The following is a 57671-nucleotide window of genomic DNA, read 5'->3' as shown; positions in this document are numbered from 1 at the left end:
GCTCGTCGCCGCCACCTGGTACCTGGCGATCACCAGCGTGCTCATGGTCGGCCAGTACTTCCTCGAACGGCACTACTCGAAGGGCCTGAGCCGTCAGCTCACCGCCCGCCAGCTGCAGGCCCTCGCCGACGCGCAGGGCAAACCCCTTCCGCCGGGGCGCGGCGGCGGCGACGCACCCGGAGGTGAAGCGCAGTGACGCCCATGGTCCAGGCCGATCGGGTCTGCAAGAACTACGGTGCGGTGCACGTGCTCAAGGGCATTTCCCTCAAGGTCGATCGAGGGCAGGTGGCGTGCCTGATCGGTCCGTCCGGTTCCGGCAAATCCACGTTTCTGCGTTGCATCAACCACCTCGAACGGGTCGACGCCGGGCGGCTGTACGTCGACGGCGGCCTCGTCGGCTACTCCGAGCGGGGCGGCAAACTGCACGAGCTGCATCCGCGGGAGGCCGCGAAGCAGCGCCGCGACATCGGGATGGTGTTCCAGCACTTCAACCTGTTCCCGCATCGCACCGTGCTCGCCAACGTCGTCGAGGCACCCGTCCTCGTGAAGAAGACAGGCCGCACCGAAGCGACCGAACGGGCCCGCGAACTGCTGGACCGGGTGGGTCTGGCCGACAAGGCCGATGCCTACCCGGCGCAGTTGTCCGGCGGCCAGCAGCAGCGGGTGGCGATCGCGCGGGCGCTGGCGATGGAGCCGAAGCTGATGCTGTTCGACGAACCGACCTCGGCGCTGGACCCCGAACTGGTCGGGGAGGTGCTCTCGGTGATGAAGGACCTCGCCGCCGGCGGCATGACCATGATCGTGGTCACCCACGAGATGGGGTTCGCGCGGGAGGTCGCCGACCAGCTCGTGTTCATGGACGGTGGTGTCGTCGTCGAATCCGGTGCCCCCCGCGAGCTGCTGAGCAACCCGCAGCACGAACGCACGCAGGCGTTCCTGTCCAAGCTGTTGTGAGGGTGTCTCCGGCGGGCTTCCGGGACCGCCCGGAGAACGCACGCCCGATCACCCGAACGTCGCCTTGATGTCGGTCTTGAGGATCTTGCCGACCTTCGACCGGGGCAGATCCGGCCACACCTCGATCTGCTTGGGGGCCTTCACAGATCCGATGCGCGCCTTGACGAACGCGGTGAGGTCACCGGGGTCGATGCTGCGGCCGGGCTGGGGCTGGACGACCGCGACGACCCGTTCGCCCCACTTGTCGTCGGGCAGGCCGATCACCGCGCAGTCCTGGACCGCGTCGTGCGCGAGGATCGCCTGCTCGACCTCGGTGGAATACACGTTGAACCCACCGGTGATGATCATGTCCTTCGCACGGTCGACGACGAACAGCAGCCCCGCGTCGTCGAGGTAGCCGATGTCTCCGGTGTGGTGCCACCCGAACCGTTTCGCTTCCTCGGTGGCGCCGGGATTCCTGTAGTACCCGGACATCACCAGCGACGAGCGGACGACGATCTCGCCGCGTTCCCCGGCCGGCAGCAGCGTTCCGCGCTCGTCCATGATCGCGACGGTCACGAGAGGGGACGGTCGCCCGGCGGACGCGAGAACCTCGGTGGCGATCGACCCGTCGGTCCGGCGATGCTCGTCCGGCGGCAGGACCGAAATCATCATCGGCGCCTCGGTCTGGCCGAACAACTGTGCCATCGGCCCGATCCGGTCCAGGGCCTCGGCGAGCCGGGTCGGGCTCATCGGGGCGGCCCCGTACCAGAAGCACATCAGGCTCGACAGATCCGTCCGATCCAGGTCGGGGTGCGCGAGGACCATGTAGATCAGCGTCGGCGGCAGAAACGTGTGGGTGACCCGGTGCTCGGGCACCGACCGCAGGAACTGCCCGACGTCGGGGCTGCGCATGATGACGATCTCGCCGCCACACGCGAGTACCGGGAAGCACAGCACGCCCGCGGCGTGGGTGAGCGGCGCGAGCGCGAGGTACACCGGCCGGTCGCCGCGGGCCGGAAACGGGTAGCTCATCAGGGTGAGCGCCGTCATCGTCTCGAGGTTGGTGCCGGTCAGTTGTACACCCTTGGGGCGTCCCGTCGTGCCGCCGGTGCCGACGATCATCGCGAGATCGTCCGGGGCCGCGGCATCCGGGACGGCCCCCGTGAGCGCCTCGGCGTGGAACGACTCCCAGCCGAGCGCGTCGGGTCCGGGGTCGCCGTCGAGCTGCACCCACGTGTGGATCGCCGGCAGATCCGGGCGGATCCGCTCGACGAGGTCGCGATACGACGACGCGTACAGCAGCACCTCGCAGTCGAACCGGTCGAGGATCTCCCGGTTCTCGGCGGCTTCGTTGCGCGGGTTGATCGGGCACCACACCGCACCGGCCCGGCTGATACCGAAGACGCACGCGAACGCGAGCGGATCGTTGCCGGACAGGACGGCCACCTTGCTCCCCGAACGTACCCCGCGCGTCACGAGCGCGCGCGCCACGTCGTTCGCGAGGGTCCGAACCGTCGCGTACGTCCACGTGTCGCCGTCCGTCGTGAAGCACGGCCGGTCCGGTCCGAGGGAAGCGCCCTTGTCGAGGTAGTCGACGATACGCATAGTCAATCCTGCACCGTGAGAACAGGTTTCGCGACCAATCCGAAACTGCGCAGAACCCCGAGCAACTCGTGGTGACCGAACGCCTGACAGCCGCTGGCGAAGCCGAACCGCTTCGGCGGCTGCTGGAGCAGCCAATGAGCCGCGAACGCCTGCAGCAGACCCGTCTGTTTGTAGTTGCTGTTGCCGTGGATCACGCAGTGCGCGCGGCTCAGCGGGCCCGACGCGTGCACCGAGTCGAGAGATTTGTTGACCCGGGGATTCTCGCGCGGCGGCATCACATTCATGACCTGCCGTGCCGTCTCGGTCAGGGCGGCGTCCCGGTCCTCCGGTGACATGTCCTTCGTCGCCTCCAGCGCCCCGGCGACGATCTGCGGAACCCCGTGCATGAGTGCGGCATTGAAGACCCCGCCCTGTGCCTTGACGTTCGCGACGCGCGGGTCGCGGCGGAACCACACCGGGTGCGACGTCCCGCCCCACGGCAGCGACTGCGCGAGTTCGTGCTGACCGGGTACCACGAGCGGGACCAGACCCTGCGCCGGATCGAACGGGACGTACTCGTTCTGCTCGAGGAAGTGCGCCGCGGAGGTCGCGGCGTTGACCAGGATCGTGCGGGTCGACGCGATGGTCGGGCTACCGCCCCAGAACACGGCGATGTCGAGGGTGTCGAGCCCCGGTGTCTCCAGGCACAACTGGGCCGCGATCTCTCCCGTCGTGTACATCTGTGCGATGCCGGGGGAGAGGAGCAGCCCGGCGGCGGCGAATTTCGCGCCGTACTGCTCGTCGCACGTGATGAGCCAGTCCTGCTCGCCGGTGGTGTCGGTGTAGTGGGCGCCCGCCGCCAGGCACGCCTGCACGACCTCGGGACCGAGATCGGAGAACGGCCCTACGGTGTTGAGCACCACGTCGGCACCCTCGAACAGCGCGGTCAACGCTTCGACCGTGTGCTCGACCTGCACCACCTCGAAATCGGCGGTCTCGATGCCCGGGACGTGCGTCCGCATCGACTCGTCGACCTTGGCCTTGTCGCGACCGGCCGCGACGAACGGGATGCGGAACTGGCGCAGGTACTCACAGACGAGGCGGCCGGTGTATCCGGACGCGCCGTAGACGACGACGCGGCGCGCGGTGGACGTGCTCGGAGTGGGTGTGCTCATGTGCGTGTTCCTCACATTCCCATGCCGCCGTCGACCGGCAGGCCGACACCGTTGACGAATCGTGCCGCGTCCGAGGCGAGGAAGACGACGGCATCTGCGATGTCCTCGACGGTGCCCAGACGGCCGGACGGGGTCAGGTCCACGACCGCGCCGACCGCTTCCTCGGCCGAGCCGTACAGACCGAGTGCGGCCATGTCGTTCGCGAGGCCCGCACCCATCGCGGTCGGGACGAGGCCGGGATAGATGCAGTTGACGCGGACGCCGTAGCCGAGCTTTCCGCTCTCCATCGCGGCGACGCGGGTCAGCCGGTCGACCGCGGACTTCGTGGCGGAGTAGACGGCGATGCCCGGGAACGCGATGGTCGCGGCGACCGACGCGACGTTGACGATGCAACCGCCGTCGCCCGCGGCGCCGCCCGCCCGCATCGCGCGCAGTCCGTGCTTGAGACCGAGCGTCGTGCCGAGGATGTTGACATCGAGCATGCGGCGGATGTCGTCGCGTTCGACGTCGGTGACGAGACCGGTGATCTCGATGCCCGCGTTGTTCACCAGGAGATCGAACCCTCCCGCGATGTCCACGGTTTCGGTGATCGCTCGCTCCCAGTCGCTCTCCACGGTCACGTCGAGACGGGTGAATCCGTGCTTCTGTCCGCCGTCGGTGGGCAGGGTGCCGGCGACGTCCGCGGCGCTGTCCTGGATATCGGCGACGACGACACTCGCTCCGGCGGCGGCGAGCGCCCGGGCCATTCCTTCGCCGAGGCCCTGAGCCCCGCCGGTGACCAGGGCGTGGCGCCCGGTCAGGTCGAACACGGTCATGAAATCTCCTGTGTGTCTGCGGGTCTGAGGTCCGCTGTCCTCGACGGACGGGGCGGGGCGGAGGGGGCCGGTGTGGACCCGGCCCGCTGCGCATCGGCAGCCGGAGAAGTGGTGTAGGTCACAGCGTCCTCGAATGCTTGACGACTGTCAAGAGGTACCCGGACAAGTGGCACGAAGTTTCCGGACAGCTGTCAAACATGCTGCCCGTCAACTACACTGGCGGACGATGAACCCCCTGGCGGCGCCCGCCGACCGCGCCATGCGCAGCCGGCAGGACAAGTACGAGGAACGCCGGGTGCAGCTGGCGGAATCGGCCCTGGCGACACTCGGCGAACTCGGCTACGCGCGCACCTCCCTGCGCGAGATCGCCCAGAACTCGCCGTTCTCACACGGGGTTGTGCACTACTATTTCAAGGACAAGACCGACCTCATCCTGCACTGCGTCCGCTACTACAAGACGCGCTGCATGACCCGCTACGACGGGGTCGTCGACGCGGCGACCACCGCCGACGAACTCCGCCGCGGCTTCGCGGACAAGCTCGTGGAAACCCTGCGGGCCGAGGCGCCGATGCACCGGCTCTGGTACGACCTGCGAAATCAATCGATGTTCGACCCGGCGCTGCGTGCGGACGTCGCGGCGATCGACGGCGGACTGTGCGACATGATCGACCGCGTCCTGACCCGCTTCGCCGAATTATCCGGTGCGGCATTGCGATACGACCGGAAAACCACATACGCGATGCTCGACGGCGTCTTCTTCTCCGCCCTGCTCGAGCACGTCGTCGAATCCGACGCGCTCGCCGCAGTGCCGGGCGATGCCGACGTATCCGAGACGGCGGCATCGGAGCGGCTGCGGGACACGGCATTCGGGCTCTTGCCCGACCTCGTCGTGGTCTGATCGGCCGGTGATCGCGGACCGGCTCGAGTGCGCAGTTGTCGTCGATTTCCGGCTCGATTCGCGACAACTTGTGCGCACTCGAATCATCGGGTCATCGAGCGGCGTCTGCGCCGCTCACGCCGGCTTGCGGCTGCAGAAGATCGCGGTGCCCGGGAAGATCTCACCGCGCAGCGGACTCCACTGACCCCACTCGCGGTCGAGATGCTCGGGCCACTCCGGCTCGACGATGTCGTACACCTCGAAACCGGCCGCCACGAGCTCGCGGAGCCGGTCGCCGACGGTGCGATGATGCTCGACGTACGTCGGGACCCCGTCGTCGTCTACCTCCACGTACGGGGTGCGGTCGAAATACGGGAACATCGCCACCAGACCGCGCTCACCCGGATCGTCGGGGAAGATCCACCGCATCGGGTGATTCACCGCGAAGACCCACCGCCCGCCCGGCCGCAACACCCGCGCGACCTCGCGCATCACCTGCGCCGAATCCGCCACGAACGGCACCGCGCCGAACGCCGAACACACCACGTCGAAACTGCCGTCCTGGAATGGCAGATCCTCGGCGCCGGCTTGCACGAGTGGCACCCGCGGCCCACCGCGTTCCATCGCCGTCACGCCCCGCGCGAGCATCCCGATCGAGATGTCCAGACCGACCGCGCGGGCGCCCTGCCCGGCGAGCCACCGCGCACACGGCGCCGAACCGCACCCGATCTCGAGCACGCGCCTACCGTCGACGTCCCCGAGCAGGCGCACATCGCCCTCGTGCAACCCCTCCGGGCACCACACGAACTCGCCGTCGGCGGAGTCCACGCCCAGGAACTCGCCGTGCGTGCGGTGATAGTCCTCGGCGTCGGCATCCCACCACGCGCGGCTCGCGCGCTCGCTCTCCCGCGAACCCAGCCGCGCTCGGCCCGCCTTCGACGTGCCGAGCAGGGCGTTCGCGGTGGCATGACGGTCGTCGGACGGGGAAACGGCGTCGGGCATGAATACAGCGTAAGGGGCCGCGGACAGTGCCCCGGAGGCGACTTCCGCCGGTCGCCGAGATCCGCGCCGGACGCGCCTGTGAGCGTGTCGGCGTTGACTTCGGGACGTGACGGGACGCACACTTTCGTCTCGATCCGGGCATGCGATCCCGGGCAGGGGGGATTCGATCGTGGTTTGGGGAACTGCTGTCCGCCGCCGCCGAACGGTGGCGTCTCACCGGCGCGCGGCGATCGTGTGCGCGGCACTGGCGCTGGTGCTTCCGGCCGGAATCGCGGCCGCCGGTCCACCGGCACCGGACACGTCCGGGGTCGTGCAGGAGGCCGATGTCATGGGTGCGGCCGCGGCCGCACCCGCCGACTGCGGTCCGGGCTCACGGCCGGAGACGGGGATGCAGGGCGACGTGCCCGCCGCCGACCGCGACAACGGACGCAGCACCGAGGGCTACGACTGCAACATCACCCGGATCGGCGGATTCGCCGGTGCAGGGGCCGGCATCGTGTCCGCGAGCTACGACCACTGTGCATACATGGGCAGCCTGTTCCCGACCAGCCTCGTCGGTCCGTCCACGGGAGTGCAGGTCGTCGACGTGTCCGACCCGGCGAACCCCGTATCGACCACGACGCTGACCGAACCGGCCATGGTCGCCGGGACCTGGGAGAGCCTCAAGGTGCATCCCGGCCGGAAACTGCTGGTGGGTACCGGAGTTCCGCTGAACTTCGGTGGTGGTCTGCTGTCGGTGTACGACATCTCCGATTGCGCGCACCCGCGCCTGCTCAATCCGGGACCGGGCACCGACCTGCGGATGCCGCTGCCGATCACCGCGCACGAAGGAGGATTCTCGCCGGACGGGCGCACCTACTGGTCGTCCGGAACGGAGGGAGTGCTCAGCGCCGTGGACCTGGCCGACCCGGCGAACCCGCGGGTGATCTGGCAGGGCTGGATCGGGTTGTCCGGACACGGCATCGGCGTCCGGCCCGACGGGAACCGGCTGTACCTGTCGAACAACTTCGGTGGCCTCACCGTCCTCGACACCAGTGCGGTCCAGCGTCGCGACCCCGCCCCGCAGGTGCCGCAACTGGCCAAGATGTCGTGGACGGACGGCTGGGCCACCCAGCACAGCATCCCCGTCACCTACGACGGTCACCCCTACCTGTTCACCGTCGACGAGGGCGGTTCGGGCGGAGTCAAGCTCATCGACGTCGCCGACGACGCGAACCCGGCGATCGTGAACTCGATCAAACTCGAGATCAACCTGCCGCAGAACATCGACAGCCAGGTCGCATCCGGGATGGGTGGCTCGGCGTTCGCCTACGAATCGCACTACTGCGCCGCGGACCGGCCGGCGGATCCCACCGCGCTGGCCTGTGGCTGGACGTCCTCGGGCATCCGGGTGTTCGACGTCAGCGACCCCTTCGACGTGCGAGAGGTCGGGTACTTCAACCCGCCCGCGATGACCGACCGCAATCTCGAACGCCCGAACTCGTCGCACGCGTGGGCGTCCCTGCTGGGCGTACCGGCGCTCAGCGCACCCGCGGTGCTGCAGGCCGCGATCGGCGGGCAGTTCGACCCGGCCCAGGCACAGTCGCCCCGCAGCGGCATGGTCGTCGGCGGCGACCTGTCCAGCGACTGGTGCTTCTCGCCGCCGGAGTGGCGGGGCAACGATCTGTGGGTCAGCTGCTCGGACAACGGGTTCATGACGTTGCGTCTGAGCGACGACGTGTACACCCCGCCCGCGGACCAGCAGTCGACGATCGGCTCGTGAACCCGGGCACCGCGATGCGCGGACTCTCGGCGGCCTCGGTCGTGGTGTTCCTGCTGGTGGTGGGGGCGGCGCTGAGGCCACTCGTGATCCCCGAGTCGCCCGAGCCGGCGGCTCCGGTACTCGGCGCCGTCGAGATCGGTTTCGTCCAGGACATGGCTGCGCATCATCAGCAGGCCCTGCAGATGACCGCGCGGCTGTCCCCGGACGTCGATCCCGCCGTCGTGTCGCTGGCACACACGATCGATGTGACGCAGCGTTACGAACTCGGCATGATGCTCGGCTGGCTGGCACTCGCGCAGGCTCCGCCGACCAATCCGCATCCGATGCAGTGGCACAGCGGTGGGCACGCACACGGGACGACTGGGCCGGAGGGGGCGCCGATGCCGGGAATGGCGACGCTCGACGAACTCGACGAGCTGTCCGCGGCCCGCGGCCGGGACGCCGAGGTGCGGTTCCTGCAGTTGATGCAGCGGCACCACGCAGGAGCCGTCGCCATGGCGCGCGCCGCCGCCGAGCAGCTCACCGGTGGCACGGTCGCGCAGTTCGCGCGCGGGACGATGCAGGAACAGAGCCGGGAGGCGGGTCTGATGACCCTGATGCTCGAGCAGCGGGCGGCCGCTCCGCTGGGCTGACGGGCGCTCGAACCGCCCCCGGGTCCGCTGCGGTCGCTCGCGCGGAGGTGGCCTGGTTTGCCGGGGTAGCGCCCGGGCGCGTAGCCTTGACCACGCGAGTGTCCGCTGTTCGATCTTCGCGGGTCGATCGGCAGGTGCGCGCGGCGGAATCTGCGTGTCGTTCACATCGGTGTGCGATCCGTCTGTCCGACCGAACTTTAACCAACCGACTATCAACCCGTCCGGAGCAACTCAACACATGGCCTCCACCACCGTCACCTCGCCGCAGGTAGCCGTCAACGACATCGGCTCTGCCGAGGATTTCCTCGCCGCCATCGACGCCACGATCAAGTACTTCAACGATGGCGACATCGTCGAAGGCACCATCGTCAAGGTCGATCGCGACGAGGTGCTGCTCGACATCGGCTACAAGACCGAAGGCGTCATCCCGTCCCGCGAGCTCTCCATCAAGCACGATGTCGACCCCAACGAGGTCGTTTCGGTGGGCGATGAGGTCGAGGCCCTGGTCCTCACGAAGGAGGACAAGGAAGGCCGCCTGATCCTGTCCAAGAAGCGTGCGCAGTACGAGCGCGCCTGGGGCACGATCGAGGAGCTCAAGGAGAAGGACGAGGCCGTCAAGGGCACCGTCATCGAGGTCGTCAAGGGCGGCCTGATCCTCGACATCGGCCTGCGCGGCTTCCTGCCCGCATCGCTCGTCGAGATGCGTCGCGTCCGCGACCTCCAGCCGTACGTCGGCAAGGAGATCGAGGCCAAGATCATCGAGCTCGACAAGAACCGCAACAACGTGGTCCTGTCGCGCCGCGCATGGCTCGAGCAGACCCAGTCCGAGGTCCGCAGCGAGTTCCTGCACCAGCTCCAGAAGGGGCAGGTCCGCAAGGGCTTCGTCTCCTCCATCGTCAACTTCGGCGCGTTCGTCGATCTCGGTGGTGTCGACGGCCTGGTGCACGTCTCCGAGCTGTCCTGGAAGCACATCGATCACCCGTCCGAGGTCGTCGAGGTCGGCAACGAGGTCACCGTCGAGGTTCTCGACGTCGATCTGGACCGCGAGCGCGTGTCCCTGTCGCTCAAGGCCACCCAGGAAGACCCGTGGCGTCAGTTCGCCCGCACCCACGCGATCGGCCAGATCGTGCCGGGCAAGGTCACCAAGCTGGTTCCGTTCGGCGCGTTCGTCCGCGTCGAGGAGGGCATCGAGGGCCTGGTTCACATCTCCGAGCTGGCCGAGCGCCACGTGGAGGTCCCGGACCAGGTCGTGTCCGTCGGCGACGACGCGATGGTCAAGGTCATCGACATCGACCTGGAGCGTCGCCGGATCTCGCTGTCGCTGAAGCAGGCCAACGAGGACTACACCGCCGAGTTCGATCCGTCGAAGTACGGCATGGCCGACAGCTACGACGAGCAGGGCAACTACATCTTCCCCGAGGGCTTCGACCCCGAGACCAACGAATGGCTCGAGGGCTTCGAGAAGCAGCGTGAGGAGTGGGAGTCCCGCTACGCGGAGGCCGAGCGTCGTCACAAGATGCACACCGCTCAGATCGAGAAGATGGCTGCCGACGAGGCCGCCGAGGCCGAGGCCGGCGTCTCCGCCACCAACTACTCGTCCGAGTCCGGCGCCGAGAGCGCGTCGGAGCCGGCCGGTGGTTCGCTGGCCAGCGACGCTCAGCTCGCTGCGCTTCGCGAGAAGCTGTCGGGCAACGCCTGACACAGTTCGTCGAACGGCCCCGCACCGATTCATCGGTGCGGGGCCGTCCGCGTTTCCGGGGCAGCCCGGTCGTCCGAAGCAGGGAACGCCGCGGCCCGCAGTCCGGAAACCAGGACTGCGGGCCGCGGCGTCGTGTGCCGGATCAGTTCACAGCGGGAGTCGCCCACTGTGCAGGCAGGGCTGCGGCGCGCTTGCGCATCGCGGCCTGGCTGTGACGGGCGTTGGTGAGCAGTGTGGTGAACCAGTTGCGGCGGTGCGCAGCGAGCGCCGCGGCGACCTCGGGGATGAGGATGCAGTGCACTCCGTTTTCCATGCCGAGGCGGTGCCGACCGGGCAGCGGGTGAGACGATTGCATAGCCTGCCTTCTCGGGGTCGGGGATCGGTGTCGGACGGTTCGTTACGAACGATAGTCGACGCCCCGGCCGATTCCGGTCATTCCCTCGCAGGTCGGAGGGTGTGTTTCGCAACGGCATCGAGTTGCGACCTGCCTGTGATCTCACTGTGATCGCAGTGTGACTGGCGTGCCCGATCGGGCAGACCCGGAACGCGCGCCGCGCTCCGGGCGCCCCGGAGTACGGCCGGGAATACCCGCGGCGGTCCCCGGCGTTCAGGTAGTTGTTTGTTCAATTACCTAGGGAGGTACCACCGTGCAGTTCGGCATCTTCACCATCGGCGACCTGACCCGCGACCCCACCACGGGACGAACCCCGACCGAGCACGAACGCATCACCGCGATGACGAAGATCGCCCTCGCGGCCGAGAACGCCGGACTCGACGTCTTCGCGACCGGTGAGCACCACAACCCGCCCTTCGTCCCGTCCTCCCCGACCACGATGCTCGGATGGATCGCCGCGAAGACCTCGACCCTGCAACTGTCGACCGCGACGACCCTCATCACCACGAACGACCCGGTCAAGATCGCCGAGGACTTCGCGATGTTGCAGCACCTCTCCGAAGGTCGTGTCGACCTGATGCTGGGCCGCGGCAACACCGGCCCGGTCTACCCGTGGTTCGGCAAGGACATTCGGCAGGGCATCCCGCTCGCGATCGAGAACTACCACCTGCTGCGCCGACTCTGGCGCGAGCCCGTCGTCGACTGGGAGGGTCGGTTCCGTACGCCCCTGCACGGCTACACCTCGACACCGATGCCCCTCGACGACACCCCGCCGTTCGTGTGGCACGGCTCGATCCGATCCCCGGAAATCGCCGAACAGGCCGCGTTCTACGGCGACGGCTTCTTCCACAACAACATCTTCTGGAACAAGGAACACATCCAGCAGATGATCGAGCTGTATCGCACCAGGTTCGAGCAGTACGGCCACGGTGCCGCCGACCAGGCCATCGTCGGACTCGGCGGCCAGGTCTTCATGGACACCACCGAGAAGGAGGCCGTCCGCAGGTTCCGGCCGTACTTCGACAACGCCCCCGTCTACGGTCACGGGCCGTCGCTCGAGGACTTCTCCTCGATGACACCGCTGACCGTCGGCACCCCCGAACAGGTCATCGAACGCACCCTCGGCTTCGCCGACTATGCCGGCGACTACCAACGGCAGCTGTTCCTGGTGGACCACGCCGGGCTGCCGCTCGACGTCGTTCTCGAACAGATCGACATCCTCGGTCGCGAGGTCGTACCGGTGCTGCGCACCGAGTTCGAGCGCCGGCGCCCCGCGCACGTCCCCTCCGACCCGCCCACCCACTCCTCGTTGGTGGCGCAGGGCCCGGATTCGCCGCATCGGCGCGTCGTACCGGCCCAGGTCGATCTGTCCGCCGCCACGGAGGCGGGTGACCGATGAGCCGCCGCATCGCCGTCGTCACCGCCGGCCTGTCGCAACCGTCCTCGACACGTCTGCTCGCCGACCGTATCGCCGACGCGGTCGGCGCCGCGGCGACCGCGCGCGGCGAGTCCGTCGACATCGACCCGATCGAGCTGCGGGATCTGGCGACGGATCTCGTCACCTCCGTGACGGCCGGTGGGGTGCCGACGCCGGCGCTGGCACGAGCTCGCGACCGCCTGTCGAGCGCCGACGGGCTCATCGCCGTCACGCCGGTCTTCACGGGCAGCTTCAGTGGCCTGTTCAAGATGTTCTTCGATGCGGTGGACGTCGACGCACTCGCCGGTATGCCCACGATCATCGCCGCGACGGGCGGGTCCCCGCGGCATTCGCTCGTGCTCGACCACGCGATGCGGCCGCTGTTCTCCTTCCTGCGCGCTGTGGTCGTGCCCACCGGGGTCTACGCGGCAACCGAGGATTTCGGCGGTACCGAGCTCGGCGGCCGGATCCGGCGGGCCGCGGACGAACTTGCCGCGCTGGTCGTCGCGGAGCCGGGCGGGGCCGGGGTGTTCGTCCCTGCCGCGACCGACGGCCGCCCCCGCACGTCCGGGCTGGCGTTGCGCACCACGGTGACGCCGTTCCAGGAGCTGCTGCGCGGCCACACGGGATGAGCGGCGGCAGTCGAATTTCCGTGACCGAGACGATGATGCGAGACTGTCGGCGTGCTGAGATTGGGGTTGACCGGAGGAATCGGTGCGGGCAAGTCGACCGTGTCGAAGGAACTCGTCGCGTTGGGTGCGGTGCTCGTCGACGCCGATGCCATCGCTCGTGAGATCGTCGAGCCCGGTTCCGACGGGCTCGCCGAACTCGTCGATGCGTTCGGCGACGACATCCTGTTGCCGGACGGGTCGCTCGACCGTCCGGCGCTGGCTGCGAAGGCCTTCGCCAGCGACGAGGCGCGAGCTGTCCTCAATGCCATCACCCACCCGCGGGTAGGGCAGCGCACAGCGGAACTCGTCGCCTCGGCTCCCGCGGACGGGATTGTGGTGCAAGACATTCCGCTGCTGGTCGAGGGCGGGATGGCGGCGGTGTTCAACCTCGTGGCCATCGTGCATACCGACGAGGACGAACGCATCCGCCGGCTTGTCGAACTGCGCGGCATGCCGGAGGCGGATGCCCGCGCCCGCATCGCCGCGCAGGCCGGCGACGACGAACGCCGCGCGGTGGCGGACGTGTGGCTCGACAACAACGGCGACGAGGCCGCGCTGGTGCAGTCCGTCCGGTCGCTGTGGACCGAGCGGCTGGTCCCGTTCGAACGGAACCTGCGTACCCGCACCCCGGTGCGGGTCGGCCCCGAGCTGATCCCGGCCCGCGAGGACTGGCCGCAGCAGGCCCGGCGTCTGATCGCGCGCCTGGCCGTCGTCGCCGGGGGAGCCGCGGTACGCATCGACCACATCGGCTCGACCGCGGTGCCGGGTCTCGAGGCAGTCGACGTCGTCGATCTGCAGATCACCGTGCCCGACCTGGCTGCCGCCGACAGCCTGGCCGAACCCCTGGCCGCCGCCGGGTTCCCGCGCATCGCACACGTCGAGGGCGAAGACCCCAAGCCGGCCTACGGTGCCGGCGGGGAGACCGACCCCGCGGTGTGGGAGATGCGCCTGCACGGCGGTGCCGACCCGGGTCGTCCCGTGCAGGTCCACCTGCGGGTCGACGGATGGCCCGGTCAGCAGTTCGCGCTGCTGCTGCGGGACTGGCTGCGCGCCGACCCCGACTGCGCGGCGGAGTACGCCGGACTCAAGCGTGAGGCGGCAGCCGCCGCGGCCGGACTCCGCGGCGACGAAGCCGAAGCGGCGTACCACGCGGTGAAGGCACCCTGGTTCGACCGCGCGTACCACCGGGCATGGGAATGGGCGGAAGCAACCGGCTGGTCCGCCCGGCGACCCGGGTGAGAGTTCCCGTCACCGCCAGGTGAGAGGCATCCCGAGCGAGGACACCCAGGCGTCCAGGTCGTGGCCGTGGGCGGCGATGCCGTCCACGGCACGCAGCGCGATGTGCACGGCCCGTTCGGCGTCCTCCGGCTCGAGCAGCCCGGCGCCGACCCCGGCGAACAACTCGTCGACGTCCTCGACGGTCGTGTCCCGGCCCGTGCGCACCACCAGATCGAGGTAGTGGTCGCGTGAATGCCACATCGATCCGTCCGCCCAGAACCGGCCCACGTCGACGTAGCGGTCCTGGTCGCGTTCGAATCCGGGCCGGAAGTGGAAGATCGACGCGCGCAGTCCCTGCTCCGGCAACAGCCACGATTCGAGGTAGCCGAACTTCGGGTGGTCCGACGGCCGCGCCATGTACAGGCCCCACGGTTCGACGCGGTATTCGTCGACGGGGCGCACGAAACCCTTCGGGTCGGTGTTGGTGCGGGCATCGACGTCGAACGTCTCGCTCTTCACGTGGTGCAGCTTCGCGGCGGCCATGAGGAGCACGTTACTGCCGCCGCTCCGGCAGCGGCGTGTCGGTGGCACGGCCTACCCTGGTCTGCATGGCGTTCGCAAGTGAGCATCCGGTCGTCGCGCACTCCGAGTTCCGGCCGGTCGGGGAGATCGAACGGACCGAGACCCGGTTCGAGGTGGTCAGCGACCACAGGCCCGCCGGCGACCAGCCGGCGGCCATCGCGGAGCTCGAACGCCGATTGTCGGCGGGGGAGAAGGACGTGGTGCTGCTCGGCGCCACCGGTACCGGCAAGTCGGCGACCACCGCGTGGCTCATCGAACGTGTGCAGCGGCCGACGCTGGTGATGGCGCCGAACAAGACCCTCGCCGCCCAGCTCGCGAACGAACTGCGGGAGATGTTGCCGCACAACGCTGTCGAGTACTTCGTCTCGTACTACGACTACTATCAGCCCGAGGCGTACATCGCGCAGACCGACACCTACATCGAGAAGGACTCGTCGATCAACGACGACGTCGAACGGCTGCGCCATTCGGCGACGTCGGCGCTGCTGTCCCGCCGCGACGTCGTGGTGGTCGCCTCGGTGTCCTGCATCTACGGTCTCGGCACGCCGCAGTCCTATCTGGATCGCTCCATCCAGCTCGAGGTCGGTGTCGAGGTGCCGCGCGACGCGCTGCTCCGGCTGCTCGTCGACGTGCAGTACGACCGCAACGACCTCGCGTTCACGCGTGGGTCGTTCCGTGTGAAGGGCGACACCGTCGACATCATTCCGGCGTACGAGGAGCTCGCCGTCCGGATCGAGTTCTTCGGCGACGAGATCGACGCCCTCTATTACCTGCATCCGCTCACCGGTGACGTGATCCGCAAGGTCGACTCACTGCGGATCTTCCCGGCCACGCACTACGTGGCCGGACCCGAACGGATGGAGCGCGCGGTGCGCGACATCGAAATCGAGCTCGAGGAGCGTCTCGCCGATCTCGAGAACCGCGGCAAGCTCCTCGAGGCACAACGGTTGCGGATGCGCACCCAGTACGACATCGAGATGATCCGGCAGGTCGGCTTCTGTTCGGGTATCGAGAACTACTCGCGGCACATCGACGGGCGGGCCGCCGGTTCGGCACCGGCCACGCTGATCGACTACTTCCCCGAGGACTTCCTTCTCGTCATCGACGAATCGCACGTCACCGTTCCGCAGATCGGCGCGATGTACGAGGGCGACATGTCGCGCAAGCGCAACCTCGTCGAGTTCGGGTTCCGGCTGCCGTCCGCGGTCGACAACCGGCCGCTGACCTGGGAGGAATTCACCCAGCGCATCGGACAGACCGTCTACCTGTCCGCGACCCCGGGCCCGTACGAACTCGGACAGGCCGGCGGAGAGTTCGTCGAGCAGGTCATCCGGCCCACCGGCCTGGTCGATCCGAAGGTCGTGGTCAAACCCACCAAGGGGCAGATCGACGACCTGGTCCACGAGATCCGGGAACGCTCCGATCGCGACGAGCGTGTCCTCGTCACCACGCTGACCAAGAAGATGGCCGAGGACCTCACCGACTACCTGCTCGAACTCGGCATCCGGGTCCGGTACCTGCACTCGGACATCGACACGCTGCGCCGCGTCGAGCTGCTGCGTCAGCTGCGGCTCGGCGAATACGACGTCCTGATCGGTATCAACCTGCTGCGTGAGGGCCTCGACCTTCCCGAAGTGTCCCTGGTGGCGATCCTCGACGCCGACAAGGAAGGCTTCCTGCGCAGTACCACCAGCCTCATCCAGACCATCGGCCGTGCTGCCCGCAACGTCTCCGGCGAAGTCCACATGTACGCGGACAAGATCACCGATTCGATGGCCCGAGCGATCGAGGAGACGGAACGGCGCCGCGAGAAGCAGATCGCCTACAACGCCGAGCACGGCATCGATCCGCAACCGCTGCGCAAGAAGATCGCCGACATCCTCGATCAGGTCTACGAGGAAGCCGACGATTCCGTCGAGGTCGCGGGATCCGGCCGCAACGCGTCCCGTGGCCGGCGCGCGCAGGGCGAAGCCGGCCGTGCCGTCAGTTCCGGCGTGTACGAAGGTGAAGACGTCAAATCGATGCCCCGGGCCGAACTTGCGGATCTGGTGCAGCAGCTGACCGATCAGATGATGCAGGCCGCGCGTGATCTGCAGTTCGAACTCGCCGCGCGCCTGCGTGACGAGATCTCGGACCTGAAGAAGGAACTGCGCGGCATGGACGCGGCCGGCCTCCAGTAGCGTCACAGCTCATGGATCCCCACGCCGCCGGCCGTGCCGCCCGCTCCCTCGAACTGCTGCACTCGTTCTCCTACTTCGCGCCCGAGGTCGACGACGCACTCGGCGCGGCCGGCGTCGAGTCCGGCCGGGCCCGCTATTTCGCGTCCCGGTCGGCGGCGCTCGGTGCGGTCGGTGCCGGGGTCGTGACGGCCGTCTTCTACAACTTCAGTCCCGGTCTGGTGGCATCGGCGATCCCGGCGGTGTGGCAGTCCGCGACTCCGCGGGATGTCGTCGCCGCCCGCATCGACGGTGTCGACGCCGCGCTGCGCCGGCTGCTCGGCGCCGACGCGATCGCGTCGGCCGACATGGCGGAGGCGGCGGACCTGGCCGCCACCGCAGCTCGTGCGATCCCCGGGCCGGACGGACGCCCGCTCTACGCCGCCCACGCGGATCTGCCCTGGCCCCAGGCTCCGCACCTCGAGTTGTGGCACGCCCTGACACTGCTGCGCGAGTACCGCGGAGACGGACACGTGGCGGCGCTGCAGACGGCCGGGTTGAGTGGGATCGAGGCCCTGATCACACACACCGCCAGCGGGATCGGATTCTCGGAAGGATTCGCGCGCACACGCCGCGGCTGGAGCGAGGACGAATGGGCGTCCGCCGCATCCGCACTGCGCGAGCGTGGCCTGCTCGACGGGCGCGGTGAACTCACCGAGGACGGATTCGAGGTCCGTGAACTCGTCGAGGACCTCACCGACGACCTTGCGGTGGTCCCGTGGTCGGCACTCGGAGAACCGGGAGTCGAGCGGCTGGTCGACCTGGCGCTCCCGTGGCGCGACACGGTCATCGACTCCGGGCTCTTCCCCGCGGCGTTGTTCGGTCCCCGTTACGGTGACGCACGGTAACGTCAACTGCTGTGAGTGGTTCCCGGCGGATACCCCGCCCGGTGTGGTATCTGCCCCAAACACACCATCCGTACCGATCGGCCGGTTACTGTCGACGCAGCCGTCGGGGGGAGTCGGACCAAGATCACCTCGACCGGAACCGAGCACCCATATCGATGGAGGATTGAATGAGCGCCTACCGGACCGTTGTCGTCGGAACAGACGGATCCGAATCGTCGTACCGGGCCGTGGAGAAGGCAGCCGCGATCGCCGGGGACTCCGAGGCCACCCTCGTCATCGCGTGCGCGTACTACCCCGCAGATCCCAAGGACACGGCGCAGGCCGCCGACGTGCTCGGCGCCGACGCGTACCAGGTCACCGGATCCGCGCCGAGCAACGAGATCCTGCGCACCGCACGGGAGAAGGCGGTCGTGGTCGGAGCGAAGAACATCGTCGAGCGCGCAGTGGTCGGAGCCCCCGTCGAGTCGCTGCTCGCCCTCGTCGACGAGCTCGATGCCGATCTGATCGTCATCGGCAATCGCGGACTGAACACCATCACCGGCCGGCTCCTGGGCTCGGTCCCCTCGGATGTCGCTCGCAAGTCGACCTCCGACGTCCTGATCGTCCACACGGTCCGCTGACCCGTACTTCCGCCCGCCCCCCGGATGCGTCCGGGGGGCGGGCGGACTCAGCAGTAGACGCCCACCGCGGTGTCCACGAACCGTCGTGCCGCGTCGTCGTCGGACAACGCGTTTCCCGACACCGACGCCGCATACGCCGCGATCGGACGGACCGTGGCGAGGATCGCCTCGTCCGGGACGCCCGCGGCCACCTGGTCGCACAGGCCGCGCGCGACTGCCAGCACCGTCCCGTCGGTGAGCCCGGCTGCCAGGCCCCATTCGGCGAGCGAGTCCTTGAATCGCGCGGCCCTCTCGTCCAGCAACGGCGGTTCGGCGGTCGCCGACACGGTCGAGGAGACGACCGCCGGGGCCGACGACTCCACGGAGCCGTCCGAGGCGGTCGCCGAGGAACACGCCACCGTACTCGCGGCCACCGCGGCCATCAGCAGCACCGGTGCCGGACGGAACGTCCCGCACCATCGCTCCGGCCGCCTCGCGTTACGAACCACCGTGCCTCCTCGCGCATCCCGCCGCAGATTCGATCGCAACCTACCGTGCCGGAGTCGCGAAACGATCTCGAACGCCGTCGCCGGCCCTTCGGGCAGGATCAGCACTCGGCGGGCTCGTACAGTCCGCCCAGTACCTCCGGCAGCGCCGACGTGTGCAACACGCCCAGCCGCTGTGTCGCCCGGGTCAGCGCCACGTAGAGATCGTTGAGGCCGCGGGGCGACTCGTCGAGAATCTCGCCGGGTTCGACGAGCAGCACCTCGTCGAACTCGAGTCCCTTGACGTCGCGGACCGTCGCGACCCGGACCGACGGCCCTTCCAGATGCGCCCAGTCGGTGGCCAGACGATGCGGCACGATCACCGCCGTCAATCCGGGACCGTCCTGCGCGGCGAGCACCTCCTGCACCGTGTCCGCGAGTTCCTCCACGTCGACGTGCCGGGCCCACGGCACGAATCCGGACTCGCGCACCGACCGCGGGGGCACCTGGTCCGGATCGATCTCGGCCAGAACCGCGTGCGCGATCCGCATGATCTCCGCAGGGGTGCGGTAGTTGACGGTCAGCTCGGCCTTACGCCACCGGTTCGCCACGTAGGGTTCGAGGATCCGCTGCCAGGACGAGCTGCCGGCCGGGTCCCCGGTCTGCGCGGTGTCGCCGACCACGGTCATCCACCGATTCGGGATGCGCCGCATCAGCATTCGCCATGCCATCTCCGACAGTTCCTGTGCCTCGTCGACGATGACGTGACCGTACGTCCACGTCCGGTCCCCGGCCGCGCGTTCGGCGGTGGTCTCGTGCCGGCGCAGATCCTGGCGCTCGGCGAGTTGCGTGGCGTCGATCAGGTCGTACGCCATCAGTAGCTCGGGATCGAGTTCGTCCTCGAGATCCTGGGGGGCCGAACCGGTGAGGATGTCCAGTGCGCCCTGGGCGTCGGCGATCTGCCGGCGCCACCGCCGCGCGGCACGTTCGCGATCCGCGGCGTCGTCGACGCCGAGCAATTCGGCGAGTTCGTCGAGCAGCGGTGCGTCGGCGGCACTGAACCGGCCCCGCGACCGCGGACGGTGCAGCAGATCGATCTGTTCCTCGGACAGCGCCGGCGCTGCCGCCGTGAGCCGGTCCCGGGAGGCGAGCAGATCCGTCAGGACCTGCTGCGGGGTGAGCTGCGGCCACAGCGCGTCGATCGCGCCGAGAATGTCCGGGTCGGCGCGCATCTCCGAGCGGATGTCGGCGATGTCGTCGCGGCTCAGCAGATTGCCGCCGTCGACCAGGTTGGTGCCGATCAGCGCCGCGAGCTGATCGGCGAGCGCTTCGATCACCGCCGAGACGAAGATCGGGCGGGCGAGGTTGTGCGGTCGCCGCGACGACCGGGCCCGGCCGCGGGCCCGGGTGACGGTCTTGCGGTCGAGCGTGATCCGGTACGAGTCGAACATCAGCGGCACCGGCGCGGCCGGGACCTCCTGCCGATCCCGCACCGCCTTCTTGAGCACGTCGACCATGTCGAGCGAACCCTTGACCGCACCGGTGGACAGTTCGTCCTCGAGCTCGGCACGCACACCCGGATACAGGTCGCCGATGGTGGACAGGAGTACGCCGGTCTCGCCGAGCGACGGCAGCACCTGGCCGATGTAGTCGAGGAACGTCGAGTTCGGGCCGATGATGAGAACGCCGGCCTTGGCGAGCTGCTTGCGGTAGGTGTACAGCAGGTACGCGGCCCGGTGCAGCGCGACCGCGGTCTTGCCGGTGCCGGGACCGCCCTGGACGACGAGGACGCTCTTGTGCTCGGACCGGATGATGGCGTCCTGCTCGGACTGGATCGTGGCGACGATGTCGTGCATCTGGCCGGTGCGCGCCGCGTTCAGCGCCGCGAGCAGGGCGGACTCACCCGCGACCCCACCGGCCGGCGTCGTCGTGCCGTGGGACTGCGCCACATCCAGATCGAGGTATTCGTCGTTCAGTGCGGTCACCGTGCGCCCGCGACTGCGGATGTGACGGCGGCGGACGACACCTTCCGGTGCCGCGGGGGTCGCGAGGTAGAACGGCCGGGCCAGCGGAGCTCGCCAGTCGAGCAGCAGCGGCTCGAAGTCGTTGTCCTCGTCGAGGATTCCCAGGCGTCCGATGTAGCGGACCTCGGTAGCGTCGAGCCCGTCCGAATTTCCCGTGTCGACGTCGCCCCGGTGGACTCCCTCCGTCCCTGTGTCGCGGACGTCGATGCGACCGAAGCAGAGACCGTGCTCGGCGGCGTCGTACTTGGCGATGTCTTCCGTGTACATCTGGGTGAACGACTCGCGTTCGCTGCGCGCCTGCGGGGTTCCGCCGGTCTCGAGGAGCACGCGACCGAGCCGCGTCTGTGCGTACTCGCGCAGCGAATCGAGATGCCCGTACAGCATTGACAGGTAAGCCTGCTCACGCTCGTGATCAGGGTGGGGCAGGCCGTCGGACGGCAAAGGGTCTCCTCGGGGTCGTGCTGTGCCGGCGCATGGTGCGGGCGTCGACAGAATTGCCCGAGAAGTCTAGTGCCGTCCGCGGCGCCGCGCAGCACCAGGCGGATACTCAGCCGATCAGCCGGTGCCGGCGCTCGAGTGCGTCCTCCGCACGCGCCCGTGCGTGCCGGCTCCGCTGGGCGGCCTGCTCCTCGGCGAGATGTGCCCACTCGGTGCCGTGCTCACGCGCCGACTCCCACCAGCGGACGCCGCGGCCGCGCGCCGACTCCGCGAGTTCGGGTCCGCGATCGCGGGCGGCGTCGAGAAGTTCGGTACCGCGTTCCCGAGCCACCTCGGCGAGTTCGGCTCCCCGTTCCCGAGCGATCTCGGCGAGTTCGGAGCCGCGCTCGCGTGCGATCTCGGCGAACCCGGCGCCGCGCTCCCGTGCGGCCTCGGCGATGTCCGGGGCGCGGTCCTTCGCCACATCGAGAAGGTGACTGCCCTGGCCGCGGGCGGATTCGGCGAGTTCAGCGGCTTCCCCGCTCAGGGCGCGGACCCGTTCGGTGACCGCGTGCAGGCCTTCGCCGAGTGCGTCCTTGTTTTCGGAGCCGTGGCTCGGCAATACCGCGACGACCTTCTCCTGAGCGTGCCGGGCCGCTCGGCGTCCCCGCCACCCCAGCGACGGTTTGCCCTCGGTGTCGGCGGCCGCGATGAGCAGACCCCCGAGCAGGCCGACGTTCTTGAGGAACTGCGTGCGCTGCATCGCGCGGGTCTCCGGATCCTCGACGTTCCAGAAGTCGTGTCCGGCGACCGTGGTGGGTACGAGGGTGCCGGCGAGAACGAACGACGCGACCCGAGGGGCCTTACCGACGGCGAGCAACGCACCGGCACCGACCTGCACTGCGGCGTTGATCCGCACGAGAGCTTCCGGATTGTCGGGGATGCGGTCGGTGACCGAGTTCGGCAGCAACGCCAGGGTCTGGTCGAGGCCGGGCTGCGCTGCGGTGGCCTTCCCGGACGGATTCCGCAGGGCGTCGATGCCCCCGGCGATGAAGATCGATGCGAGCATCGGGCGGGCGATTCGGCGAAGGATCATGCTTCCTCCCGTGGTGGGTTGCGTCTCATCCTGACGTGTACCCCGCGATTGCGGGGCATATCCCTGGCTATTCGGTGCCCATCTGCACGCGCCCGGGACCGATCCGTGTGCGCCCGGGCCGACGCGGGGGGATCGTTGGTGGCATGAACAGCGACGACGCCCGTGACGACGAGTACGGCGGCGGTGAGTACAGCGTCGACGAGGACAACCAGCTTCAACCCGCGGACACCCTCGACGACCGCGGTGTGGCCGACATGCTCGACGAGGGCTACTCGCCGCCCGAGCGGCCGTTGGCGATGAACGCGACCGCCACGACCGGCGACGAGGTGCGATACGGCGGCAGCCTCGCCCACCGGGTCGCCGCGGAGGAACCGGACCCCTCGTTCGACACCGCGGAACCGGATGTCGACGAGGTGGAACCGGGAGTGCATTATCTCGGCGAGGTGGGCGACCGGCGCGCCGGCCGGCTCGTGTCTCCCGACGACGGCCTCGGAGGTGACGACGAATCCGAACTCTGGGCCGGGGACGTCGGTATCGACGGCGGAGCGGCGTCGGCCGAGGAGGCGGCGGTCCACGTCATCGAGGAACACGAGGACTGACTGTGAGGAGGGGGCCGGCGAGGCGTCACAGCCCGCCGAGACCCTTCCCGATCACCGCGGCGCCCATGATCAGCAGCACGATCGCCATCACCTGATGATTGTTCGCCTGGAGCCACTGTTTGAGGGTGTCGAGCGGTTGCCGCAGACGCTGTGCCGCGAGCGCGTATCCGACGACGGGGATCAGCACACTCGAGGCCGCGATCACCGTGAAGATCACCAGCGTGACGACGGCTTCACCGGTTCCGAGGCCGCCTGTGCCGATCACCAGTCCCGCCGAGACGCACAGCAGCAGGTTCTTCGGGTTGACCGCGGCGAGCACCACACCGAGCCCGGCCGCCTTCGGGAAGCTCAGCCGATCGATCGCCTGCATCCATTTCGGGACCGACGTGTCGCCGCGATCGCGCCACTGTTTGGCCGCCAGCGCCACCAGCAGCACACCGAGGGCAACCTTGATCCAGGACACGGATCCGCTCGACCCGTCGGAATCCGAGGTATCGAATGCCCCGGACAGCAGCGCGACGATGCCCGTGGCCGCGAAGATACCCACGACCCAGCCGAGCCCGAAACCGGTGCTGGTGCTGCCGGCGTTCGTCGACAGCAGCATCAGAATGGCGGCGACGACGGGGATCGGCGAGATCGCGACCCCGACCGCCAGCGGGAGAAACTCACCGATGACTGTTCCCATGGCTGGACGCTATCGCCTCCTCCGGCTTCGTCGCGTCACCCGGGCAGGGTGAATCGGCGTGTGCTGCCGACGCACTTCATCCGCAGGGGATGATGTGCTCGGGCAGTGCGATCGAGGACCCTGGGCATCGACCGGCCGAAACGGCCGCCGCTGTCCGTGCAGGAAACACGCACGCCCGAGGAGCATCATGACGGATTACCAGTTCGTCGTGGACGGAGTACTCTCCGCCCGGGTGCTTGCCGCGTTTCCCGACCTGCATGCCCGGATAGACGAGAAGCGATGTACCACAACTTTGTTCGGAACGATGGACGATCCGACGGCGATGCGCACGATCCTCGCGCGTCTCGACGACCTGGGATTGACCCTGCTCGAGATGCGCCGGCTGCCCACCTGATCCGCGCCCGGGCGGTGCGGGAAACTCGGCGGAATCCTCACGGAGCCGGTAACGTCCAGGCGCGGAGGGCTGTTCGGTTTCACCGGCCGAGGAGGACTACCGATGCCGCCGCATTCCGAATACGCGCGGAACCGCCGTCACGTCGATGCGGAACCGAGCATCGACGACCGCGGGGCCCGCATCGACGACCGCGGGGCCCGCATCGCGGTGCCGGCTCCGTCGATCGCGCCACAACCGCACCGACGGCTCTACGCGCAGCTGAACGCGGCGGTCCGCCAACCCAACCCGGCCGCCGTGCTCGTCTGTGCTCCCGCCGGCACCGGAAAGACCGTGCTGCTCGCCGACTGGATCAGTCACCGACTGGACGGCGCGACCGTCGCGGTGTGGGTGACGGTGACGCATCAGGCCGACGGTCAGGCCGAGTTCTGGACCATCGTCCGCGACGCCGTCGAAACCGCACTGCCCGGCCCGGTGAGCATCCCCCTGCCCCCGGCTCCGGGCTCCGGCCCGCAATCCGGCCACCCCGAGATCCTGGCTGCGGAACTAGCGCGTCGTCCGCATCCGATAGCCCTGGTGTTCGACGACGCGCATCTGCTCCGCGACCCGCTCGTCCTGGCCGAGGTGGCGCGGTTCGTCGAACTGGTCCGCGACAGCGCGCCGAATCTGACGGTCGTCTTCGCTGCCCGGCACGAGCCGACCTTGCCCTGGCACACCTATGCCGCCGCCGGTGTCCTGGCAAGGATCGGCTGGGAGGACCTCGCCCTCGATGCCGCACAGATCACCGCCGTCCTCGCCGAACACGACAGTGCCCTGCCCGCCGACGACGCGGCGGCACTGCGGGAGTTGACGCACGGCTGGGCCGCTCTCATCCGGATCGCCGCGATCTATCTGCACACCCACCACGACCGTCACGGAGCCGTCGCCGATCTCGTGCGATCCCCCCATCCGATCTCCGACCACCTGGTCGGAGAAATGCTGGCGGCGCTCCCGGACGATCTGTTGCGGTTCCTGCTCGCGACCAGCGTCGTCGATGCCTTCACCGCGGACCTGGCCGAGCATCTGACGGGGCCCGACGCGGCAGGCACGCTGGTGATGCTCGATCGGGTCGGACTTCCGCTGCTGCACGTCGGTGACACCGAAGGCACCGGCCGGTGGCACACCTGCCACCCCTTCCTGCGGGCGCACCTGCGCGCCGAACTGCATCGCACCGATCCCGACCTCGAAGCGCGCCTGCACGTTTCCGCCGCCGACTGGTATCTGGCCGACGGTTCGCCGGTCGACGCCCTGACCCACCTGGTGGCCGTCCACGACGAACGTGGCATCGCCGACCTTCTCCACCGTCACGGCCTGGCCGTGGTCCTCGGCCGCCGCTGCAACGAGCTGTTCGCCCTGCTGGACGGGCCGGCCTCGACGGACACGACGGTGGTGCGACTGCTGCACGCCGTGGCGGCCCTCGAACGAGGTTCGCCGTCCGGTGCCCGCGCCTTCCTCGATACATTGCCCGCCTCGACCGCCGACGGCACCGACCTGCTCGTCGAGCAGACCCTGGCCGCCGCCGTCGAGGTGGGTATCGCGCTGGCCGCAGGACAGTGTCCCTCGCGCGCGGCGGTCGCGGACCTGGCAGCTCTGCCCGCAACGGGCTACCCCGAACTCGACTCCTACCGGTTGAACGTGCGAGCGGTCGCTGCCGGGATCGTCGATCCGCGCGCGGCCGAGGAACTGTTGATCCAGGCGGAATTCCTTGCGGACCTGGCACGGCACCGGCGGCTCCAGTTGCGCTGCGCCACGCTCCTGGCCGCCGGCCTGGGCCGGGCGGGCGACGTGACCGGCATGGCCCGCAAAGCCGAGGACGCCTTCGAACTCGCGGTCACGCATTCGATGCTCGACCAGCCCGACAGCCATACGAGCGCGGTGCTGATCGCGCTCGCGTGTTACCTGCAAGGTGTTCCTCTCGACGACCGGTGCCGTCGTATCCTCGGCAGCGATACGTCGCCGGATGGTGGGGCAGGCACACCCGCCCCGTGCCGGCAGTCGCGGTTGGTACTCGACCTGCACGCGCTCGCCGCCGGCTCCGTCGAGCAGGCCGCCCCCGTCTCGGCGATCGACCTCGAGGCCCTGCTCGACGACGCCGCGGGCCCGAGCGCGGACACCGGCCTGCTGCCGTACTTCACCGCGGCGCTGATCCGCACCGGTCACCTCACCGAGGCCGAACATCTCGTTCGCCGGCTGCAGCAGGATCACGACGCGCGCGCCGACACCCTGGTCTGCAAGGCGGTCGTGCACTACTCCCGGGGCCACCACAGCGCCACGCGCGCGGCGCTGGCCCCCCTCCTCGACACCGGCACCGCGTCCTACGGCACCACGGTGGCTGCCTGGTGGCTCGACGCGCTCGCCGCGCACCGGCTCGGGCAGCACGATGCGATGCACCGATCCGCCGAGCACGCACTGATTCTCGCCGAACCGCAGAACCTGGTTCGCCCGTTCCTCGACGGCGGTCCGGCGACCGTGGAGTTGCTCGCCGTCCTCGCACACCGACGGGGCACCGGCACGCCCTTCGCGGATCGTATCCGGCGCGCACTCGCCGACACCGTGGCCCGGCCGAGTCTGACGGCGACCGAACAGGTCGTGCTCGCGCACCTTCCGTCGGGCCGCACCGCAGACGAGATCGGACGCGATCTGCATGTGTCGGTCAACACGGTCAAGACCCACCTGCGCAACCTCTACCGCAAGCTCGATGCCACCTCACGGGGGGACGCCATCGCCGCCGCTGTGCGGTGCGGGCTGCTCTGACGCAGCCCGCACCCGGGGTCCGGTCTACGGGGTGACGATCGGGAAGCTGGGGTCGAACTCGTCGAGCAGCGCCGCGAAATCGGACAGAACCTGCTCGTCGCCGTCCAGGGTGATCGCACCGGACTCCTGCAGTTTCTGCGCGGAGCCGGGTTGCACGAGGACCCCTACGAGCGCGGCCTTCGGGCCCGACACGGTCAGCGGCGGCTGCGGGGACGATCCGCGGCGCGCGTTGAGGACACCTCGACGGATCCACATCGTCCATCGGACGCCCTCGTCGGTGAACTCGAAATCGATCCGGATGTCCGCGTCGGCCGCCTTGGGGCCGTCGATCTGCACGGCGACGAAGTCGAACAGGATGTCGATCGGCATGGCGAGGATGCTGTCGCGGCTCGCGGTGACGAACGGCATCGGCTGGGGTCCTTCGCGCAGTTCCTTTGCAGCACTGAGGAAGATCCCCCGCCACTGCGGACCCTCTGCCTGGTAGCCCATCTGCTCGTAGGCATCGGCCTGCAGTTCGCGGGCCGCGGTGTTGTCCGGATCTGCGAACACCAGCGGATGCAGGATCTGGGTGGCCCACCGATAGTCACCGGTGTCGAAAGCCCGGCGTCCCTCGGCGAGAATGCTGTCCGCACCGGCGAATGCGACGAACCGCTGGGCCGATTCGACCGGTGGATGTGGGTGCAGCGAGACCGGATCGCCGTCCCACATGCCCAGTTCCTTCGTGAACACCGCACGCACATCGTGGTGCAGCGTGCCGTGATAGCCGCGGTTGGCCCAGTTGCGAGCCAGTTCCTCGGGCAGTTCGACGACCTCTGCGGCCTCGAGGGGCGTGTATCCCTTGTTGGCCAGGCGCAATGCCTGGTCGTGGATGTATTTGTAGGTGTCGCGCTGGGATTCGATGAATGCGGTGATGTTCGCGTTGCCCCACACCGGCCACGTGTGCGGCCCATAGTGCACCTCGGCGGCATCTCCCCATCGCTCGAGCGTCTCGTCGAGGTAGCGCGCGAAGTTGCGGGCATCACGGGTGCGGGCGCCGCGCAGCGTCTGGATGTTGTGCAGCGAATGGTTGGCGTTCTCCGCGCAGGTCAGCGCCCGCAACTGCGGCAGCCAGATGTGCATCTCCTCGGGGGCTTCGGTGTCGGGCGCATAGAGGAACTCGAATTCGAGTCCGGCGATCTCGCGCCGGGTGCCCGTCTCGGTGATCAGATCCGTGGGGGAGATGTAGGAGACTTCGGGTCCCTTCGTGCTGGCGATGCCGATGCCGCAGGTGAGGAACCCCTTCGGTCCGGATTCGAGGAAGCCGCCGAAGGCGTACGCGGCGCGGCGTGCCATCGCGTTGCCGGCCACCACGTTCTCGCCGATCGCGTACTTGTCGAACTGGTGTCCCGGCGCGATGATCGGTACCTTCCCGGACGCCACGTCCTCGGCGTCGACGACGCCTTTCACCCCGCCGTAGTGGTCGATGTGGGTGTGGGTGTAGATCACCGCGACGACGGGCTTGTCGGTGACGTGCTCGCGGAGCAGGCTCATACCCTGCCGCGCGGATTCCACGCCTGCCATGCAGTCGACGACGACGATCCCGTCCTCACCCTCGATCACCGTGAGGTTCGCGATGTCGTTGTTGCGGACCTGATACAGCCCCTCGGTGACCTTGTACAGGCCGCCGTGTTTCATCAGCTGCGACTGCCGCCACAAGCTCGGTTCCACCGAATCGGGCGCTTCGGCGTCGTCGCCGATGAAATCGAAGTCGTGCGGGTCGAAGATCACCGAACCGTCGGGACCGACCACATTGCCGGGCAGTTCGGCGATCAGGCCCCGGCGAGCGTCGGTGAAGTCCTGCCGATCGTCCATGTCGTACCGGTGCACCGCCTCGCGGTTGCTCGCGGTGGTCGACGGTGTCGGCTCCTTCGCTCCCTGACACATGTGCAGCTCCGATCGGTCGGTGTGACGTTCGAATGGGTGCCGGATCCACCGTCGCCCGGCGTAGCGCGCCGACGCATCACCCTCCGCGGGTGAACCTGCGAGGCCTGTCGGATGCCCGCACGAGGTTGATCATATTCCGATATAGGAATATGATCGGTTGCATGGCACGAACAGCGACGACATCGGACGTCTTCAACGCGATCGCCGAGCCGCAGCGACGGCAGATCCTGATGCTGCTGCGGACGGGCGAACGGCCGGTGACGGAGCTGGCTCAGGAGCTGAGGATGAGCCAGCCGGGGGCGTCCAAACATCTGCGGGTGCTCCGGGAGGTCGGGCTGGTGAGGGACCGCCGGGCCGGCAAGCAACGGCTGTACGGCCTCGATGCCCGAGGACTGCGACCGGTTCACGAGTGGACCGGTGGCTTCGAGCGGTTCTGGAACGAGAGCTTCGACCGGCTGGACGAGTACGTGCGGGAACTCGAGCAGGAACGGCAGGAGGACTGACTGATGAGCGCAACGGAACGAGGGGTGTTTGCGCAGCCCGCGGCCGCGGACCGCGAGATAGTGATCTCCCGGATCATCGGTGCCCCGAGAGAGCTGGTCTTCGAGGCGTTCACCGAGGTGCGGCACCTGTCGCGCTGGTGGGGGCCGGACGGGTTCACCACCACCACGCGGGCGTTCGAATTTCGCGTCGGCGGAGAGTGGGTTTTCGTGATGCACGGACCGGACGGAACGGACTACCCGGAGTGGATCTCCTGGACCGACATCGTCCCGCCGCAGCGGATCGCGCTGCTCCACGGCGAGTCGCGCGGCGACCCCGATGCGTTCGTGTCCGTCCTGACGTTCGAGCCCGAAGGCGCGGCGACCCGGATCGAGATGCGCACGGCATTCCCCACCAGGGAAATTCGCGACGAGGCGGTCGAGAAATATCACGCGATCGAGGGCGGTCGGCAGACCCTCGGCAACCTGGCCGCCTACGTCCTCGGGATCGTCCGGAAGGGAGCGGAGACCTGATGGCCGGAAAGGTGTTCTTCAGCGTGTCGATGTCGCTGGACAGCTTCAACGCGCCCGGGTCCCCCGAGAACCTGATGGGCCGGCAGTGGAGGGAGCTGCAGCAGTGGGTCTTCCCGCAGCGGTTCTTCCGGGAGAACCTGACGCTCGGCGACGGCGGCGAGGAGGGGCGCGACAACGACATCCTGCGGGAGACGTTCGCGCGCACCGGCGCGAGCGTGATGGGCAGGCGCATGTTCGACGCAGGCGTGGCCGGAGGATGCGCCGTTCCACACGCCGGTCTTCGTCCTGACGCACACGAAGCGTGACTCCTGGGGGCGGCCCGGCGGGACCACTTTCCACTTCGTAGACGACGGTGTCGAGATCGCGTTCGACCGGGCACGCCGCGCCGCCGGCGACCGGGATGTCCGCATCGCCGGCGGCGGCGCAACGATCCTGGAGTACCTGAACGCCGGCCGGGTCGACGAGTTCACGATCGCGCTCTCACCCGTGCTGTTCGGCTCCGGCGTCCGCCTGTTCGAGGGCGTGGACGCGGGCCGCGTGGCCCTGGAGCCGGTCCGTGCAGAGCCGACGCAGCGGATGACCCACCTGACCTACGCGGTCCGGCAGCGGTGATCGCCCGGCAGCGTCAACCGGTCGACGGCGGCGCATGCTCACGGGTGCCCCTCACTTTCTCCGGCTGACGTTCACCGCGGTCCGGGGTGACGTAGACCATCTTCGGCATCGAGCCGATGCGCTTCGCAATTTCTCGTCCAGCGGACACCCGCGTTCCCTCGCGTCACGAACCACCGTGGATGCCTGTACCCGGCACGGCCGGAGTCCGGTACCGGCGTGGACCGTTCCGTCGTCTCGATCCCGGGCGAGAGCGAGCCCGGCGTCGCCGCCGTCGCTCTCCGCTGACGCGGCCTCTTAACGCGCCCGTGAAATTCGCGTCGAAAGGGTGTTACACGACCGCCCTACGGTGATCCGGTAGTCGACGTGAGGAGCACGAGTGAAGGCCATCGTCATCGGCGCCGGTATGGGAGGTCTCAGTGCGGGAATCGCGTTGCAGCGCATCGGCTGGGATGTGGAGGTGTACGAGCAGGTGGTCGAGAACAAGCCGGTGGGCGCGGCGATCTCGTTGTGGCCCAACGGTGTCAAATGCCTGAACTATCTCGGGCTCGAGAAACAGATCGCAGAGCTCGGCGGTCCGATGGAGACGATGGCCTACCGGGACGGATTCACAGGCGAGACGATGACCGAGTTCAGCCTGTGGCCGATCGTCGAACAGGCCGGGCAGCGGCCGTATCCGGTGTCCCGTGCCGAACTCCAGTCGATGCTGATGAACGAATTGGGCACCGAGCACATCCGATTGGGGATGCGCATGGTGGACATCGCCGACGACGGTGACGCCGTGACCGCCACCTTCGCCGACGGCAGCACCGCAACCGGCGACATCCTGATCGGCGCGGACGGGGCCAGGTCCCGCACCCGCGACCACGTGCTCGGTGAACCCGTCGAACGTCGGTATGCGGGCTACGTCAACTTCAACGGCCTCGTAGACATCGACGAGACCATCGCCCCTGCCACCCAGTGGACGACCTACGTCGGGGACGGCAAGCGTGTGTCACTCATGCCGGTCGCCGGGAGTCGCTTCTACTTCTTCTTCGACGTCCCGTTGCCCGCCGGACTCGACTACGACCGATCTGCCGCGAAAAACGTTCTCGCCGAGTATTTCTCCGGTTGGGCGCCGCAGGTGCACAAGCTGATCGGCATGCTCGATCCGTTCGCCGTCAACCGCGTCGAGATCTTCGACATCGACCCGTTCGACAACTGGGTGAAAGGGCGGGTGGCGCTGCTCGGCGACGCGGGGCACAACACCACACCCGACATCGGACAGGGCGGCTGCTCGGCAATGGAGGATGCCGTCGTACTCGCCATCGCGCTGCAGACGAACACGCTCGGCGTCGAGGACGCCCTCGTCCGGTACCGGGACCGCAGAACCGCCCGGGCGGGGGAGTTGGTGTTGCGGGCCCGCAAGCGCAGCGACGTCACCCACGCGAAGGACCCGGACGTCACGCGGGCCTGGTACGACGAACTGCGCACCGAGGACGGCACCGGCATCATCCGCGGCATCGTCTCGAACATCGTCGGTAACCCGCTGGGCTGATGCCCCGGTGTGCCCTTGTGGCGGTTCCCCGCCGCCACGAAGGCACACGGGCGGCGAAGCCGCCAGCCCGCGCGAACGGGCCCGGCTTCAGGCGACCGGCGCCCCCGGATCCGCGGCGGGCCGCACGTTCTGGTTGATGTGGAACACGTTGTCCGGGTCGTTGCGCCGCTTGATGCGGGCGAGCCGGTCGTAGTTGCCGCGATACGACGCGCGGACCCGGTCCTGACCCTCGTCCATCAGAAAGTTGACGTAGGCGCCGCCGGCCGATGTCGGGTGCAGGGCCTCCCAGTAGTCCCGGGCCCACCGGGAGATGAGTTCCGCGTTGGCCGCGTCCGGGTCGACGCCGACGATGACCCCGGCCCAGCCGCCGTCCCGGTAGGAGAACGGCGTGGCGCTCTCGGACACACGTCCGGCGGCACCGTCGATGGGGTAGAGGTGCATGGTCGAATGCCCGGTGGGCAGCGCCGCGCCGAACCGGCAGTGAACGTCGATCGCGGCATCGGAGATCTCGTTGAAGAAGTCCGCACGCCAATACCATTGCAGCCCAGCAGGATACAGTCCGTCGAACGCACTCTGCAGGGCGGTGAACGGCATGTCGTGCAGGCCCACCAGCATCGGTGACCCGAACTCCCTGATCGGTGCGAGCGCCTCGTCCGCCCGGTCGTGCGGACCGGTGTAGCACCAGACGATCACGCACGCGCCGCGACCCCACAGTTCCTCGGGGAACGGCGGCGCCGGCGGCACGGTGATCAACCCGATCCAGCCGCTCAGCTCCTCCGGCAACGACGGCAGCAGTTCGCGGTACCAGCGCATGACCTCGGCGGTGTCGGCGATGTCGTAGAGCACGGGCCCCCCGATGATCGTGCCGTGCTCGCCGATGTCGTGGCAGCGGAACGTGAACGAGGTGACGATCCCGAAGTTGCCGCCCCCGCCGCGCAGCGCCCAGAACAGGTCACTGTGCGAATCCTCGCGCGCCGTCACGAACGTGCCGTCGGCGAGCACCACGTCCGCCGCCAGCAGATTGTCGACCGTCAGGCCGAACCGGCGCGTGAGATAACCGATGCCGCCACCGAGCGTCAGACCCGCCACGCCGGTGGAGGCCAGGAACCCGGACGGGGTCGCCATCCCGAATCCCACCGTCGCGTGGTCGACGTCTCCCCAGACACAACCCGCGTCCACCCGGACGGTTTGGTGTTCGGGATCGACGGTGGTGCTGCGCATCGACGACAGGTCGACGACCAGCGCGTCGTCCCACACGCCGAGGCCGGCCGCGTTGTGACCGCCGCCGCGCACCGCGAGCTCGAGGCCGCAGTCCCGGGCGAACCGCACGCAGGCGATGACGTCGACGGCATCGCGGCAGCGCACGATCGCCGCGGGTCGTTTGTCGATCATCGCGTTGTACACGGCGCGCGCCTCGTCGTAGCCCGGATCGTCCGGGGTGATCAGATCGCCGCGCAGCGCCGCGGTCAGGTCGTCGAACGAGGCGGCAGTGGTGCCGGTCGGGGTGGTGGTCATCGGAAGCTCCATCGGTCGGCGCACGCGTCCCTCGCATGCCGGAACCGACGTTAGGAACGTGGCGTTCGCGCAGCGTTCGCCCGCCCGCGCCCGTCACCGCACGGGCGGAACGCCGAGACCGTCGAGGTCGCGTTCGCAACGACGGACCAGAGCGATGCTGCCGTGACCGGCTGCCAGCCGCGCCGCGGCCCGCAACCGCTCCGCGGCGACCGGGGCATCGTCGTACGCGGCGCGCATCCGCATCACCTCCGGCAGCCACCAGCGGTCGTCGCGGGCACGCGCGGCGACCGTCGCAGCATCGAGGGTCGCGCTCGCGGCGCCGGGCCGGTCGCGCAGCAGGTCCGCGAGCAGCGCCAGCCAATACGGCATCCGGGCGAACGAACCGGCCGCCCGCAGGTGGGCGATCCCGCGCCGGACCGCGCCGACACCGTCCTCGCCGTCCGCCCGGGACCAGCCGTCGAGGATCAGCCCCCACTCCCGGTAGTACGCGAAGTCGTACTGCGCGCACAGTTCCCGCAGTTCGGTGACCGTCTCGCGCAACTCGGGCAGATCGTGGCACAACTGCCGGGTGACCGCGCCGTACCCGAGTGCCACGGCCAGCACGAAAGGGTCGTCGCCGTCGCGGGCCAGCGCGATCGCCTCCCGGCAACGGGCGCGCGCGGCGTTGTCGTCGCCGAGCAGCCAGTGCGCGTGCGCAGCCCACGCGCATCCGTGCACGTCGGGGCGGGTGCCGACGGTCCACGAATGGGCGCCCTCGGTGAGTTCGGCGGCGAGCGCGAAATGATGCAGTGCCTCCGCCGGCCGGCCGAGACTCACCGCGGATCCCGCATACGCGAAATGAGCCGATCCGCACAGTTCGGTCTCGGGCACAACCAGTGTCAGCGCGCGGGTGACCGACCGGTGCGCCCCCGCGGTGTCGCCCCGGACGAACCGCGTCGACCACAGGCCGACGAGACCGACGATCGTCGACTCCGTGCGGCCCAGCGCGTCGGCCAGTTCGATCGAACGCTCGAGGGTGCGCTGCAACTCGGGGGAGGAATAGCCGTAACGGGCGTTGAGCGGCGCCGCCAGCGCCTCGAGTATCGCGAGTTCCTGGGCGGCCGAGCCGGTCCCCGGACGCTCGCGGACCAGCCCGAGTGCTCGTCGATGCAGCCGGATGGCCTCGGTGTAGGCGAACCGGCGGGTCGCGATGTCGGCCGCACGACGGAAATACGGCACCGCCCGATCCGGACGCCCACCCCGGGCGTACTGCTCGGCGAGCTGAGCCGACACCGGATCGGTGTCGTCGCGATGCAACAGTTCGAGCGCCTGCGCGAGCCGGCGGTGCAGCAGCCACCGTTTCGGCGCGCCGACCGTCGCGTACGCGGCGTCGCGCAACAGGTCGTGGGTGAAGTCGTAGCCCTCCCGGAACTCGGTGACGATGCGTCGGCGCCACAGTTCGTCGACTGCCCGCACGACCGCGTCCGCACCGAGATCGCTCGCTTCCGCAAGCAGGTCGAGCGTGAAATCACGTCCGACCGCGGCCGCCAGCGCAGCGACCTCCCGAGCCTCCGGGCTCGACTGCTCCACGCGGTGGTGCAACACCGACGAAAGACCCTCGACCGACAGCGCCGTGCCGTTCCGATCGGAAGCCGAACGCATCGCCTCGACGATGTACAACGGGAAGCCCCCGGTCGCCGTGTGGAGCAACGGCCGTTCCTCACCGGTGAGCGATCGCCCACCGATCGCTTCGGCCAGCCGCGTACCGTCCGCTTCGTCCAGTGGGCCCAATCGCAGCTCCGCCACCGTGCCCGACCGGCCCAGGCCTTCCGACCATTCGGCGAGCGCTGCGGCGGTGTCCGAGGTGTCGTCCCGCGCGGCCGCCGCGAGCAGCAGGGGCGCATCACGCGTCGACCCCAGGCAGAACGCGAGAAACGTGAGTGTCTCCTGGTCGCACCATTGCACGTTGTCCAGGGTCAACAGAACCGGGCGACCGTCGCCGACGAGACCGCGGGCGAGCCCTTCGAAGAAGCGATGCCGCTGCCAGGTGTCGGCGAGCGCACCGATACCGCGAGGCAGGTGGGGTTCGCGAGAGCGATCGGTGTCCGTGTCGGCGGACGGGACCAGCCGATCGATCTCGGTGCGCCATACCGGGGCGAGACCCGATCGCGCCGCTGCCACCGCCGGGGTACGCAGCCAGTCCGCGACGGGAGCCAGAGCCAGCCCACCGGAGGTCGCGAAGCACCCGCTCTGCGCCACTGTCGCACCTGCGGCCTGGGCGAGGTGCGCGACCTCGGCGAGCAACCGGGTCTTCCCGACGCCCGCGCCGCCGCGGATGAGGACCGCCCCGGGTGTTCCGGACGACGCCCGCTCCCACGCGGCGGCGAGCTGTTCGATCTCGTGTGAGCGCCCGACCAGTCCTACGGTGGTGTGTCCGCTGCGGATCGGAGTTCGCCGGCCGGGCGCGGTGTCGAGAATCCGTTCGACGAGGGCGCGCGTCGCCGGGGCCGGGGCGACGCCGAGTTCACGTTCGAGAAGCGATGCGCAGCGGTGATAGGTACTCGCGGCGCCGGCCCGGTCTCCTGTCTGCGCCTGCAGCCGCATCAGGATGCGATAGCCGGCTTCCTCGAGCGGAGCCAGCCGGACACGGCGGCGCGCGAACTCGACCGCACCCGCCGGATCGCCGGTGCGTACGAGCGCGCCGGACAGCAGATCGCACAGTTCCACGCACCGACGTTCGAGATCGGACCGGACCTCGAGTGCCCAGTCGTCGTACACGGCGGGCAGGAACTCGCCGCCGTACGAGTCGAGCGCGGTCGTCGCGTGGAGGACGGCTCCGCGCTGGTCGTCGGAGCGGGCCGCCTGCAGCGCGGCCGTGCGTTCGACGTCGAAGACGCGCAGGTCGGCGCTGCTCGACGTGCTGTCGGTCCAGCACAAGTCCTTGGCCGTCACCACGAGGGACGGTTCGTCGCCCAGCGCCTGCCTCAGATGATGGAGTTCGCGCCGCAGGTTGGTCAGGGACTGTCCCTCGGGCGAATCGGGCCAGAAGAGGGTCGCGAGCCGTTGCCTGGGCTGGGGTGTTCCCGCGTGGGCGACCAGGAACGCGACGAGCGCGAGTGCCCGCGGCGACCGGGTCACCACGGCCCCGGTCGTATCGTCGGTGATCGCCTGTTCGCCCAGAACGGAGACCCGCAGCATGCCTCGTTCCTCCCGGGATCAGGTTAGTCCCCGTTCCCGGGCGGGTGGAGGCCCGACGGCGCGGCCCCGGGGTGGATCCCCGAGGCCACACCGTTCCGGTGCCGGCGGCTACTGCACGTCGTCCATGGTTTTGCCGACGTCCGCGAGGGTCATGGGTGCGCCGAAGTCGGCGGTGAACTTCCGGGCGGGGATGTCGCACCGGTACAGGCCGCTGTCCGGGTTGAAGTCGGCGGTGGTCCAGCCCTCCGATGTGGCCTTCTCGACGTTGAAGCACGGCTGGGGCGGGATCGGGTTCTGCAGGTCGGAGGCGGCGTGCAGGCCGCCGCCGGTCCAGGCGGTTTCGCCGCGTGCGGTCTCGTAGAGGCACGTGCGGGTCAGGTCGTCGCCGCAGGCGGCGGCGGATTTGGCGAACAGCAGCCAGGACGACCAGGCGCGCATCGCCGGGAGGGTGATCTGCGCGTCCGGGGCGTACTTGGCGTACAGCTCCTTCAGCTGCTCGACGGCGGGTTCGTCGCTCTCGAGGGGTGCCACACCGCTGAGGTCGACGAGGTTGTTCTGGAAGTCGGCGGATCTGCCGAGCAGCTCGATGAACTGGGCGTTGTAGGCGTTGTTGTTCGGGTCGATCCAGTCGAGCTTGTAGTCCATGTTGGTCAGGACCTCTTCGAGCTTGGCGAGCTGGTCGAAGCTGCCCATGAAGATCAGGCCCTTGACCCCGTTGTTCTTGATGGCCTGTGCGTAGGGCGTCCAGTCCGAGACACCCATGGTCGGGTACAGCTCGTTGTAGACGACCTTTGCGCCGATCGCATCGAGCGTCTCGAGCGTCATCTGCTGAACCGCTTTGGTGATCGCCGAATCCCCGTTGATCAGACCCACGGCCTGTTTCGAATCCGGATAGGCCTCGTTCACCGTCCACGTGCGGAAACCGGTGTAGTTGTCGTACCCCGGGACCTTCGACGGTGAGGCGCTGATCTCGAGGTCGGCGCCGGCGGAGCGTTCCTGGACGGCCTGGGCGGGGAAGCTCGGGAGCAGGCAGCCCAGGCGTTCCTTGACGCCGAGGGCGTCGAGTCCGGCGCCGCCGCCGACGAGGGCGAAGTCCTCGCGGCAGGCTTCGATCATGCGTTGGCGCGGTTCCATGAGTTTGGCGTCGCGGGTGTTGGCGACGAGGGTGCGGCCGTTGATGCCGCCGTTGTCGTTGCACCAGGAGGTGAAGACGTTTGCGGCGTCGACGAATTCGGAGTTCTTGGTGAAGCCCATGTCGGTGAAGACGCCGACTTCGATCTGTTCGGCGGTGACGCCCTGGGTGGTGGCGGTGGAGGCGTCGCCGTCCTGGCAGATGTCGGTGAGGTCGCCGAAGTCCGCGGAGACCTCCGAGGACGAGTCGCTGCCGGAGCCGCCGGCACTGTCGGATTCCGTGCCGCTGCGGCCGCTACAGCCGGCAGCGAGCAACGCGATCGCCGCGACGGCGACGACGACGCGCCGCTGTCCGACACGGAATGGATGATGTCGCTTCACGAGTGTCCCCCCGCTCCGGTGGACCTGCGCGACCGCGGTGATCGGGCAGGAAGTCGGATGGTAGAAAGTCCCTCACCCCGTAGGGAAACTTTCCTCTCCGACTTGGAGAACGAAGATATTGCCTCTCGGTTCGGCCGGGAGGGTTTTCGCGGAACCCGATCGGGCATTTCGGCCGCGAGGTACCCGCGTGGGACCGGCGCCGCTGCGGCCGCGGTGTGGGATGCTCTGCGAAACGATTCCACCGCACCGGGAGACGCAGGATTGACCACTCGACCACCGCTGGGCCGGCCCGTGGGGGCGAGTGGCGAAGCGACTCGGCAGAGGATCCTGGCGGCGGCGATGCGCAGCGTCGCCGAGGTCGGCTACGTGCGGGCGACGATTCGCGAGATCGCTCGGACAGCGGGGACCACCAGCGGAAGCCTGTATCACTATTTCCCGAACAAGTCCGAACTCGTCAAGGCCGCGTTCGGCGAAATCGCCGATGTCGCGGTGCCGCGGCTCACCGAGGCTGCGACCGGTGCGGACGGCGTAGTGGGCAAACTGACGGCCTTGTTCGACGAGGCGGCCGGGTCACCCGGGAGTATCCGTACGCGGTTGCCTTCGATCGCGCGATTCGGGTCGAGAGCGCCGAGCACCTGCACCTCGGGGAGGACGCCGACACCCTGTTCGACACGCTCCGCGCCGTGGTCGTCGGCATCGTCGACCAGTTCCGCAGGGACGGCGAACCCGATCCGGGCGTCGCCTTCTGAGTGTTGAAATACGGCTGCGGGGGAATCGGGTTCTGCAGGTCGGAGGCGGCGTGCAGGCCGCCGCCGGTCCAGGCGGTTTCGTTGCGCGCGGTCTCGTAGAGGCGCTTGCGGGTCAGGTCGTCGCCGCAGGCGGCGGATTTGGCGAACAGCGGCCAGGACGACCAGGTGCGCATCGCCGGGAGGGTGATCTGTGCGCCCGGTGCGAGTGGTCGATGTCGGCCAGACCGAAGCCGGTGTCGACCCAGTCTCCTGGTCGTACCGATTCCGCTACGGACTCGGTGGAATCCATGATCTCGCTCCTTCTCGCTGTCGACGACGGCGTCGTGAAACGTGGGCTGACGATATGAAGATCCGAATGTTTTCCGGCTGTTGGCTGTTCGCGCTGCAGGGCATGCCGGGGTGATTTCCGGCGCCGGAGGTCACGATCGCGACGCGAGGTGACCGCGTGCAGTGGGTGGACGTGTGGCTCTTGGTGTTTCGGCGCGGCCGACTCTCGTCCGTGCGGGGAGAGCGCGCGGACATGCCCCGCTCGCCGCGCCCCCACGGTCGGTGGAACCGGGGAATCGCCCGCCCACGCGCGTGAAGTCTCGTGTGGTCGATACGGTTCCGTTCAGGGGAACGGCGCGTACGCTCTGATCTCAGCAAGGGATCGCCAATGTTGTGCGGAGGAATTCGCGACTGCCGAAACGGTGGGCTGACATGACCGAAGAGTCGACGACCAGCGGTTCCGATCGGAGCTCAGGCCATCCGGCGCTGCTCGCGATCCTGCTCGCGATGGCAATGTTCGTGCTGGTTGTGGACACCTCCCTCATGAACGTGTCCATCTCCGCGGTCGTCCGCGACCTCGGCACGACCGTCAGCGGCGTGCAGGCCGCCATCGCGCTCGAAGCACTCGTGTCGGCCGCGTTCATCCTCATCGGCAGCAAGGTCGGAGATCTCATCGGCCGTAAACGCGCCTACGTACTGGGCCTGCTCGGCTATGCGACGGGTGCGACGGCGATGGCTTTCGCCCAGGGCCTGACGGCCGTGATCGTCTTCTGGGCCGTCATCGGCGGGATCGGTGCCTCGTTGCTGCTCCCCGCGATGCAGTCCCTCGTCCACGGCAACTTCGAAGGCGACGCGCAGAAGAAGGTCTACGCGCTCGTCGGTGCCGCCGCGGCGATCGCCGCGGCCGTCGGACCACTGCTCGGCGGATTCATCACCACCTACCTGTCCTGGCGCATCGCGTTCGTGCTCGAAGTGGTGATCATCGCGGTCGTGCTGTCCGGTATCGGACTCGTCCGGGACGTGCCCTACACCGGATCGCGGGGGGTCGACGGGGTCGGGGCGCTCCTGTCGGTGGTCGGCATGGGCGGCATCGTGCTGGGCATCCTGGTGTGGCAGGAGGGCGGCGAATCGGTCGCCGGACTCCTCGTCCTCGGCGCGGCCGCCCTCACCGGTCTCGCCTTCTGGTTGGTGCGGCGCAAACGCCGCGGCGCGTCGGCGCTACTGGATCCGGATCTGTTCCGGTCGAAGGTCTTCCGGCTCGGCGTCACCGGTCAGATGCTGCAACAGATCGCGCTCGGCGGCGTCATGATCGCACTGCCGATCTATCTGCAGATGGTGCTCGAATACAACGCCATGCAGGCGGGCCTGTCGCTCGCCCCGCTCTCCCTCAGCATGTTCGCCGTGGCGCTGCTCGCCGGGAAGAGGGCAGGAGGTCGCCAACCCAGCACCATCATCAGGTGGGGATTCCTGCTCGTCACGATCGGGATCGCGGTGCTCGTCCCGATCGTGCCCCGCGCCGACTTCGGGTGGGGACTGCTGCTGCCGCTCGCGGTCGCCGGCTCCGGTCTGGGCCTGCTGGTCTCGCAGCTGAACAACTACACGCTCGCGCCGATCTCGGAGGAGCGGGTCAGCGAAGCGGCCGGCACCAACTCGGCGGCCGGCTCGTTCGGCCTGTCGTTCGGTCTGGCCTTCGCCGGTGCGATCCTGCTCGCGACCCTGTCGATCACGTTCACGTCGATGGCGGAGTCGAGCGACGTGCTGCCGCCCGCCGAGCAGCAACGCGTCGCGCAGGTACTCGAGGAGGACGCGGAGGTCATGAGCAACACCCAGCTCGAGGAGTTGCTCGCCGGTCAGCCCCCGGCGATCCGGGACGAGGTCGTCCGGATCAACACCGACGCGCGCCCGCTCGCCCTGCAGGTCGCGCTGCTCGTCCCGCTCGCCGCGGGACTGCTCGGCTTCGCCAACTCGTTCCGCATGGTCCGAGCCGACGGGAGGCGGGCCACCGCGCCGAACGGTTCGACGCCACTCTGACGGGGCAGGGTCACATTCATCCGTCATCGGGTCCGAGGTCACGGTCGATCATGTCGAGAATTTCCTCGCCGGTCGCGGCACGAATCCTGTCGACCGGGTCGGTCCGTGCATCGCCGGTGGCGCGGATCTCGGTCAGCAGTGTTTCCAGCCGCTCCACGATCGCGGACCGCGTCTCCCCGTCCTCGCCCACCTCGGCGAGGTCCAGTCGGAGCCGGTCGATGTCGGCACAGGCGACCGACATCGGATCCGGAACGAGTTCTGCGCGCAGGAACTCGGCGACCGCACGTGGATTCGGGTGATCGAACACCATCGTCGGCGGCAACCGGAGCCCGGTGGCGGCACCGAGCTGATTGCGGAGCGCCACGGCGGCAAGCGAGTCGAACCCGAGTTCCTTGAACGCCTGCTCCGGGTCGACCGAGTCGGGTGCGTCGTAGCCGAGTACCGTGGCCGCTTCGCCCCGGACCAGCTCGAGCATCAGATGCCGCTGCTCGGGAACCGACCGTTCCGCAAGGCGCTGAGCCCAATTCGACGACCCGGCACCCGTGGATCCGGCCCGCGCGGCGCGCGGACGGGCTTCCCGGATCAAACCGCGCAACGGCGCAGGCACATTGGGCGCGTCCGCGCCGGCGTTGTCGAACCTGGCGGCCACCACGGTGGGCACCCCGGACACCCACGCGCTGTCGAAGAGGGCCAGACCGTCGTCCGCGGTCAGCGGCGTCATTCCGCTGCGGCGAGACCGAGCGGCATCGACCGCCCCGAGTTTGCCGGTCATGGCGCTCGGTGGCGCCCACATGCCCCACGCGACCGAGAGGGCCGGTAGCCCGAGGGCGTGACGGTGCTGGGCGAGGGCGTCGAGGAACGTGTTCGCCGCGGCGTAGTTCGCCTGCCCGGGAGCGCCGAGAATGCCGGCGACAGACGAGAACACGACGAACGCCCGCACATCGGACGTCGCGGTCAGCCGATGCAGGTGCCAGGCCGCGTCGACTTTCGGCCGCAACACCGCGTCGAGGCGCTCGGGAGTGAGCGATGTCAGGGTGGCGTCGTCGATCACGCCGGCCGCGTGGACGACCGCCGTCAGCGGATGCTCCGGCGGGATCCGGCTCAGCAACTCGGCGACCGCCGCCTCGTCGGCGGTGTCGCAGGCGACCGCACACGCGTCGGCCCCCGAGTCGCTCAGCTCACGCAGCAACCGGTCGCAGTCCTCGGCGCCGGGTCCACGCCGGCTGGTCAACAGCACATGGCGTGCCCCGTGCTCGGTCACCAGGTGGCGCGCTACCAGCGATCCCAGGGTGCCGGTGCCACCGGTGATCAGAACGGTACCGCCGGGATCGAACGGGGGACCGGCCTCGCCGACGGCGCGCATTCGCCGCAACCGGGGCGCGAGAACGGCACCGTCGCGCACCGCCGACCGCGGTTCCCCGCTCGCGAGTGCGGCCGTGATTCCGGCCTCGATGTCTGCCGTGTCGTCGAGATCGAGCAGCACGAAACGGTTCGGGTGCTCGCTCTGCGCGGAGCCGACGAGCCCCCACAACGCAGCGGCAGCCGGATCGATGTCGGCGGCGCGTTCCCGCTCGGCGCCGGTGACCATCGCGTTGCGGGTCACGACAACGAGCGTGCCGTCCGCGGCATCGTCGTCGTCGAGCCACGCCTGCAGCAGATGCAGCACCCGAGCGCACAGCTCATGGGTGGCATCGGGACCACAGTCACCGGCAGGGCGGCATTCGGTGATCGCCGTCCACGGCCTCCGATCGCCGGACGGGTGCGGGAAGGTCGGACCGAGGCCCACGTCGCCGAGGACGACGACCGGACCGAGGTCGGGTGCGGCCGCGGCGACCTCGACCAGCACCCAGGACAGCCGATGCAGTCGGCGTGTCGCCACCCGTCCCGTGCCCACGCCGCCGGCCCGCGGTACCACCTGCAGTGCGTCGACGGTCAGCGCCGGCGCGCCCGCGGCGTCGACGGCGACCACGCGATACCGCCCGTCCCCGAGGTCGTCGAACGTCACCGACAGTGCCTCCGCGCCGACGGTGTGCAACCGGATCCCCGACCAGACCAGCGGCGCATCGTCCCATCCGAGCACCGGTTCGAGCGCCGCCTGCAGGAGCACCGGATGGATGCCGAACCCGTCCGGATCGGAGCCCGCGTCGAGGTGCACCTCGACATCGGCATCGCCCGAGGCGCGGGACGGTGCCCCACCGGGTGCGACGACGTCGTCGATCGTGGCCGAGGCGTTGTGCACCCACGTGTCCGAGCCTTCGGTCTCGTCCGGGATGGACGAGATCGTGACGGTGCGGCCACCGTCGGTGCCGGGCGTGGACACGAGCACGCGGATCGAGGCCTGCCCCGACGACGCGAGAAGGAGCGGGTGGTGGACGGTGAGTTCGGCGACGTGGCCGAGTCCCACGTGGTGCGCCGCGTGCAGCACGAGTTCGACCAGTACCGAAGGCAGCACAGTCCTCGCCTCGTCCGTCGCCGGCTCGGCACCGTCGTCGGTCGGTGGTGGCACGAGCCACGAATCCCGGTGCAGCGACAGCTTCCCGGTGAACATCACCGCGTCGTCGTCGAGCGTCACCGCCGCGCCGAGCAGCGGATGACCTGCCCGGCCCAGCCCCAGCTCGGCCGGATCACCGCTGGTGCGCGTCGGCGCCGTCGGCCAGAAGGACCGCCGCTGGAACGCATAGGTGGGCAGCTCCACCCGGCGACGGCCGGGCAGCATCCGATCCCAGTCGATCGTGGCGCCCCGCACGACGGCGCCGGCGACCGCCCCGACGAACTCGTGCGCTTCGTCGCCGCGACCGGGCAGCGTGGCGATCGTGGTCGGGACGACCTCGGAGGCGAGAGCCGTCAGGGTCGCACCGGGACCGACTTCGACGAGACGGGTGACGCCGAGGTCGTCGAGTGTGCGCACCCCGTCGTGGAAACGCACGGTGCGCCGGAGGTGCTGTGCCCAGTAGCCCGGTGACCCCAGTTCCTCGGCGGTGGCGACACGTCCGGTGACGTTGGAGATCACCGGAATCTCCGGCGGTTGTGCCGACAGTGTCGACACCACCTCGGTGAACCGGTCGAGGACGGGCTCCATCAGGGCCGAATGGAAGGCCCGGCCGACCCGCAGGGTGGTGGTCTGCACTCCGTCGGCGGACAGTTCGGCTGCGACGGCGCGGACGTCGCGTTCGCCGCCCGAGAGGACAACCGCGTCGGCGCCGTTGACGGCGGCGAGATCGACGCGGCCGTCGAGCCGCGGCAGGATGTCCTCCTCACCGGCTCGCACGGCGATCATCAGGCCCGGTTCGGTCGACTGCATCAACCGGCCACGGACAGCCACCAGGGCGGCGGCATCGGCCAGGCCGAACACCCCGGCGACGTGGGCGGCGGTGATCTCTCCGATCGAATGGCCGATCAGATGGTCGGGAGTGATGCCCCATTCCCGCAGCAGCCGGTACAGCGCGACCTCGAGCGCGAACAGCGCCGGCTGGGTGTATTCGGTGCTGTCGAGTCTCGCGCCACGGGTCTCGTCCCAGAGCACCTGCCGCACCGGTGTTTCCACATGCTCGTCGAGTGCGGAACAGACCTCGTCCAGGGCACGGGCGAACACCGGATAGGTCTCGTAGAGGCCGCGGCCCATCCCGATCCGCTGCGCACCCTGGCCGGTGAACATGAACGCCGTCCTGCCGCGGCTGCTCGTCCCCGTGACGACGTTGCTACCGGACCGTCCGGTGGCGAGGCGGTTCAGCCCATCGAGCAGTTCGGCAGGCGTGTCTCCGATCACCGCGGCGCGGTGGGGGAACCCGGACCGGGTGGTGGCCAGTGAGTACGCGAGGTCGGCCGGATCCGGAAGGTCCTCGCTCCGGTCGAGGAATGCCACCAGCCGCGTGGCCTGCGCGCGCAGCGCATCCTCGGACCTTCCCGAGATCACCCAGGCCAGCGGGGCCGCCGACGGCGGTGAAACCTCCGGCACGGCCGTGTCGGAAGCCTGTTCGAGGATCATGTGCGCGTTCGTGCCACTGATCCCGAACGACGACACCCCGGCGCGCCGGGGCCGTCCGGTGTCCGGCCACGTCACCGGCTCGGCGAGCAGGGAGACCTCGCCCGCGGTCCAATCGACGTGGCGGGTCGGTGTGTCGCCGTGCAGGCTCGGCGGCAGCACCCCGTGCCGCATCGCCATCACCATCTTGATCACACCGGCCACCCCGGCCGCCGCCTGGGCATGGCCGATGTTCGACTTGACCGATCCGAGCCACAACGGCCGTCCGTCCCGACCCTGCCCGTAGGCGGCGAGCAGTGCCTGCGCCTCGATCGGGTCCCCGAGTCGCGTGCCGGTGCCGTGCGCCTCCACGGCGTCGATGTCGGCGGGGCCGAGCCCGGCGGACCCCAGTGCCTGCCGGATCACGCGTTCCTGGGACGGCCCGTTCGGGGCGGTCAATCCGTTGGAGGCCCCGTCCTGATTGACCGCCGAGCCGCGGATGAGGGCGAGCACCCGGTGACCGTTGCGTTCGGCATCGCCGAGCCGCTCCAGCACCACCATTCCCGCACCTTCGCTGAGCCCGGTGCCGTCCGCCCGGTCCGAGAACGGCTTGCAACGGCCATCCGGCGCGAGCCCGCGCTGACGGCTGAACTCGATCAGCACGCCGGGGGTGGCCATCACCGTCGCGCCACCGGCCAGCGCCAGCGCGCACTCCCCGTCGCGCAGCGCGCGAGCCGCCAGATGCACGGCCACCAGGGATGATGAGCAGGCCGTGTCGACGGTGACGGCCGGACCGGTGAAACCGAGCAGGTACGAGATCCGGCCGGAGGCCACACTGTTGCTCGTCCCGGTCATCAGGTAGCCCTCGGCGTCGACGTCGCGCCGGGTCATCAGATGGAAGCCGTAGTCGCCGCCCATCAGCCCGACGTACACGCCGGTGTCGGAGAGACCGGGTGCATCCGGCCGGATTCCCGCGTGTTCCAGCGCTTCCCAGGCACTTTCGAGAAGCAGCCGGTGCTGCGGATCCATCGCAATCGCCTCGCGGGGGCCGATGCCGAAGAACGCGGCATCGAATTCTCCGGCGTCGTAGAGGAATCCACCTTCCTTCATGTACGTGGTGCCGGTCCGCTCCGGATCGGGGTCGTAGACCTCGTCGAGATTCCAGCCCCGGTTGTGGGGGTACGCGCCCACGGCGCTCCGGCCGTCGCGCACGAGTCGCCACAGGTCGTCGGGGGAGTGCACCTCGCCCGGATATCTGCAGGCCATCCCGACGATTGCGATCGGGTCGTCGTCCCTGCGGGTGCGGGCCGGTGCGGTCGTCGGCTGCGGAGCGGTGTCGGCGCCGAGCAGACGGGTGAGCAGTTCCCGGGCCAGTTCGTCCGCGGTGGGGTAGTCGAACACCACGGTCGCCGCCAGCTTGACCCCGGTCGCGGTCGCCAGCTGATTGCGCAATTCCACCGCGGTCAGCGAATCGAAGCCCAGTTGCTTGAAGGCCCGGTCCGGGTCGATCGCGTCGCCGCCGTCGTAGCCGAGTGCCGCGGCCACGTGGGTGGTGACGATGTCCAGCACCCTGCTGTACCGGTCGCCCGGCTCCAGCGCGCGCAACTCGTCGGCCAGCCCGCTCGGCGACGCGGTGGCCGCGACCCGGCGGCGCCGCGTCCCGAGGACCCGGCGCAGGATCGGCGGCAGCGACTCTCCCTCGGTTCGCGCGGCGCGCGTCGAGAGCCGTAACGGCACCAGCAGGGGACGGTTCACGGCGAGCCCGGCATCGAACAGTGCCAGCCCCGAGTCCACGTCGATGGTGTCGATACCGCTGCGCTGCAACCGGTCCAGATCGGCAGCATCGAGATGGGACGTCATGCCGCTCGGGCGATCCCACAACCCCCAGGCCAGGGAGATCGCCGGGAGCCCACGGACGCGGCGGTGCTGGGCCAGGGCGTCGAGGAAGACGTTCGCCGCCGCATAGTTCGACTGCCCGGCGCCGCCGAGGACACCCGCCGCGGAGGAGAACAGAACGAACGCCGTCAGGTCCCGGTCGCGGGTGAGTTCGTGCAGGTGCCAGGAACCGTCCAGTTTGGGTCGCAGCACCGCGTGCAACTGATCCGCGCTCAGGGTCGCGGCGGTGGCATCGTCGAGGACCCCGGCGGCGTGGATCACGCCGGTGAGGTCGGGTATCCCGTCCAGCAGAGCGGCCACGGCCGCGCGGTCGGCCACGTCGCACGCGGCGATCCGGGCATCGGTTCCTGTCGCGGCGAACTCGTCGCGCAGGGCGGATGCGCTTCCGGCGTCGAGCACGTGCCGGCCGGTGAGCACCAGCTTGCGCACTCCGTACCGGGTGGCGAGGTGGCGGGCGATCAGCCGGCCGATGGTCCCGGTGCCACCGCTGATCAGGACGGTGCTGTCCGGGCCGAACGGCGGCGGGTCCGATTCGGCGGGTGCCGCTCCGGTGAGCATCGGTGTCAGCAGTGCGCCGTCTCGGACGGCTACCTGGGATTCGTTGCAGGACAATGCTGTCGACAACAATTCAGGAGAGGGGAGTGAGCCGGCCGGTCCGTCCAGGTCCATAAGGGTGATGCGATCGGGATGCTCGTTCTGCACAGCGCCGACCAGGCCCCAGGTGGGTGCGGCGGCCACGTCGACCGGCTCGTCGTCGCGGACCGCGACCGCGTGCCCGGTCGTGACCAGCAGGCGGGTCTCGGCCAGGCGCTCGTCTCGGAGCAAGGACTGCACCGCGCGCAGCGTCGTCTCGGCGGCGGCGTGCGCCCGGGTCGGCGTATCCGGCTCTTCGCCCGGTTCGGCGGCCAACCACAGGACCCGGCCGGCGGGATCATCCCCGGCGAGCGCCGCAGACAGTGGCATCGGATTCGCCGGCATCGGATTCGCGGGCGCCGCGGCGGAGGAGCCGATCGGCATCCACTCCACGCGGTAGAGGCCGGCCCTGACTCCCGGGACCGGCACCCCCGCCGCGCCGAGGGGGCGCAGCGTCAACGAGTCCGCGGTCACCACCGGTCGCCCCGTCGCGTCGTAGGCCGATATCCGGTAGCGCTCGGGCCCGGTCGTGGCGATGTGCACCCGCAGAGCGGTGGCGCCCACGGCGTGCACCTGCACGTCGCGCCAGACGAACGGCAACCGGACACCGGTCTCGGCGGTTCCGAGCGCGATCACGTGCAGCGCGGCGTCGAGCACCGCCGGATGGATCCCGTACCCGGCGACCGTCGCGGCCGGGTCCTCGCCGCTCAGGCGCACCTCCCCGTAGAGGTCGTCGCCGCGGCGCCACGCCGCGCGCAGGCCCCGGAAGGCCGGACCGTACCCGTAGCCGGCCTCGTCGAGCAGGTCGTAGAGACCGCGAACGTCGACCGGTACGGCATCGGCCGGTGGCCACTGCGGTTCCGGGAAGTCGGCAGCATCCAGGGACTCCGTCGTGAGCGTGCCGGTGGCGTGCCGGGTCCACGGGGCGCCCGGCGAGGCATCGGTGGGCCGGGAGTGCACCACCACCGCGCATCGTCCGGTGTCGGCGTCGGTGAGCACGCTCACCTGCACCGCGACCTCACCGTCGGTTGGGATCACCAGTGGTGCCTCGAGCGTGAGCTCGTCGAGCCGGCCGCAGGCGACACGGTTCCCCGCGTGCAGCGCGAGGTCCACGAAAGCAGTTCCGGGCAGCACGACCGTGTCTCCGACCATGTGATCGTGCAGCCAGGGAAGACGGTGCAGGGACAGCACACTCGTGAACACTGCGCCCCGGCCGTCACCGAGTTCGACCGAGGCGGCGAGCATCGGGTGCCCGCCCGCGTCGATGCCCGCCGACGCGACATCGCCCTCCGGTGCGGTGCCGTCCAGCCAGTAGCGGTGGGGCTGAAAGGCATACGTGGGCAGGTCCACCCACTGCTGCCGCTCGGGACGCCGGGCCCATCGCACCCGGTCCCACCCGACCTGCACCCCGTGAACGTGTGCGTCCGCGAGGGCAGCGGTGAACTGACGGAGGTCCGCCCGGTCGCGCCGGAGGGTGCCGACGACACGTCCGGCGGCGCCCTCCGCCTCGAGGGTTTCCTGCATCGGCACGGTCAGGACGGGATGGCTGCACGACTCGATGAACAATCGATATCCTTCTGCGGCAAGCGATCTCGTCGCGAGTTCGAAGCGGACCGGGTGGCGCAGATTCCGATACCAGTAGTCGGCGTCGAGCGTGGCGCCGTCCAGCTCGCCCCCGGTCACCGCCGAGTAGAACGGAATCCTCGACCGGCGGGGCCGGATCGGGGCCAGCACGTCGAGGATCGGTTTGCGCAGGACCGACACGTCCGCGCAGTGCGAGGCGTATTCGACCGCGATCCGGCGGGCCTGGACGCCGTCGCCGCGCCACTGCCCGATCAGCACGTCGAGAGCGTCGCCGGGACCGGACACCACCGTCGCGGACGGCCCGTTGACCGCTGCCACCTCGACGGCGCCGGACCAGTCGGCGATCGTGTCCCGCACCACGTCCGCGGGCAGCGCCACCGAGGCCATCCCGCCGCCGCGCCGCGCCGACGCTGCGATCACCCTGCTGCGCGCCGCGACGACCAGTGCTGCGTCGGAAAGGCTCAGCGCACCGGCGATGTATGCGGCGGCGATCTCACCCTGCGAATGTCCGACCACCGCCGCGGGCTCGACACCGTGAGAACGCCACAACTGCGCAAGCCCGACCATCATCGCGAACAGCGCCGGTTGCACCACGTCGACGCGGTCCAGCGAGGCCGGATCCCGGTCGCGCAGTACCTCGAGCAGCGCGAACGTCGTGTGCGGCGCCAGCGCCTCGGCGCATTCGCGCACGGTGTCGGCGAACACCGGCGACGTGTCCAGCAGTTCCGTGGCCATACCGGCCCACTGCGAACCCTGGCCGGGAAAGACGAACACCGGCCGGTCACCGGCCTCCGACGCGACGCCGGTGACGACGTCGGCGCTCGGGGCACCGCGACCGAGCGCGTCGAGACCGCCGAGCAGGGTCTCGGACCGTGCGCCGATCACGGCGGCGCGGTGGTCGAACGTGGCACGCGAACCCAGCAGTGTCCCGGCCACCGCGGCGGGCGTCAGGTCGGGGTGGGCGGACACGTACTCGCGCAACCGCGTGGCCTGTGCGCGCAGCGCGGACTCGGTGTGGCCCGACACGAACCAGGCCACGACCTCGTCCGCGGGGGCGCCGGTGTCGGGAGGCGGCTCGTCCGGTGGGGACTGTTCCAGCACGACGTGAGCGTTGGTGCCGCTGATACCGAACGAGGAGACCGCCGCCCGGCGGGGTCGGTCGAGTTCGGGCCATTCCCGGTTCTCGGTCAGCAGGGACACGGCCCCGGCGGACCAGTCGACGTGCGGGGTGGGCCGGTCGATGTGCAGTGTCTGCGGCAGGACGCCGTGCCGCATCGCCATGATCATCTTGATCACCCCGGCGACCCCGGCGGCAGCCTGGGTGTGCCCGAGATTCGACTTCACCGAGCCGAGCCACAGCGGCCGGCCGGCCGGACGATCGCGGCCGTACGTCGCCAGCAGGGCGGACGCCTCGATCGGATCGCCCAGGGTGGTGCCGGTACCGTGCGCCTCGACCACGTCGACGTCGGCCGGGCCGAGTCGGGCATCGCCGAGCGCCTGCCGGATCACGCGCTCCTGGGCCTGCCGGTTCGGCGCGGTCAGGCCGTTGCTGGCGCCGTCCTGGTTGACGGCGCTGCCCCGGATCACGGCGAGGATCCGCCGGCCGTGACGCTGCGCGTCGGACAACCGTTCCAACGCGATCATCGCCGCGCCCTCGCCCCATGCGGTGCCGTCGGCGGCGGCCGAGAATGCTTTGCACCGCCCGTCGCGGGCCAGTCCACGCTGGCGGCTGAACTCGACGAACACCGCCGGCGTCGCCATCACGGTCGCCCCACCCGCCAGGGCCAGTTCGCACTCACCGCTGCGCAGCGCCTGCATGGCGAGGTGGATGGACACGAGCGACGACGAGCAGGCGGTGTCGACGGTGATCGCCGGCCCGGACAGGCCGAAGCTGTACGCCACCCGGCCGGAGGCGACGCTCATGGCGTTACCGGTGATGAAGTAGCCCTCGAGGTCCGCGGGGGGCCGGCCCCCGGCCCGCGCCGCGTAGTCGATACCGGACAGCCCCGTGAACACCCCGATCCGTGAACCGTGCACCGATCGCGGATCCAGGCCGGCACGTTCGAACGTCTCCCAGCTCGTTTCGAGCAGGAGCCGCTGCTGCGGGTCCATCGCCAGCGCCTCACGCGGCGAGATGCCGAAGACCGCGGGATCGAACCCTGCCGGGTCGTCGAGAAAACTGCCGTGCAACGTGTAGGTCTTACCGGCCTGCTCCGCTTGCGGATCGTAGAGTTCGGCCGAATTCCAGCCTCGGTCCTCGGGAAACCCGGTGACGGTCTCCGAACCGGATTCCACCACGTGCCACAGATCCTCGGCGGACCGCACGCCACCGGGGAACCTGCAGCCTGTCCCGATGACGGCGATCGGTTCGTGACGCACGGCCTCGGACTCGCGAAGCTGCTCTTTGACCTGGTAGAGCTCGGCAGTGACCCTCTTCAGGTAGTCGAGGAGTGTTGCTTGATCGGTCATCAGAGTCAGCTCCTAGCCGAGCGCCCCCCGTGCCGTCGCAGAGCCTCGATTCTATCCGCGGCTCCTGCCCCGGAAGCAGGGTTCCATGCATCGCCGGTGCAGATTCCTCTCGCGTGATCGATGACGTCCGCCGCATGGGGCGGTCGTGTGGACGGATCCTCCCTTCCGTGCAGGCGGGAGGCCCGAGACGAGGAGACGCGGCCATGCACACCGCGCACCGAGAGAACGTGACCGCCACCTCGAGCGCTGCCGCACCCGCCGCCCGGGTGTTCGCGAGGGTAGCCCCCTCTTTCCCTCCGGCAGGACCGAGATCGGTCGGGCCGAAACGGCGTCCCAGTACCGCCGACGGAGGATTCTGGACCGGAGGCCCTGTTCCGCGGGGAAACAGTGACGATCGGAGCGAGTGCTGTGGACGAAGATCGGAAACCCGACGATTTCGACGACCTCGACGACGACACGAAACGTGATGCGCTGGAACAGGCACACGAGATTCAGCAGATGTACGAGCCCGGTGCCAGACCTACGGTGACGGTGCCGGGAACCGACGGAATGGTCTCGGGTACCGCGTTTGCCGACCTCGTCGAGTCGGAGGATGGGTCGACGACGGGCGAAGGGCAGTCGCAGGACGGCACAGCGGGGGAGGGCCATCGATAAGCCCAGGCCAGTCAGGTGTTCCTGACCGGCCGCGCTGCACACCACCGCGTCGCCGGTTTCGTCGCCGTCGGCGGTGCGCGCCGGAGGTTTCTCCACGGCGGGCACCCCGTCGGAAGACAAGGCTGTCACTGTCCGCTCGATGGTCAGATGCGCAGCGCGACCTTCGACTCGGAGCGTGGCGACCCGGTTTCCGAATGTCGGACCGGCCCCCCTGTTCCAGGTGATGGGGTGGCCGGTACCGGCGAACCGGTCGCCGGCACTGTGCGTTCGAATCAGGGACGCGTCGTCGCCGGGATGCGGCCACACCTCGCGCCCATCCAGACGTACCTCGTAGCGCTTGGTGGATCCCGGTTCCAAGTCCTCGACCGAGACGAGGACGTAGTGGTGGCCTGCCACCGTCCACGTCTTCTCCGAGTTACCGAGGACCTGCACGGTACACGGAGCGGACGTCGAACGTCCCCAGGACGATTCCGGTGAATTCCGCGCCGATTTCGGACCGCCTGCAGGGTCGCGCCGGAACGGATGTCGGGCCGCAGTTACCAGCCGCGCTCGCGCCACTCACCGAGGTGCGGGCGCTCGGCGCCGAGCGTCGAGTCCTTGCCGTGCCCCGGGTAGATGACGGTGTCGTCGCCGAAACGGCCGAACAGCTTCGTCTCGACGTCGTCGAGCAGCGACGTGAACTTCTCCTGATCGGCGGTCTTGCCGATGCCGCCGGGGAACAGACAGTCACCGGTGAACACGTGGTGCCGGCCGGTGCCCTGCTCCTCGAGGACCAGGGCGATCGAGCCGGGGGTGTGCCCGGACAGGTGCAGCACCTCGAACGACAGCTCACCGATCTCGACGGTGTCGCCCTCCATGAGCATCCGGGCAGGGGTGACGGGCAGCGGCTCGGCGTCGAGCGGATGCGCGGCGGTCGGCACACCGGTGGCCTCGGCGACCTGCTCGAGCCCCTGCCAGTGATCCCAGTGCTGGTGCGTGGTGACGATCAGCTCGAGTTTCGGTGCGTTCTCTGCGAGGTAGCCGACGAGCAGGTCCGGCTGGTTCGCGGCGTCGATGAACAGTGACTTGCCGGTCGCGGTGTCGGTGATGAGGTAGGTGTTGTTGTCCATCTGGCCGACGGAGAGCTTGACGATGGTCGCGCCGGGGATCGTACGGCGCTGCGCGGGGCCGCCGGGGGAGACCTCCCCGGTGTAGTGGTCGTCGATGGTCACGGGCTGCTGCGTCATGTGGTGAACGTTACCGCCGGGGAACATCTGCCGAGGTGAGGAGGTTGAGAACAGGAACGTGTCGGTGGGCGCGCCTACCATGGCACAGTCCGGTGTCGCGCGATTCGGCGCCGGCTCCTCGAAACACAACCGGACTGTCCGCACCCACCAGGTGCGAGGTCCGAAGGAAGGACGTGGCGTGGCGGATCGCCTGATCGTGCGAGGTGCGCGGGAGCACAACCTGCGCGGAATCAACGTGGACCTCCCACGGGACAGCCTCATCGTGTTCACCGGGCTGTCCGGGTCCGGCAAGTCGAGCCTCGCGTTCGACACGATCTTCGCCGAGGGCCAGCGGCGTTACGTCGAATCGCTGTCCGCGTACGCACGGCAGTTCCTCGGTCAGATGGACAAGCCGGACGTCGACTTCATCGAGGGCCTGTCCCCGGCGGTGTCCATCGACCAGAAGTCCACCAACCGCAACCCGCGGTCGACCGTCGGCACCATCACCGAGGTGTACGACTACCTGCGTCTGCTGTATGCCCGCGCCGGTACGCCGCACTGCCCGATCTGCGGCGAGCAGATCGCGCGGCAGACGCCGCAGCAGATCGTCGACCAGGTCCTCGACATGGAGCCGGGACTCAAGTTCCAGGTCCTCGCGCCGGTCGTGCGCACCCGCAAGGGCGAGTTCGTCGACCTGTTCGAGCAGCTCACCGTCCAGGGCTTCGCCCGCGTGCGCGTCGACGGCGTGGTGTACCCGCTGACCGACCCACCGAAGCTCAAGAAGCAGGAGAAGCACGACATCGAGGTCGTCGTCGACCGCCTCGCCGTCAAGGCCACCGCCAAGCAGCGGCTCACCGACTCGATCGAGACGGCGCTGCGCCTCGCCGAGGGCATCGTCGTGCTCGACTTCGTCGACCGCGACGAGAACGCCCCGGACCGGGAGCGCCGCTTCTCCGAGAAGCTCGCCTGCCCGAACGCGCATCCGCTGTCCATCGACGATCTCGAGCCCCGCTCGTTCTCGTTCAACTCCCCGTACGGTGCCTGCCCCGAGTGCACGGGGCTCGGTGTCCGCAAGGAGGTCGACCCCGAACTCGTGGTGCCGGACCCCGAAGCGAGCCTCGAGGACGGCGCGATCGCCCCGTGGTCGTCGGGACAGAGTTCCGAGTACTTCAACCGGCTGCTGTCCGGGCTCGGCGACATCATGGGCTTCGACCTGTCGACCCCGTGGAACAAACTGCCCGCCAAGGCCCGCAAGGCGATCCTCGAGGGCAGCACCGAACAGGTGCACGTCCGCTACAAGAACCGCTACGGCCGGGTGCGTTCGTACTATGCCGAGTTCGAGGGCGTCATGCCCTTCCTGCATCGCCGGCTCGAGCAGACCGAGTCCGAGCAGATGAAGGAACGCTACGACGGGTACATGCGCGACATTCCGTGCCCGGCGTGCGAGGGTGCCCGGCTGCGGCCGGAGATCCTGTCGGTCACGATCTCCGCCGACGGCGGGCACAAGTCCATCGCAGAAGTGTGCGACCTGTCGATCGGCGAGTGCTCGGCCTTCCTGAACAGCCTCACCCTCGGCTCCCGCGAGGAGGCCATCGCGGGATCGGTGCTCAAGGAGGTACAGGCGCGCCTCGGCTTCCTGCTCGACGTCGGCCTCGAATACCTCACGCTCTCGCGCGCGGCGGCGACCCTGTCCGGAGGAGAGGCGCAGCGCATCCGGCTCGCGACGCAGATCGGGTCCGGTCTCGTCGGTGTGCTGTACGTCCTCGACGAGCCGTCCATCGGACTTCACCAGCGCGACAACCGCCGTCTCATCGAAACCCTCACGCGGCTGCGAGATCTCGGCAACACGCTGATTGTCGTCGAACACGACGAGGACACCATCCGTGCGTCCGACTGGGTCGTCGACATCGGACCGTTCGCCGGTGAGCACGGCGGCCGGGTCGTGCACACCGGAACGTACAAGCAGTTGCTGGACAACACCGAGTCGCTGACCGGCGCGTACCTGTCCGGGCGCCGAAGCATCGACGTGCCGCCGGTGCGCCGGCCGATCGACCGGAAACGTCAGGTCACCGTCGTGGGCGCCCGCGAGAACAATCTGCGCGGCATCGACGTGGCGTTCCCGCTCGGTGTGCTCACGAGCGTCACCGGCGTATCCGGTTCCGGCAAGTCCACGCTGGTCAACGACATCCTCGCAACGGTGATGGCCAACAAGCTCAACGGCGCCCGCCAGGTGCCGGGCCGGCACACCCGTGTCAACGGTCTCGACCAGCTCGACAAGCTCGTGCAGGTCGACCAGTCACCGATCGGCCGCACCCCGCGGTCGAACCCGGCGACCTACACCGGCGTGTTCGACAAGATCCGCACCCTGTTCTCGCAGACCACCGAGGCGAAGGTGCGCGGCTACCAGCAGGGGCGGTTCTCGTTCAACGTCAAGGGCGGACGCTGCGAGGCGTGCTCCGGCGACGGCACCCTCAAGATCGAGATGAACTTCCTGCCCGACGTGTACGTGCCGTGCGAGGTGTGCCACGGAGCCCGCTACAACCGCGAGACCCTCGAGGTGCACTACAAGGGCAAGAACATCGCGGAGGTGCTCGACATGCCGATCGAGGAGGCCGCCGAGTTCTTCCAGCCGGTCACCTCGATCCACCGGTACCTCAAGACCCTCGTGGACGTCGGACTCGGATACGTGCGGCTCGGGCAGCCCGCGCCGACTCTGTCCGGTGGTGAGGCCCAGCGCGTCAAGCTCGCGGCGGAACTGCAGAAGCGCTCGAGCGGGCGCACCGTGTATGTGCTCGACGAGCCGACCACCGGCCTGCACTTCGAGGACATCCGCAAGCTTCTCGGTGTCATCAACGGCCTCGTCGACAAGGGCAACACGGTCATCGTCATCGAGCACAACCTCGATGTCATCAAGACCGCGGACTGGGTCATCGACATGGGCCCGGAGGGCGGCTCGGGCGGTGGCACCGTCGTCGCGCAGGGCACCCCGGAGGACATTGCGGCCACCGAGGCCAGCTACACGGGCCGGTTCCTCGCCGAGGCGCTCAACGTCACGCCCGCCCCGGAGCCGGTCCGTAAGAAGCCTGCCCGCAAGCGTGCCCCGAAGAAGGCCGCCGCGGTCGGGTAGGCGCTCCCGGGTCGAAAGCGCGCCGCGGCGGGACTCGACGTTCCGGCCGCGGCGCCCTTCGCTCGTCAGTAGACGGGGCCGGTGTACTTCTCGCCGGGTCCCTTGCCGGGCTCGTCGGGATGCGCCGACGCCTCGCGGAACGCCTTCTGCAGCGCCTGCAGTCCCTCACGGATGGGTCCGGCGTGCGGCCCGAGGTACTCGACGGACGCGGTGACCAGTCCGGCCAGCGCGGTGATGACGCGTCGCGCTTCGTCGAGGTCGAGGTGGACGCTGTCGTCGGGGTTCTCGTCGCCGAGGCCCAGCTTCTCGGCAGCGGAACTCATCAGCATCACCGCGGCGCGGCTGATCACCTCGACGGCGGGGATCTCGGCCAGGTCGCGAACGTCGTCGGCGGGCGTCTCGGGGGTGTCGGTCATGCCGTCGAGGATCCCACCCCGGTTCCGGTGGACCGTTCTCGGGTCGGCCCCGGCGCTGCCCGATTCGAACCTCACGTGCAGATTTGCTACTCTTGATGTCACGACCGCCCACGTGGAACACGCGTGGGCAGCAAAGTGGAGTCCGACTCCCACCTCTGGCGGCACATCGTTGCAGCTCAGTGGTCCGGTCCGCCCCGCGCCTCGTGTGCTGTGGGTGACTCGCCGTGATGGCGGGCGACGAGCGTGCAGCTTCGGCTGCCGGTTCTTCGGGCCGGTCGGTAATCGGACCCCGCGTGGCGCTTGAAGCACCGCAGCGGGGTCTTTTCGTCGAGGAATGTCGGGCCCCGCGTGCTGCGGCGCGGTCAACAGACCGCACCGCTCTACCTAGGAGGCCCCATCAGCGCTGAGACTCGCATCAACGAACGCATCCGAGTTCCCGAGGTCCGACTCGTCGGACCGGGTGGTGAACAGGTCGG

At 69.3% G+C, this 57671-nt stretch carries 41 protein-coding genes and 2 pseudogenes (1 of these 43 running past the window's edge); 25 read left to right on the top strand and 18 right to left on the bottom strand.

Features of this window, described 5'->3' with window-relative positions; genetic code table 11:
* Both A8G15_RS25965 and A8G15_RS25960 read left to right on the top strand, forming a co-directional pair.
* Positions 1-196, top strand: the final stretch of a protein-coding gene (locus A8G15_RS25965; protein ID WP_068165920.1) for an amino acid ABC transporter permease. 782 nt of this gene lie to the left of the window's left edge; only the last 196 of its 978 coding nucleotides appear in the window; its start codon lies off the left edge, out of view; the stop codon is at positions 194-196.
* Complete coding sequence (locus tag A8G15_RS25960) at positions 193-954, top strand: amino acid ABC transporter ATP-binding protein (protein WP_281180777.1); 762 nt, start codon at positions 193-195, stop codon at positions 952-954. Before A8G15_RS25965 ends, A8G15_RS25960 begins: the two co-directional genes overlap by 4 nt.
* A 48-nt stretch (positions 955-1002) precedes the next feature.
* On the opposite strand, the gene A8G15_RS25955 is transcribed toward A8G15_RS25960, so the two are convergent.
* The 3 genes from A8G15_RS25955 to A8G15_RS25945 are packed head-to-tail and all read right to left on the bottom strand — an operon-like array spanning position 1003 to position 4510.
* Positions 1003-2541 carry an AMP-binding protein gene (locus tag A8G15_RS25955; protein WP_068165918.1) on the bottom strand — a complete coding sequence of 513 codons (1539 nt, stop codon included), beginning with the start codon at positions 2539-2541 and terminating at the stop codon, positions 1003-1005.
* A gap of 2 nt (positions 2542-2543) precedes the next feature.
* Positions 2544-3695: a DUF5938 domain-containing protein gene (locus tag A8G15_RS25950; RefSeq protein WP_068165917.1), complete on the bottom strand. Its 1152-nt coding sequence runs from the start codon at positions 3693-3695 to the stop codon at positions 2544-2546.
* A gap of 11 nt (positions 3696-3706) precedes the next feature.
* The gene (locus A8G15_RS25945) at positions 3707-4510 is read right to left on the bottom strand and encodes an SDR family NAD(P)-dependent oxidoreductase (RefSeq protein WP_068165916.1); all 804 of its coding nucleotides are present in this window, start codon (positions 4508-4510) and stop codon (positions 3707-3709) included.
* 226 nt (positions 4511-4736) lie between these two features.
* Between A8G15_RS25945 and A8G15_RS25940 the strand changes: the two genes are divergently transcribed.
* Positions 4737-5408: a TetR/AcrR family transcriptional regulator gene (locus tag A8G15_RS25940; protein ID WP_068165915.1), complete on the top strand. Its 672-nt coding sequence runs from the start codon at positions 4737-4739 to the stop codon at positions 5406-5408.
* A gap of 114 nt (positions 5409-5522) precedes the next feature.
* Here A8G15_RS25940 and A8G15_RS25935 read toward each other — a convergent pair whose 3' ends face one another.
* Positions 5523-6389, bottom strand: coding sequence for a class I SAM-dependent methyltransferase (locus A8G15_RS25935; protein WP_068165914.1), 867 nt, complete (start codon positions 6387-6389; stop codon positions 5523-5525).
* 169 nt (positions 6390-6558) lie between these two features.
* Here A8G15_RS25935 and A8G15_RS25930 point away from each other — a divergent pair, with 169 nt between their 5' ends.
* The 3 genes from A8G15_RS25930 (at position 6559) to rpsA (ending at position 10482) form a co-directional block, all read left to right on the top strand.
* The gene (locus tag A8G15_RS25930; protein ID WP_425415131.1) at positions 6559-8151 is read left to right on the top strand and encodes an LVIVD repeat-containing protein; all 1593 of its coding nucleotides are present in this window, start codon (positions 6559-6561) and stop codon (positions 8149-8151) included.
* Positions 8148-8783: a DUF305 domain-containing protein gene (locus tag A8G15_RS25925; RefSeq protein WP_425415130.1), complete on the top strand. Its 636-nt coding sequence runs from the start codon at positions 8148-8150 to the stop codon at positions 8781-8783. The genes A8G15_RS25930 and A8G15_RS25925 overlap by 4 nt, the downstream gene beginning before the upstream one ends.
* A gap of 238 nt (positions 8784-9021) precedes the next feature.
* Positions 9022-10482, top strand: coding sequence for a 30S ribosomal protein S1 (gene rpsA / locus A8G15_RS25920; protein WP_068165912.1), 1461 nt, complete (start codon positions 9022-9024; stop codon positions 10480-10482).
* A gap of 142 nt (positions 10483-10624) precedes the next feature.
* On the opposite strand, the gene A8G15_RS25915 is transcribed toward rpsA, so the two are convergent.
* The gene (locus tag A8G15_RS25915) at positions 10625-10837 is read right to left on the bottom strand and encodes a hypothetical protein (RefSeq protein ID WP_068165911.1); all 213 of its coding nucleotides are present in this window, start codon (positions 10835-10837) and stop codon (positions 10625-10627) included.
* A 292-nt stretch (positions 10838-11129) separates the two neighbouring features.
* Between A8G15_RS25915 and A8G15_RS25910 the strand changes: the two genes are divergently transcribed.
* From A8G15_RS25910 to coaE, 3 genes are read left to right on the top strand one after another with little or no spacing between them, the layout of a single operon-like run.
* A complete protein-coding gene (locus A8G15_RS25910) occupies positions 11130-12275 on the top strand; it encodes an LLM class flavin-dependent oxidoreductase (RefSeq protein ID WP_068165910.1) in 1146 nt (381 codons plus the stop codon).
* The gene (locus A8G15_RS25905; RefSeq protein WP_068165909.1) at positions 12272-12925 is read left to right on the top strand and encodes an FMN reductase; all 654 of its coding nucleotides are present in this window, start codon (positions 12272-12274) and stop codon (positions 12923-12925) included. Before A8G15_RS25910 ends, A8G15_RS25905 begins: the two co-directional genes overlap by 4 nt.
* A gap of 51 nt (positions 12926-12976) precedes the next feature.
* Positions 12977-14203 carry a dephospho-CoA kinase gene (gene coaE / locus A8G15_RS25900; RefSeq protein ID WP_068165908.1) on the top strand — a complete coding sequence of 409 codons (1227 nt, stop codon included), beginning with the start codon at positions 12977-12979 and terminating at the stop codon, positions 14201-14203.
* Positions 14204-14212: 9 nt separating this feature from the next.
* Here the strand turns inward: coaE and A8G15_RS25895 are convergent, their stop codons facing one another.
* Positions 14213-14725, bottom strand: coding sequence for a ribonuclease FAU-1 family protein (locus A8G15_RS25895; protein WP_068165929.1), 513 nt, complete (start codon positions 14723-14725; stop codon positions 14213-14215).
* Positions 14726-14790: 65 nt separating this feature from the next.
* On the opposite strand from A8G15_RS25895, the gene uvrB reads away from it, so the two are divergent.
* From uvrB to A8G15_RS25880, 3 genes are all read left to right on the top strand, one after another.
* Positions 14791-16944: an excinuclease ABC subunit UvrB gene (gene uvrB, locus A8G15_RS25890; protein WP_068165907.1), complete on the top strand. Its 2154-nt coding sequence runs from the start codon at positions 14791-14793 to the stop codon at positions 16942-16944.
* An 11-nt stretch (positions 16945-16955) separates the two neighbouring features.
* Positions 16956-17828, top strand: a complete 873-nt coding sequence (locus A8G15_RS25885; protein ID WP_068165906.1) for an SCO6745 family protein — start codon at positions 16956-16958, stop codon at positions 17826-17828.
* A gap of 167 nt (positions 17829-17995) precedes the next feature.
* Positions 17996-18448 (top strand): universal stress protein, encoded by a 453-nt coding sequence (locus A8G15_RS25880; protein ID WP_068165905.1) that lies wholly within the window; start codon positions 17996-17998, stop codon positions 18446-18448.
* Positions 18449-18495: 47 nt separating this feature from the next.
* On the opposite strand, the gene A8G15_RS32075 is transcribed toward A8G15_RS25880, so the two are convergent.
* The 3 genes from A8G15_RS32075 to A8G15_RS25865 form a co-directional block, all read right to left on the bottom strand.
* The gene (locus tag A8G15_RS32075; RefSeq protein WP_245688007.1) at positions 18496-18936 is read right to left on the bottom strand and encodes a DUF732 domain-containing protein; all 441 of its coding nucleotides are present in this window, start codon (positions 18934-18936) and stop codon (positions 18496-18498) included.
* A gap of 98 nt (positions 18937-19034) precedes the next feature.
* Positions 19035-21320, bottom strand: a complete 2286-nt coding sequence (locus A8G15_RS25870; RefSeq protein ID WP_068165904.1) for a HelD family protein — start codon at positions 21318-21320, stop codon at positions 19035-19037.
* Positions 21321-21483: 163 nt separating this feature from the next.
* On the bottom strand, positions 21484-22449 hold the full coding sequence (locus A8G15_RS25865; RefSeq protein WP_068165903.1) for a DoxX family protein: 966 nt from the start codon (positions 22447-22449) through the stop codon (positions 21484-21486).
* A gap of 143 nt (positions 22450-22592) precedes the next feature.
* On the opposite strand from A8G15_RS25865, the gene A8G15_RS25860 reads away from it, so the two are divergent.
* Positions 22593-23048 carry a DUF5709 domain-containing protein gene (locus A8G15_RS25860; protein WP_068165902.1) on the top strand — a complete coding sequence of 152 codons (456 nt, stop codon included), beginning with the start codon at positions 22593-22595 and terminating at the stop codon, positions 23046-23048.
* A gap of 25 nt (positions 23049-23073) precedes the next feature.
* Here the strand turns inward: A8G15_RS25860 and A8G15_RS25855 are convergent, their stop codons facing one another.
* Positions 23074-23733 carry a GAP family protein gene (locus A8G15_RS25855; RefSeq protein WP_068165901.1) on the bottom strand — a complete coding sequence of 220 codons (660 nt, stop codon included), beginning with the start codon at positions 23731-23733 and terminating at the stop codon, positions 23074-23076.
* Between the two features lie 187 nt (positions 23734-23920).
* On the opposite strand from A8G15_RS25855, the gene A8G15_RS25850 reads away from it, so the two are divergent.
* Positions 23921-24127, top strand: coding sequence for a hypothetical protein (locus A8G15_RS25850; RefSeq protein ID WP_068165900.1), 207 nt, complete (start codon positions 23921-23923; stop codon positions 24125-24127).
* 102 nt (positions 24128-24229) lie between these two features.
* Positions 24230-26917 (top strand): winged helix-turn-helix domain-containing protein, encoded by a 2688-nt coding sequence (locus tag A8G15_RS25845; RefSeq protein WP_068165899.1) that lies wholly within the window; start codon positions 24230-24232, stop codon positions 26915-26917.
* A gap of 24 nt (positions 26918-26941) precedes the next feature.
* Here the strand turns inward: A8G15_RS25845 and A8G15_RS25840 are convergent, their stop codons facing one another.
* A complete protein-coding gene (locus A8G15_RS25840; RefSeq protein WP_068165898.1) occupies positions 26942-28840 on the bottom strand; it encodes an alkyl/aryl-sulfatase in 1899 nt (632 codons plus the stop codon).
* Between the two features lie 161 nt (positions 28841-29001).
* On the opposite strand from A8G15_RS25840, the gene A8G15_RS25835 reads away from it, so the two are divergent.
* From A8G15_RS25835 to hpxO, 5 genes are all read left to right on the top strand, one after another.
* On the top strand, positions 29002-29343 hold the full coding sequence (locus tag A8G15_RS25835) for an ArsR/SmtB family transcription factor (protein ID WP_068165897.1): 342 nt from the start codon (positions 29002-29004) through the stop codon (positions 29341-29343).
* Between the two features lie 3 nt (positions 29344-29346).
* Positions 29347-29853 (top strand): SRPBCC family protein, encoded by a 507-nt coding sequence (locus A8G15_RS25830; protein ID WP_068165896.1) that lies wholly within the window; start codon positions 29347-29349, stop codon positions 29851-29853.
* A complete protein-coding gene (locus A8G15_RS32070; RefSeq protein ID WP_245688006.1) occupies positions 29853-30158 on the top strand; it encodes a hypothetical protein in 306 nt (101 codons plus the stop codon). Before A8G15_RS25830 ends, A8G15_RS32070 begins: the two co-directional genes overlap by 1 nt.
* Positions 30139-30465 carry a dihydrofolate reductase family protein gene (locus A8G15_RS32395; RefSeq protein ID WP_342671599.1) on the top strand — a complete coding sequence of 109 codons (327 nt, stop codon included), beginning with the start codon at positions 30139-30141 and terminating at the stop codon, positions 30463-30465. The genes A8G15_RS32070 and A8G15_RS32395 overlap by 20 nt, the downstream gene beginning before the upstream one ends.
* A gap of 376 nt (positions 30466-30841) precedes the next feature.
* Positions 30842-31999 carry an FAD-dependent urate hydroxylase HpxO gene (gene hpxO, locus A8G15_RS25820; RefSeq protein WP_068165895.1) on the top strand — a complete coding sequence of 386 codons (1158 nt, stop codon included), beginning with the start codon at positions 30842-30844 and terminating at the stop codon, positions 31997-31999.
* Positions 32000-32086: 87 nt separating this feature from the next.
* On the opposite strand, the gene A8G15_RS25815 is transcribed toward hpxO, so the two are convergent.
* The 3 genes from A8G15_RS25815 to A8G15_RS25805 all read right to left on the bottom strand — a co-directional run bounded on the left by A8G15_RS25815 (position 32087) and on the right by A8G15_RS25805 (position 38203).
* On the bottom strand, positions 32087-33514 hold the full coding sequence (locus A8G15_RS25815; RefSeq protein WP_156665568.1) for an FAD-binding oxidoreductase: 1428 nt from the start codon (positions 33512-33514) through the stop codon (positions 32087-32089).
* Positions 33515-33607: 93 nt separating this feature from the next.
* Positions 33608-36691: an ATP-binding protein gene (locus A8G15_RS25810; protein ID WP_068165893.1), complete on the bottom strand. Its 3084-nt coding sequence runs from the start codon at positions 36689-36691 to the stop codon at positions 33608-33610.
* 108 nt (positions 36692-36799) lie between these two features.
* A complete protein-coding gene (locus tag A8G15_RS25805) occupies positions 36800-38203 on the bottom strand; it encodes an ABC transporter substrate-binding protein (RefSeq protein ID WP_156665567.1) in 1404 nt (467 codons plus the stop codon).
* Here A8G15_RS25805 and A8G15_RS32390 point away from each other — a divergent pair.
* Positions 38189-38959: a TetR/AcrR family transcriptional regulator gene (locus A8G15_RS32390; protein WP_342671598.1), complete on the top strand. Its 771-nt coding sequence runs from the start codon at positions 38189-38191 to the stop codon at positions 38957-38959. The genes A8G15_RS25805 and A8G15_RS32390 overlap by 15 nt on opposite strands.
* 692 nt (positions 38960-39651) lie before the next feature.
* Positions 39652-41250, top strand: coding sequence for an MFS transporter (locus tag A8G15_RS25795; RefSeq protein ID WP_068165891.1), 1599 nt, complete (start codon positions 39652-39654; stop codon positions 41248-41250).
* A 16-nt stretch (positions 41251-41266) separates the two neighbouring features.
* Here A8G15_RS25795 and A8G15_RS25790 read toward each other — a convergent pair whose 3' ends face one another.
* A complete protein-coding gene (locus tag A8G15_RS25790) occupies positions 41267-51793 on the bottom strand; it encodes a type I polyketide synthase (protein WP_068165890.1) in 10527 nt (3508 codons plus the stop codon).
* Between the two features lie 408 nt (positions 51794-52201).
* Between A8G15_RS25790 and A8G15_RS25785 the strand changes: the two genes are divergently transcribed.
* A complete protein-coding gene (locus A8G15_RS25785; RefSeq protein WP_068165889.1) occupies positions 52202-52447 on the top strand; it encodes a hypothetical protein in 246 nt (81 codons plus the stop codon).
* A gap of 291 nt (positions 52448-52738) precedes the next feature.
* On the opposite strand, the pseudogene A8G15_RS32590 reads toward A8G15_RS25785, so the two are convergent.
* Both A8G15_RS32590 and A8G15_RS25780 read right to left on the bottom strand, forming a co-directional pair.
* Positions 52739-53005: pseudogene (locus A8G15_RS32590) on the bottom strand (DUF7800 domain-containing protein); the annotation flags it as partial.
* Entirely contained in the window at positions 52984-53673 is a 690-nt protein-coding gene (locus tag A8G15_RS25780) for an MBL fold metallo-hydrolase (protein ID WP_068165926.1), read from the bottom strand. The gene A8G15_RS25780 and the pseudogene A8G15_RS32590, both read right to left, overlap by 22 nt.
* 178 nt (positions 53674-53851) lie before the next feature.
* On the opposite strand from A8G15_RS25780, the gene uvrA reads away from it, so the two are divergent.
* Positions 53852-56779: an excinuclease ABC subunit UvrA gene (gene uvrA / locus A8G15_RS25775; protein WP_068165925.1), complete on the top strand. Its 2928-nt coding sequence runs from the start codon at positions 53852-53854 to the stop codon at positions 56777-56779.
* Positions 56780-56844: 65 nt separating this feature from the next.
* On the opposite strand, the gene A8G15_RS25770 is transcribed toward uvrA, so the two are convergent.
* Positions 56845-57195 (bottom strand): DUF1844 domain-containing protein, encoded by a 351-nt coding sequence (locus tag A8G15_RS25770; protein ID WP_068165924.1) that lies wholly within the window; start codon positions 57193-57195, stop codon positions 56845-56847.
* A gap of 351 nt (positions 57196-57546) precedes the next feature.
* Here A8G15_RS25770 and A8G15_RS32050 point away from each other — a divergent pair.
* Positions 57547-57671: pseudogene (locus A8G15_RS32050) on the top strand (translation initiation factor IF-3); the annotation flags it as partial.

This window comes from Rhodococcus phenolicus, assembly GCF_001646785.1.
GTDB lineage: Bacteria > Actinomycetota > Actinomycetes > Mycobacteriales > Mycobacteriaceae > Rhodococcus > Rhodococcus phenolicus.
This window is presented reverse-complemented; position numbering and strand designations above follow the sequence as displayed.

Bases quoted from the DNA above. Each gene is read 5' to 3' on its own strand.
- A8G15_RS25935 (WP_068165914.1), bottom strand. From the start codon at position 6,389: ATGCCCGACGCCGTTTCCCCGTCCGACGACCGTCATGCCACCGCGAAC.
- A8G15_RS25915 (WP_068165911.1), bottom strand. From the start codon at position 10,837: ATGCAATCGTCTCACCCGCTGCCCGGTCGGCACCGCCTCGGCATGGAA.
- A8G15_RS25905 (WP_068165909.1), top strand. From the start codon at position 12,272: ATGAGCCGCCGCATCGCCGTCGTCACCGCCGGCCTGTCGCAACCGTCC.
- A8G15_RS25810 (WP_068165893.1), bottom strand. From the start codon at position 36,691: ATGCTGCGGGTCTCCGTTCTGGGCGAACAGGCGATCACCGACGATACG.
- A8G15_RS25845 (WP_068165899.1), top strand. From the start codon at position 24,230: ATGCCGCCGCATTCCGAATACGCGCGGAACCGCCGTCACGTCGATGCG.
- A8G15_RS25855 (WP_068165901.1), bottom strand. From the start codon at position 23,733: ATGGGAACAGTCATCGGTGAGTTTCTCCCGCTGGCGGTCGGGGTCGCG.
- A8G15_RS25770 (WP_068165924.1), bottom strand. From the start codon at position 57,195: ATGACCGACACCCCCGAGACGCCCGCCGACGACGTTCGCGACCTGGCC.
- A8G15_RS32390 (WP_342671598.1), top strand. From the start codon at position 38,189: ATGATGTCGCTTCACGAGTGTCCCCCCGCTCCGGTGGACCTGCGCGAC.
- A8G15_RS25940 (WP_068165915.1), top strand. From the start codon at position 4,737: ATGAACCCCCTGGCGGCGCCCGCCGACCGCGCCATGCGCAGCCGGCAG.
- A8G15_RS25835 (WP_068165897.1), top strand. From the start codon at position 29,002: ATGGCACGAACAGCGACGACATCGGACGTCTTCAACGCGATCGCCGAG.
- A8G15_RS25945 (WP_068165916.1), bottom strand. From the start codon at position 4,510: ATGACCGTGTTCGACCTGACCGGGCGCCACGCCCTGGTCACCGGCGGG.
- A8G15_RS32070 (WP_245688006.1), top strand. From the start codon at position 29,853: ATGGCCGGAAAGGTGTTCTTCAGCGTGTCGATGTCGCTGGACAGCTTC.
- A8G15_RS25815 (WP_156665568.1), bottom strand. From the start codon at position 33,514: ATGACCACCACCCCGACCGGCACCACTGCCGCCTCGTTCGACGACCTG.
- A8G15_RS25950 (WP_068165917.1), bottom strand. From the start codon at position 3,695: ATGAGCACACCCACTCCGAGCACGTCCACCGCGCGCCGCGTCGTCGTC.
- A8G15_RS25790 (WP_068165890.1), bottom strand. From the start codon at position 51,793: ATGACCGATCAAGCAACACTCCTCGACTACCTGAAGAGGGTCACTGCC.
- A8G15_RS25955 (WP_068165918.1), bottom strand. From the start codon at position 2,541: ATGCGTATCGTCGACTACCTCGACAAGGGCGCTTCCCTCGGACCGGAC.
- A8G15_RS25840 (WP_068165898.1), bottom strand. From the start codon at position 28,840: ATGTGTCAGGGAGCGAAGGAGCCGACACCGTCGACCACCGCGAGCAAC.
- A8G15_RS25895 (WP_068165929.1), bottom strand. From the start codon at position 14,725: ATGGCCGCCGCGAAGCTGCACCACGTGAAGAGCGAGACGTTCGACGTC.
- A8G15_RS25870 (WP_068165904.1), bottom strand. From the start codon at position 21,320: ATGCTGTACGGGCATCTCGATTCGCTGCGCGAGTACGCACAGACGCGG.
- A8G15_RS25780 (WP_068165926.1), bottom strand. From the start codon at position 53,673: ATGACGCAGCAGCCCGTGACCATCGACGACCACTACACCGGGGAGGTC.
- A8G15_RS25880 (WP_068165905.1), top strand. From the start codon at position 17,996: ATGAGCGCCTACCGGACCGTTGTCGTCGGAACAGACGGATCCGAATCG.
- rpsA (WP_068165912.1), top strand. From the start codon at position 9,022: ATGGCCTCCACCACCGTCACCTCGCCGCAGGTAGCCGTCAACGACATC.
- A8G15_RS25795 (WP_068165891.1), top strand. From the start codon at position 39,652: ATGACCGAAGAGTCGACGACCAGCGGTTCCGATCGGAGCTCAGGCCAT.
- A8G15_RS25850 (WP_068165900.1), top strand. From the start codon at position 23,921: ATGACGGATTACCAGTTCGTCGTGGACGGAGTACTCTCCGCCCGGGTG.
- A8G15_RS25885 (WP_068165906.1), top strand. From the start codon at position 16,956: ATGGATCCCCACGCCGCCGGCCGTGCCGCCCGCTCCCTCGAACTGCTG.
- uvrB (WP_068165907.1), top strand. From the start codon at position 14,791: ATGGCGTTCGCAAGTGAGCATCCGGTCGTCGCGCACTCCGAGTTCCGG.
- A8G15_RS25860 (WP_068165902.1), top strand. From the start codon at position 22,593: ATGAACAGCGACGACGCCCGTGACGACGAGTACGGCGGCGGTGAGTAC.
- A8G15_RS25865 (WP_068165903.1), bottom strand. From the start codon at position 22,449: ATGATCCTTCGCCGAATCGCCCGCCCGATGCTCGCATCGATCTTCATC.
- A8G15_RS25830 (WP_068165896.1), top strand. From the start codon at position 29,347: ATGAGCGCAACGGAACGAGGGGTGTTTGCGCAGCCCGCGGCCGCGGAC.